Origin of the sequence: Vibrio frigidus (genome assembly GCF_042465995.1) — a bacterium.
Taxonomy (GTDB): Bacteria; Pseudomonadota; Gammaproteobacteria; order Enterobacterales; family Vibrionaceae; genus Vibrio.
On record NZ_JBCDMC010000003.1, the window covers coordinates 57672 to 115342 of the forward strand.

The 57671-nt window shown below is 41.4% G+C and carries 52 protein-coding genes and 2 tRNA genes (2 of these 54 cut by a window edge); 15 read left to right on the top strand and 39 right to left on the bottom strand.

Annotated features, from left to right (window positions below):
• The 5 genes from deoA to AACW90_RS05965 all read right to left on the bottom strand — a co-directional run.
• Nucleotides 1-1036 carry the 5' portion of a thymidine phosphorylase gene (gene deoA, locus AACW90_RS05945; protein ID WP_390232203.1) on the bottom strand. Its footprint begins 296 nt before the window's first position, so 1036 of the gene's 1332 nt are visible here — the first part of the coding sequence; it begins with the start codon at nt 1034-1036; the stop codon falls past the left edge of the window.
• Nucleotides 1037-1129: 93 nt separating this feature from the next.
• Nucleotides 1130-1906, bottom strand: a complete 777-nt coding sequence (gene deoC / locus AACW90_RS05950; protein WP_195704182.1) for a deoxyribose-phosphate aldolase — start codon at nt 1904-1906, stop codon at nt 1130-1132.
• 533 nt (nt 1907-2439) lie between these two features.
• Complete coding sequence (locus tag AACW90_RS05955) at nt 2440-3711, bottom strand: NupC/NupG family nucleoside CNT transporter (protein ID WP_195704183.1); 1272 nt, start codon at nt 3709-3711, stop codon at nt 2440-2442.
• A 190-nt stretch (nt 3712-3901) separates the two neighbouring features.
• Entirely contained in the window at nt 3902-4690 is a 789-nt protein-coding gene (locus AACW90_RS05960; RefSeq protein WP_390232874.1) for a TatD family hydrolase, read from the bottom strand.
• 7 nt (nt 4691-4697) lie between these two features.
• Nucleotides 4698-4838 carry a DUF5363 family protein gene (locus AACW90_RS05965; protein WP_390232206.1) on the bottom strand — a complete coding sequence of 47 codons (141 nt, stop codon included), beginning with the start codon at nt 4836-4838 and terminating at the stop codon, nt 4698-4700.
• Between the two features lie 365 nt (nt 4839-5203).
• Here AACW90_RS05965 and AACW90_RS05970 point away from each other — a divergent pair, with 365 nt between their 5' ends.
• From AACW90_RS05970 to AACW90_RS05985, 4 genes are all read left to right on the top strand, one after another.
• Nucleotides 5204-6202: a BMP family lipoprotein gene (locus AACW90_RS05970; RefSeq protein ID WP_275134680.1), complete on the top strand. Its 999-nt coding sequence runs from the start codon at nt 5204-5206 to the stop codon at nt 6200-6202.
• A 104-nt stretch (nt 6203-6306) separates the two neighbouring features.
• A complete protein-coding gene (locus AACW90_RS05975; RefSeq protein WP_390232209.1) occupies nt 6307-7878 on the top strand; it encodes an ABC transporter ATP-binding protein in 1572 nt (523 codons plus the stop codon).
• Nucleotides 7875-8987, top strand: a complete 1113-nt coding sequence (locus AACW90_RS05980) for an ABC transporter permease (protein ID WP_390232213.1) — start codon at nt 7875-7877, stop codon at nt 8985-8987. Before AACW90_RS05975 ends, AACW90_RS05980 begins: the two co-directional genes overlap by 4 nt.
• 2 nt (nt 8988-8989) lie before the next feature.
• Nucleotides 8990-9955 (top strand): ABC transporter permease, encoded by a 966-nt coding sequence (locus AACW90_RS05985; RefSeq protein WP_390232217.1) that lies wholly within the window; start codon nt 8990-8992, stop codon nt 9953-9955.
• A 68-nt stretch (nt 9956-10023) separates the two neighbouring features.
• Here the strand turns inward: AACW90_RS05985 and prfC are convergent, their stop codons facing one another.
• From prfC to ubiT, 5 genes are all read right to left on the bottom strand, one after another.
• A complete protein-coding gene (prfC, locus tag AACW90_RS05990) occupies nt 10024-11613 on the bottom strand; it encodes a peptide chain release factor 3 (protein WP_390232220.1) in 1590 nt (529 codons plus the stop codon).
• A 233-nt stretch (nt 11614-11846) separates the two neighbouring features.
• The gene (gene rimI / locus AACW90_RS05995) at nt 11847-12293 is read right to left on the bottom strand and encodes a ribosomal protein S18-alanine N-acetyltransferase (protein WP_390232223.1); all 447 of its coding nucleotides are present in this window, start codon (nt 12291-12293) and stop codon (nt 11847-11849) included.
• Nucleotides 12283-12669, bottom strand: coding sequence for a DNA polymerase III subunit psi (locus tag AACW90_RS06000; RefSeq protein WP_390232226.1), 387 nt, complete (start codon nt 12667-12669; stop codon nt 12283-12285). Before AACW90_RS06000 ends, rimI begins: the two co-directional genes overlap by 11 nt.
• Before the next feature lie 20 nt (nt 12670-12689).
• Nucleotides 12690-13193 (bottom strand): GNAT family N-acetyltransferase, encoded by a 504-nt coding sequence (locus AACW90_RS06005; protein ID WP_390232229.1) that lies wholly within the window; start codon nt 13191-13193, stop codon nt 12690-12692.
• Nucleotides 13183-13704 carry a ubiquinone anaerobic biosynthesis accessory factor UbiT gene (gene ubiT, locus AACW90_RS06010; protein ID WP_390232231.1) on the bottom strand — a complete coding sequence of 174 codons (522 nt, stop codon included), beginning with the start codon at nt 13702-13704 and terminating at the stop codon, nt 13183-13185. The genes AACW90_RS06005 and ubiT overlap by 11 nt, the downstream gene beginning before the upstream one ends.
• 200 nt (nt 13705-13904) lie before the next feature.
• On the opposite strand from ubiT, the gene AACW90_RS06015 reads away from it, so the two are divergent.
• The 3 genes from AACW90_RS06015 to AACW90_RS06025 all read left to right on the top strand — a co-directional run bounded on the left by AACW90_RS06015 (nt 13905) and on the right by AACW90_RS06025 (nt 17983).
• Nucleotides 13905-15941 (top strand): EAL domain-containing protein, encoded by a 2037-nt coding sequence (locus tag AACW90_RS06015; protein WP_390232234.1) that lies wholly within the window; start codon nt 13905-13907, stop codon nt 15939-15941.
• A gap of 131 nt (nt 15942-16072) precedes the next feature.
• The gene (ubiU, locus tag AACW90_RS06020; protein WP_390232237.1) at nt 16073-17086 is read left to right on the top strand and encodes a ubiquinone anaerobic biosynthesis protein UbiU; all 1014 of its coding nucleotides are present in this window, start codon (nt 16073-16075) and stop codon (nt 17084-17086) included.
• A 24-nt stretch (nt 17087-17110) separates the two neighbouring features.
• A complete protein-coding gene (locus tag AACW90_RS06025; protein WP_502226690.1) occupies nt 17111-17983 on the top strand; it encodes a U32 family peptidase in 873 nt (290 codons plus the stop codon).
• On the opposite strand, the gene AACW90_RS06030 is transcribed toward AACW90_RS06025, so the two are convergent.
• The 17 genes from AACW90_RS06030 to rlmE all read right to left on the bottom strand — a co-directional run bounded on the left by AACW90_RS06030 (nt 17980) and on the right by rlmE (nt 36031).
• A complete protein-coding gene (locus AACW90_RS06030) occupies nt 17980-19302 on the bottom strand; it encodes an MATE family efflux transporter (RefSeq protein ID WP_390232242.1) in 1323 nt (440 codons plus the stop codon). The genes AACW90_RS06025 and AACW90_RS06030 overlap by 4 nt on opposite strands.
• A gap of 52 nt (nt 19303-19354) precedes the next feature.
• Nucleotides 19355-19765, bottom strand: coding sequence for a MarR family winged helix-turn-helix transcriptional regulator (locus AACW90_RS06035; protein ID WP_390232245.1), 411 nt, complete (start codon nt 19763-19765; stop codon nt 19355-19357).
• Between the two features lie 131 nt (nt 19766-19896).
• Nucleotides 19897-20826, bottom strand: a complete 930-nt coding sequence (nlpI, locus tag AACW90_RS06040; RefSeq protein WP_390232248.1) for a lipoprotein NlpI — start codon at nt 20824-20826, stop codon at nt 19897-19899.
• Nucleotides 20827-21012: 186 nt separating this feature from the next.
• Nucleotides 21013-23136 (bottom strand): polyribonucleotide nucleotidyltransferase, encoded by a 2124-nt coding sequence (gene pnp, locus AACW90_RS06045; RefSeq protein ID WP_275134693.1) that lies wholly within the window; start codon nt 23134-23136, stop codon nt 21013-21015.
• Nucleotides 23137-23429: 293 nt separating this feature from the next.
• The gene (gene rpsO, locus AACW90_RS06050; RefSeq protein WP_275134694.1) at nt 23430-23699 is read right to left on the bottom strand and encodes a 30S ribosomal protein S15; all 270 of its coding nucleotides are present in this window, start codon (nt 23697-23699) and stop codon (nt 23430-23432) included.
• A 145-nt stretch (nt 23700-23844) separates the two neighbouring features.
• Nucleotides 23845-24798, bottom strand: a complete 954-nt coding sequence (truB, locus tag AACW90_RS06055; protein WP_390232252.1) for a tRNA pseudouridine(55) synthase TruB — start codon at nt 24796-24798, stop codon at nt 23845-23847.
• Entirely contained in the window at nt 24798-25229 is a 432-nt protein-coding gene (gene rbfA / locus AACW90_RS06060) for a 30S ribosome-binding factor RbfA (RefSeq protein WP_390232255.1), read from the bottom strand. The genes truB and rbfA overlap by 1 nt, the downstream gene beginning before the upstream one ends.
• An 86-nt stretch (nt 25230-25315) precedes the next feature.
• A complete protein-coding gene (infB, locus tag AACW90_RS06065) occupies nt 25316-28018 on the bottom strand; it encodes a translation initiation factor IF-2 (protein WP_390232258.1) in 2703 nt (900 codons plus the stop codon).
• Between the two features lie 21 nt (nt 28019-28039).
• A complete protein-coding gene (gene nusA, locus AACW90_RS06070; RefSeq protein ID WP_390232261.1) occupies nt 28040-29527 on the bottom strand; it encodes a transcription termination factor NusA in 1488 nt (495 codons plus the stop codon).
• Nucleotides 29528-29562: 35 nt separating this feature from the next.
• Entirely contained in the window at nt 29563-30018 is a 456-nt protein-coding gene (gene rimP, locus AACW90_RS06075) for a ribosome maturation factor RimP (RefSeq protein WP_275134698.1), read from the bottom strand.
• Between the two features lie 245 nt (nt 30019-30263).
• Nucleotides 30264-30340, bottom strand: a tRNA-Met gene (locus tag AACW90_RS06080).
• A gap of 86 nt (nt 30341-30426) precedes the next feature.
• A tRNA-Leu gene (locus tag AACW90_RS06085) sits at nt 30427-30511 on the bottom strand.
• 68 nt (nt 30512-30579) lie between these two features.
• Entirely contained in the window at nt 30580-30921 is a 342-nt protein-coding gene (gene secG / locus AACW90_RS06090) for a preprotein translocase subunit SecG (protein ID WP_195704206.1), read from the bottom strand.
• Nucleotides 30922-31072: 151 nt separating this feature from the next.
• Entirely contained in the window at nt 31073-32416 is a 1344-nt protein-coding gene (gene glmM / locus AACW90_RS06095; protein WP_390232265.1) for a phosphoglucosamine mutase, read from the bottom strand.
• A gap of 14 nt (nt 32417-32430) precedes the next feature.
• Nucleotides 32431-33267: a dihydropteroate synthase gene (gene folP, locus AACW90_RS06100; protein WP_390232876.1), complete on the bottom strand. Its 837-nt coding sequence runs from the start codon at nt 33265-33267 to the stop codon at nt 32431-32433.
• 68 nt (nt 33268-33335) lie between these two features.
• Nucleotides 33336-35315 carry an ATP-dependent zinc metalloprotease FtsH gene (ftsH, locus tag AACW90_RS06105; protein ID WP_390232268.1) on the bottom strand — a complete coding sequence of 660 codons (1980 nt, stop codon included), beginning with the start codon at nt 35313-35315 and terminating at the stop codon, nt 33336-33338.
• Nucleotides 35316-35401: 86 nt separating this feature from the next.
• Nucleotides 35402-36031 (bottom strand): 23S rRNA (uridine(2552)-2'-O)-methyltransferase RlmE, encoded by a 630-nt coding sequence (gene rlmE, locus AACW90_RS06110; protein ID WP_195704209.1) that lies wholly within the window; start codon nt 36029-36031, stop codon nt 35402-35404.
• A 185-nt stretch (nt 36032-36216) separates the two neighbouring features.
• Between rlmE and yhbY the strand changes: the two genes are divergently transcribed.
• Nucleotides 36217-36513 carry a ribosome assembly RNA-binding protein YhbY gene (yhbY, locus tag AACW90_RS06115; RefSeq protein WP_390232271.1) on the top strand — a complete coding sequence of 99 codons (297 nt, stop codon included), beginning with the start codon at nt 36217-36219 and terminating at the stop codon, nt 36511-36513.
• Nucleotides 36514-36594: 81 nt separating this feature from the next.
• Here the strand turns inward: yhbY and greA are convergent, their stop codons facing one another.
• The gene (gene greA / locus AACW90_RS06120; RefSeq protein WP_195704211.1) at nt 36595-37068 is read right to left on the bottom strand and encodes a transcription elongation factor GreA; all 474 of its coding nucleotides are present in this window, start codon (nt 37066-37068) and stop codon (nt 36595-36597) included.
• Between the two features lie 491 nt (nt 37069-37559).
• Between greA and AACW90_RS06125 the strand changes: the two genes are divergently transcribed.
• Nucleotides 37560-38624, top strand: coding sequence for a porin (locus tag AACW90_RS06125; RefSeq protein WP_347998528.1), 1065 nt, complete (start codon nt 37560-37562; stop codon nt 38622-38624).
• 111 nt (nt 38625-38735) lie between these two features.
• Nucleotides 38736-40139, top strand: a complete 1404-nt coding sequence (gene dacB, locus AACW90_RS06130; RefSeq protein ID WP_390232275.1) for a serine-type D-Ala-D-Ala carboxypeptidase — start codon at nt 38736-38738, stop codon at nt 40137-40139.
• Here the strand turns inward: dacB and AACW90_RS06135 are convergent.
• Both AACW90_RS06135 and tyrS read right to left on the bottom strand, forming a co-directional pair.
• On the bottom strand, nt 40105-40950 hold the full coding sequence (locus AACW90_RS06135; RefSeq protein ID WP_390232278.1) for a magnesium transporter: 846 nt from the start codon (nt 40948-40950) through the stop codon (nt 40105-40107). The genes dacB and AACW90_RS06135 overlap by 35 nt on opposite strands.
• A gap of 354 nt (nt 40951-41304) precedes the next feature.
• Nucleotides 41305-42492, bottom strand: a complete 1188-nt coding sequence (tyrS, locus tag AACW90_RS06140) for a tyrosine--tRNA ligase (protein WP_390232281.1) — start codon at nt 42490-42492, stop codon at nt 41305-41307.
• Nucleotides 42493-42616: 124 nt separating this feature from the next.
• Between tyrS and shyC the strand changes: the two genes are divergently transcribed.
• Nucleotides 42617-43909 (top strand): peptidoglycan DD-endopeptidase ShyC, encoded by a 1293-nt coding sequence (gene shyC / locus AACW90_RS06145; protein WP_390232284.1) that lies wholly within the window; start codon nt 42617-42619, stop codon nt 43907-43909.
• 137 nt (nt 43910-44046) lie between these two features.
• Here shyC and tyrA read toward each other — a convergent pair whose 3' ends face one another.
• Together tyrA and AACW90_RS06155 are read right to left on the bottom strand one after the other, a co-directional pair.
• Entirely contained in the window at nt 44047-45174 is a 1128-nt protein-coding gene (gene tyrA / locus AACW90_RS06150) for a bifunctional chorismate mutase/prephenate dehydrogenase (RefSeq protein WP_390232286.1), read from the bottom strand.
• Between the two features lie 107 nt (nt 45175-45281).
• Nucleotides 45282-46352 (bottom strand): 3-deoxy-7-phosphoheptulonate synthase, encoded by a 1071-nt coding sequence (locus AACW90_RS06155; protein ID WP_390232289.1) that lies wholly within the window; start codon nt 46350-46352, stop codon nt 45282-45284.
• A 242-nt stretch (nt 46353-46594) separates the two neighbouring features.
• Here AACW90_RS06155 and AACW90_RS06160 point away from each other — a divergent pair, with 242 nt between their 5' ends.
• Nucleotides 46595-48265, top strand: coding sequence for a LytS/YhcK type 5TM receptor domain-containing protein (locus tag AACW90_RS06160; protein ID WP_390232292.1), 1671 nt, complete (start codon nt 46595-46597; stop codon nt 48263-48265).
• A gap of 17 nt (nt 48266-48282) precedes the next feature.
• Nucleotides 48283-49008 carry a two-component system response regulator BtsR gene (btsR, locus tag AACW90_RS06165; RefSeq protein WP_390232295.1) on the top strand — a complete coding sequence of 242 codons (726 nt, stop codon included), beginning with the start codon at nt 48283-48285 and terminating at the stop codon, nt 49006-49008.
• A 28-nt stretch (nt 49009-49036) separates the two neighbouring features.
• Here btsR and nagZ read toward each other — a convergent pair whose 3' ends face one another.
• Entirely contained in the window at nt 49037-50020 is a 984-nt protein-coding gene (gene nagZ, locus AACW90_RS06170; RefSeq protein ID WP_390232298.1) for a beta-N-acetylhexosaminidase, read from the bottom strand.
• Nucleotides 50021-50144: 124 nt separating this feature from the next.
• On the opposite strand from nagZ, the gene AACW90_RS06175 reads away from it, so the two are divergent.
• Nucleotides 50145-51263, top strand: a complete 1119-nt coding sequence (locus AACW90_RS06175) for an anhydro-N-acetylmuramic acid kinase (RefSeq protein ID WP_390232300.1) — start codon at nt 50145-50147, stop codon at nt 51261-51263.
• Nucleotides 51264-51382: 119 nt separating this feature from the next.
• Here the strand turns inward: AACW90_RS06175 and AACW90_RS06180 are convergent, their stop codons facing one another.
• Nucleotides 51383-51727 carry a DUF2799 domain-containing protein gene (locus tag AACW90_RS06180; protein WP_390232303.1) on the bottom strand — a complete coding sequence of 115 codons (345 nt, stop codon included), beginning with the start codon at nt 51725-51727 and terminating at the stop codon, nt 51383-51385.
• Between the two features lie 273 nt (nt 51728-52000).
• Between AACW90_RS06180 and AACW90_RS06185 the strand changes: the two genes are divergently transcribed.
• Nucleotides 52001-53485, top strand: a complete 1485-nt coding sequence (locus AACW90_RS06185) for a carbon starvation CstA family protein (RefSeq protein WP_195704224.1) — start codon at nt 52001-52003, stop codon at nt 53483-53485.
• Nucleotides 53486-53600: 115 nt separating this feature from the next.
• On the opposite strand, the gene ispH is transcribed toward AACW90_RS06185, so the two are convergent.
• The 5 genes from ispH to ileS all read right to left on the bottom strand — a co-directional run.
• Nucleotides 53601-54545, bottom strand: a complete 945-nt coding sequence (gene ispH, locus AACW90_RS06190; protein ID WP_390232306.1) for a 4-hydroxy-3-methylbut-2-enyl diphosphate reductase — start codon at nt 54543-54545, stop codon at nt 53601-53603.
• Between the two features lie 28 nt (nt 54546-54573).
• Nucleotides 54574-55038, bottom strand: coding sequence for an FKBP-type peptidyl-prolyl cis-trans isomerase (fkpB, locus tag AACW90_RS06195; protein ID WP_390232308.1), 465 nt, complete (start codon nt 55036-55038; stop codon nt 54574-54576).
• A 118-nt stretch (nt 55039-55156) separates the two neighbouring features.
• On the bottom strand, nt 55157-55450 hold the full coding sequence (locus AACW90_RS06200) for a type II toxin-antitoxin system RelB/DinJ family antitoxin (RefSeq protein WP_195704227.1): 294 nt from the start codon (nt 55448-55450) through the stop codon (nt 55157-55159).
• A 297-nt stretch (nt 55451-55747) separates the two neighbouring features.
• Entirely contained in the window at nt 55748-56251 is a 504-nt protein-coding gene (lspA, locus tag AACW90_RS06205; RefSeq protein ID WP_390232311.1) for a signal peptidase II, read from the bottom strand.
• Nucleotides 56252-56263: 12 nt separating this feature from the next.
• Nucleotides 56264-57671, bottom strand: the final stretch of a protein-coding gene (gene ileS / locus AACW90_RS06210) for an isoleucine--tRNA ligase (RefSeq protein WP_390232314.1). Its footprint extends 1424 nt past the window's final position; only the last 1408 of its 2832 coding nucleotides appear in the window; the start codon falls outside the window, past its right edge — the gene reads right to left on this strand; its stop codon occupies nt 56264-56266.

The following is a 57671-nucleotide window of genomic DNA, read 5'->3' on the forward strand; positions in this document are numbered from 1 at the left end:
CTGAATAAACAGGTTTGATAATTTCAGCTTTATCAAGATAGTTATCGTAGTTTTCAACAAAATCGATTGGACCACCTAGGCCCGCCACCATTTTACCAAAGCAACGTGCTGCGCTACCGTTATCTAGTGCGGCTTGTAGCTTCTTGCGTGCGTCATCTTCATCCGTTGCCAATTTAGCTAACACCAGCATTTCAACACATGATGCCATTGTCACTTCAAATAGACGCGGATTTCGATATTCACCCGTTAAGAACTGAACGGCTTCACGAACTTCAACCGCATTTCCCGCAGAAGAAGCCAGCACTTGGTTCATATCGGTTAAGATTGCTGTTGTTTTTGTTCCAGCGCCATTAGCAACCGCAACAATAGATCGTGCTAACTCTTCAGATGTTTCATAGGTCGGCATAAATGCACCCGAACCGACTTTTACATCCATCACTAAAGATTCTAATCCTGCGGCTAACTTCTTAGAAAGAATAGAAGCCGTAATTAGAGAAATATTATCAACGGTCGCAGTGATATCGCGAGTTGCATACACACGTTTGTCCGCCGGTGCTAAGTCACCCGTTTGACCAATAATGGCAACGCCAGCTTCTTTCGTCACTTGGCCGAATACTTCATTGGTTGGCGTTATATTGTAACCCGGTATAGATTCAAGCTTATCTAGAGTACCACCAGTGTGACCAAGGCCTCGACCAGATATCATGGGGACAAAACCACCACATGCTGCCACCATAGGGCCAAGCATTAGAGAGGTTACGTCGCCGACACCACCAGTAGAATGTTTGTCTACTATCGGGCCACCAAAATTCATATGGTCCCAATCGATGACCATGCCAGAATCTCGCATTGCACAAGTTAAGGCAATACGTTCAGGCATCGTCATTTCATTAAAAAATATAGCCATTGCAAAAGCGGCTATTTGACCTTCTGATACTGTATTTTTTGCGACACCTTGAATGAAAAAATCAATTTCTTCATTGGTTAATACTTCGCCATCGCGCTTTTTGCGGATAATTTCTTGTGGTAAGTACATTAGAACTGCCCTGCTTTAAAATTAAAAAAAGGAATTACTCCCCTAGAGATATGATAATTTACGAGAACCTATCCCTAGGGGTGTTTCTTCTATTTAGTAAGCGCTTGGATCCGCAACTTCTTTCGTTACTTCTAATGTATTGAGTAAGCTAGTTAATAAGCTTGATGCACCAAAGCGATAATGCATATTGTCCGCCCATTCAGCACCAAGAATATCGTCTGCCATCGCAAGGAAGGCAGCAGCATCTTCAGCTGTTCGTACTCCACCCGCTGGTTTGAAGCCAACCTTTTCAGCTACACCCATATCGCGAATAACTTTCAACATTATTTCTGCTGCTTCTGGTGTCGCATTAACTGGCACTTTACCTGTCGACGTTTTAATGAAGTTTGCACCAGCGTCAATAGAAAGCTCTGACGCACGCTTAATGAGTGCTTCTGTTTTAAGTTCGCCCGTTTCTATGATCACTTTTAGTAAAGTATCACCACACGCTTCTTTACATTGTTTTACCAATTCAAAGCCTGTTTTCTCATCCCCAGCAATAAGCGTACGGTAAGGGAATACAACATCGACTTCATCAGCGCCATAAGCGATAGCCGCTTTTGTCTCTGCTACTGCAATGGCAATGTCGTCATTACCATGAGGAAAGTTTGTAACCGTTGCAATGCGAACGTCAGGCGTACCTTGTTCACGAAGTGTTTTCTTAGCAATTGGTATAAAACGAGGGTATATACATATTGCAGCCGTATTACCTACCGCTGTTTTCGCATCATGACAAAGCGCAATCACTTTTTCATCAGTGTCGTCATCATTTAGCGTCGTTAAATCCATAAGTTTTAGTGCACGTAGAGCTGCAGCTTTTAATTCGCTCATTTCTATCTCCGATCAAAATATTCAATTTGTTTACCGAAAAGCTTACTCAGTCCAATCTAGTATAGATGGTAGTAGATGAATCGCTTTTAGGTTACGAAATGAACGGACTTGGTTCCTTGAAGACTTAGTAACGATTCCGTCGAATCAACCTACTAATTGCTATCCCTGTCACCGCACAGTACCAATTTGTCTAATGGCACAACAATCTGTGATTGCGGTGTTTGTCTAAGATAATACGTCGTGTATTACCGACTGAAAAAATATGACTTACTCACTTGCCTGCGTTCTAGTTTTTCTATCTATATAGAGCACAAGCCTTACATTTTCCAGATGTATATATTATAGCCATTACAACAGAATGTGATAGGGGTATCACTTAACGCAAACGTTTTGTATCTCAAAAAAATTCAAATAAACGCTGTGGCGTAACTATTTTTCAACTTTGTTTGGCTTAAGAAACAAAAAACCGTAGCAATTTCTTGCTACGGTTTCGATTCAGCATTACCTGTACTGTTCTCTATATTGCGACAAACTTAGAATGCAGCAAGAGAGATACAGAAACCAGCAATAGTTGCAGCCATTAGGTTAGACAATGTACCAGCAACAACCGCTTTAATACCCATACGTGCGATATCATGGCGACGACCTGGTGCAATACCACCCAAACCACCTAATAGAATGGCGATAGATGATAAGTTTGCAAAACCACATAGTGCGAACGAGATGATTGCTGTCGTTTTCTCTGTCATCACTAGACCTGTTGCCGCGACTACTTGAGCATTTTCACCCACGTACGGTACAAAGTTCAAGTAAGCAACGAATTCGTTAACGATAGTTTTCTGACCGATGAAAGAACCCGCCAGTGTCGCTTCTTCCCAAGGCACACCGATAAGGAATGCAAGAGGAGCGAAGATCCAACCAAGAAGAAGTTCTAGGCTTAATGATTCCATACCGAACCAACCACCGATGCCACCAAGGATACCGTTGACTAGTGCAATAAGGCCGATGAATGCGATAAGCATTGCACCTACGTTAAGCGCAAGTTGCAAACCAGCAGACGCACCGCCAGCTGCCGCATCAATAACGTTAGCAGGTTTATCGTCGCCACCGTCAAGAGCATCTGCAACATCACTAGCAAATTCTTCAGTTTCAGGTTTGATTATCTTGGCAAACAGTAAACCACCAGGGGCGGCCATGAAAGATGCTGCTACAAGGTATTCTAGAGGAACGCCCATTGAAGCATATCCAGCAAGTACACCACCCGCTACTGACGCTAAACCACCACACATTACTGCAAACAGCTCAGATTGAGTCATTTTAGGAACAAACGGACGAACCACTAAAGGTGCTTCAGTTTGACCTACGAAAATGTTAGCTGCTGCGGACATAGATTCAGCTTGAGACGTACCCAAAGCTTTTTCTAATGCACCACCAAGAATTTTGATTACCCACTGCATTGCGCCGATGTAATAAAGCACAGATATTAGTGAAGAGAAGAAGATTAGTGTAGGCAGCACTTGGAATGCGAAAATAAAACCAAGACCATCTACTGAAAAGCTCACTAGGTTACCGAAAAGGAAACTAGTACCGCTTTTGCCGAAATCGATCACGCTAGCGACACCGCTAGAGAAACCACCGAGTAAATCTTTACCCCAAGGCACGTATAGTACGAATGCACCTAGAATAAATTGGATAGCGAATGCACCACCCACAGTTCTTACATTTATTGCTTTGCGGTTGTCGGATAGAAGTACTGCGATTGCAATGAGTACTACCATGCCGATTAGGCTCATAAACAGGCTCATGGTTTATGGCTTCCTTATTTAGTTAAATGGCGTGTGATAAAATTGGTGCTAAAAAGCGAGGCGATTATAAACAGACCCCAAGATATAAAGTAATGGCAAAGTCACACTTTTGTACTGCACTCACCATTGATTCATTCAGAAGTGTGAAGGCAATCGCATTTACATCAGAAAACGTTCAGTAATGAAACATTTAATTACATTCTCGTTCACAAATTGCATACATCGATTTGCTATTTTCAAAAACCTGTTCTGCAATCGTTTGCTCAGATTCACTTCGAAGCACGTTCAATTCATTTAGTATGATTTTTAAATTCTTGGGGTGATTTTTTTTACCTTGATGCCCCAAAATCGGCATGTCAGGTGAATCCGTTTCTAACACCAACGAATGAAGAGGCAACTGAGAAATAGCGTCACGTGTCTTTTTGGCTCTAGGGTATGTAATCGACCCACCAACACCAATATGAAACCCTAAGTTAATATAATCCATTGCCTGCTGATAACTCCCAGTAAAAGCATGAATCACTCCACCATAGAGAGGTTTATTTTGTTTCAGTAACTTAATTATCTCTTGATGTGCCTTTCTGGAATGGAGAATCAATGGAAGATGGTATTTATTGGCTAACTTAATTTGTTCTGTGAAAAGCCGTTTTTGAACCCCTTCAGACTTATGAGAGTGAAAAAAATCTAACCCACATTCTCCTACAGCAACACATCGACCACTTCTGTTTGATAACAATGTATCCAATAATTCAATATGTTCATCTAAATGCTGGTCAATGAAATAGGGATGCAACCCCAGAGCGAAAAACACGCCTCTATTAGTATTGCTGAGCATCTCTACTTTTTTCCAATTAAAAGCACCACAACCAGGAACAAGAAACTTAACGACCCCAAATCGCCTTGCTATCGCGATCTCTTCTTCTACATTTCCTGAGAATTCATCTCTATCCAAATGGCAGTGTGTGTCGAAAAGTTTTATATGGTCCTCATTCATTTTTTTTCTCTTTTGGTTCAAAAATATCTTCTTTTTTTATTGGTACACAACAACGTTTTTGTTCTGGTGTTAAACCAAGCGATTTACACCATTCATCATAACGCTTAATAGCCTTTTTAAAATTCTTGATCATATTCATAGCTCCTAAAAACCAACACACTCTTTCAGTAACCCTATATCCCTTTAACCTTTATTCTTACCTTTTCTTCTAGAAAACGCCTAATTTGTGAGAGCTAGAATCCAGAGCGGGAATGCAACCAAGACACCCTACCCCACAAAAACGTGATCCAGACCGAGAATTATCGTACTACGATGTTCTATTACCTAGTTTACCTGTGAGCAAAACGCTTTTTTTTTTGCCAAGCAAACGATAAACTTACGGGCGATAACTGTTTATGTGTACATAATTGCACAAGACCATCAACGCAGTTGCATATAAATATAAATGGCACTCATTTGTTCGTTTGAGTTTGGGATAAAAACATAGGGATTCTTACAGTGAAAAAAACTACTCTTAAGCTATCTGCATTAGCACTAGCAGTATCTTCTTTTAGCGTGTTCGCAGCACCAAAACCAGCCGTTATTTACGATACAGCAGGCAAATTTGACAAGTCTTTTAACGAAGCTGTTTATCAAAATGGTGTGAAAGTATTAGAAACTGAAAAAGGCATTAAAGTTCGCGAATTTGAGCCACAAAACGAAGCTCAGCGTGAACAAGGTCTTCGACGTTTAGCAAGCCGCGGTTTTAGCCCAATCGTAGCGGTTGGATTCAACATGGCATCAGCAGTAGAGAAAGTAGCTACTGAGTTCCCTGAAATCAAATTCACCATCATTGATATGGTCGTTGATAAGCCAAACGTTCAATCTATTGTATTTAAAGAGCATGAAGGTTCATTCCTTGTTGGTGCTTTAGCCGCAAAACAATCTAAAACGGCAACCGTTGGCTTTATTGGTGGTATGGACATTCCATTAATTCGTAAGTTTGCCTGTGGTTATGAGCAAGGTGCAAAATACGCTAACGCTGATGCAACAGTGCTTCAAAACATGACAGGATCAACTCCTGCTGCTTTTGCTGACCCAGCAAAAGGTTCTGAACTTGCTAAATCACAGTTCTCTAAAGGCGCTGACGTAATTTACGCGGCCGCTGGTGGTACTGGCCTTGGTGTTTATCAAGCAGCAAAAGATGCGGGTAAATTCGCTATCGGTGTTGATGCTAACCAAAACCATCTTCAACCAGGTACCATGCTAACGTCTATGGTTAAACGTGTTGGTATTGCAGCCAAAGATGCTTGGATTGCGGACATGGATGGAAAATGGAAACCAGGGATTAAAGTTCTTGGTCTTAAAGAAGGTGGTGTTGCTTGGGCTCTAGACTCAAACAACGAAGGCCTAATTACTCCAGAAATGAAAGCATATGTAGAAGGTATTGAAGCAGACATCATCTCAGGAAAGATCGCTGTACATGACTATATGTCAGACAATACTTGTAACTACTAATCATAAAGTTATCAGTTATTAGATGATCTTTACGCCGTTGCTTTTAGTTCAATAACTTTAAGCAACGGCGTACTCATTTTTATTTTGCAGTTCAGGAATTTCACGTGACTCAAGTTCAAAATTTTGCCATTGAACTAAATCAGATAAATAAGCGTTTTGGCGCAGTACATGCCAACCGCGATATTGATCTTAAAGTTCCCGCGGGCACCATTCACGGCATTATCGGTGAAAATGGTGCAGGTAAATCCACGTTAATGAGCATCATTTACGGCTTTTACCATGCCGATACCGGTTCTATGCTCGTTAATAATAAAAACTACAAACCATCCAATTCTCAAGAGGCGATTAGCTCCGGCATTGGTATGGTTCATCAGCATTTCATGTTGGTGGAAACTTTCACCGTGTTGGAAAACATTATTTTAGGTGCTGAGAATGGCTGGAAATTAGAAGAGAGCTTGAAATCTGCTCGTAAGAAGCTCATCCAAATTGAAAAAGATTATGGCCTAGATGTTCCTCTTGACGCGATTGTAGGAGATTTACCTGTAGGTTTACAGCAACGCGTGGAAATTCTAAAAGCATTATATCGTGATGCCAAAATACTTATACTTGATGAACCTACAGGTGTACTAACACCACAAGAAGCCGACCACCTTTTCACTATCCTCGACAAGCTTCGTGCGCAAGGCACCACCGTTATGATTATCACGCATAAACTGCGTGAGGTCCTCGCCATCACAGATAACATATCTGTAATGCGCCAAGGTACGATGGTTGACCATGTTGTGACTGCAGATACCAATCAAGACCAACTTGCTGAACTCATGGTTGGACGTAAAGTTCGACTTAAAGTAGAAAAACAACCAGCACAACCAAAACAAGCTCGAATTAAGGTCAATAAACTGAGTTACTTTGATCACAGCAAGGTGCAAAGAATAAAAGAGATCAGCTTTTCTGTCCGTGAGGGTGAGATTGTCGGTATTGCAGGTGTCTCTGGCAACGGTCAGTCTGAAATCCTCGGGCTGCTTTCTGGCATCCTAAAACCAGCGTCAGGGAGCATTGAACTTAATGGCAATATCCTTACAGCTGAAAAGCCTAGCGACCCACAACAGGTTCGCGCTATGGGTGTTGGTCATATTCCGGAAGATAGGCATAAACAAGGCTTAATTAACAAGTTTGAAGCGCAAGAAGCTTACATTCTTGGTTATCATAATTTACCAAAATACAACAAAGGTTTACTCCAAAATAAAGAATCGATTAAAACGCTTTGTCAATCGAGCATGGACAAGTGGGATGTTCGTCCAAATGATGTCACGCTCAAGACTGCAAATTTCTCTGGAGGTAATCAACAGAAACTTGTTATTGCGAGAGAAATGGAAGAGAACCCTAACGTCCTACTCGTTGGTCAACCCACTCGTGGTGTTGATATCGGCGCCATCGAATATATCCACCAACAGATAATAATGAGCCGCGACGCAGGCAAAGCTGTATTACTCGTTTCAGTCGAACTTGATGAAATATTAAGCCTTGCAGACCGTATTATCGTAGTATTTGACGGCAACATTGTTGGTGAAGTACAAGCAGATCAAGCCGATGAAAAAACACTAGGATTAATGATGGCGAACATCATGCCTGAACATCTTAAAAACAACAGTGAGTCCCAAGGAGAAGCATCATGAGTCAGGCTAAAATTCCTGCTTGGGTAACCGTTGCGTTACTGCCTGCCATAAATGTAATGGTGGCATTTTTAGTTTCAGCATTATTGTTTATTTATATAGACATTAGCCCTATCGACGCGGCCAAAGTTATGTGGACCGGTGCATTTGGCTACGCAGAAGGTTTTGGTTATACCCTATATTACGCCACTGGTTTTATATTTACTGGACTTGCAGTATCGGTGGCATTTAATGCCAGCCTTTTCAATATCGGTGGAGAAGGACAAGCCTATATTGGTGGCCTAGGTGTTGGCTTAGTCTGCCTTACCTTAGGTGAATATGCGCCTTGGTATATCACTTTCCCCGTCGCAATTATCGCCGGTGGGCTCTTTGGTGCCGCATGGGCCTTCATCCCTGCTTACCTACAGGCGAAAAGAGGTTCACATATCGTGATTACCACGATTATGTTTAACTTCATTGCCGCCTCATTGATGGCTTACCTTTTAGTCGATGTTTTAAAACCTGAAAACACGATGGCCACTGAAAGTAGAGTCTTTGCCGTCAGTAGTTGGTTGCCAAAAATGCACGAAATGGTTGCGGTGTTTGGATTCGACATTGCGCCTAGCCCACTAAACTTGAGTTTTGTATTTGCTCTACTTTGCTGTGTTTTTGTTTGGTTGTTTATCTGGCATACACGTTGGGGTTATGAATTAAGAGCGGTCGGTGCAAACCCATCTGCATCTGGATACGCTGGCATAAATTACGTACGAGTCGTGGTTATCACCATGCTGATATCTGGCATGCTAGCTGGCTTTTTTGGTCTCAATGTTCTCCAGGGAGAGCTACATCAGATCAAACTGAATTTTGTAGAAGGATTCGGTTTTACAGGTATTGCGGTTGCCTTAATGGGACGTAATCATCCTGTAGGGGTATTACTAGCCAGTTTGCTATTTGGCTTTCTCTATCAAGGTGGAGCAGAACTGAGTTTTGAATACGGTGTAGACCGAAATATCGTTGTGGTATTACAAGGACTGGTTATTCTTTTCTCTGGTGCATTAGAACATATGTTCCAACCATCCCTCGAGCGTACTTATCTTAGAGTGTTCGGTAAAACTAAAACAGGAGCAGCTTAATCATGTTTGAAACGATTATATTGATGCTTGATGCAACCATACGTGTTGCGACTCCTCTCATATTGGCATCACTTGCGGGTATGATAAGTGAACGTTCCGGTATTGTTAACATTGCCTTAGAAGGTAAATTGCTAGCTTCAGCGTTTGCTGGTGCGGCGGCAGCACATGTGACTGGATCTGCATGGCTTGGGTTGTTTGCTGGTATTTCTGTCTCTATATTACTTGCCCTTTTACACGGCTTTGCTTCGATAACCCATAGGGGCGATCAAGTTGTGAGTGGTATGGCGATAAATATTCTTGCGGCTGGCCTTACTGTTACTTTGGGGCGTCACTGGTTCCATCAGGGCGGTCAAACTCCAGCGTTATCTGGAGATGCGCGCTTTGCTCCAATCCACTTACCTGGCGCTGATTCATTAGCGGACACCCCTATAATTGGCCTTCTTTATTCAGAGCTATTAAGTGGTCACTCCGCACTAGAGTACCTTGTCATTCTTATTGTGCCCCTAACGTGGTTTATCATGTATAAAACTCGTTTTGGTCTAAGACTACGTGCAGTAGGCGAATCACCTAGTGCTGTTGATACAGCTGGTATTTCTGTGGTTAAAATGCGCTATCTTGCGATGGTCCTTTGCGGAACTTTAGTCGGGATTGGTGGTGTGTACCTTTCTGTTGGGCAGACAGCACAGTTTATTCCAAACATGAGTGCAGGCAAGGGCTATATGGCGCTAGCCGCATTGATCTTTGGTAAGTGGAAACCTATTACTGCCATGGCGGCTTGTTTGTTGTTTGGCTTCCTTGATGCGTTGGCTATTCGTTTGCAAGGGGTAACCATTGGTGACTTCCCTATTCCGGTTCAAGCAATAGAAGCCATTCCTTATATTCTCACCGTATTCCTGCTTGCTGGTTTCATTGGTAAAGCCATCGGACCAAAAGCGGTTGGTGTTCCGTACACCAAAGAGCGTGAATAACAACTTTAGAGCGATAAAAAACGGAGCCAATTGGCTCCGTTTTTTTATACATTATTTAAACAATGCTATTAATGTTCGCGTGTCGCTCTGAATTGGATATCAGGGAAACGCTCTTGAGCTAGATTTAGATTTACCATAGTTGGTGCAATATAAGAGAGATTATTACCGCCATCAAGAGCTAAGTTCGCTTGTGCTTTACGTCTAAACTCATCCAGTGTCTTCTCGTCATCACATTCAATCCAACGAGCCGTTGCCACATTAACACTCTCGTATATCGCTTCTACGTTGTACTCTGATTTCAAACGTGCGACGACGACATCGAACTGAAGTACACCTACCGCACCGACGATAAGATCATTATTTTGTAAAGGACGAAACACCTGTACTGCACCCTCTTCAGAAAGCTGAACCAACCCTTTGAGTAGTTGCTTCTGCTTTAACGGATCCCTTAAGCGAATACGGCGAAATAATTCTGGTGCAAAGTTAGGAATACCGGAGAACTTAAGCGCTTCTCCTTGAGTAAAGGTATCGCCAATTTGAATAGTTCCATGATTATGTAGGCCGATAATATCACCCGCATAAGCCTGCTCGGCACGAGAACGGTCACCCGCCATAAACGTAACAGCATCAGAGATATTTATCTGTTTGCCTAGACGTACGTGATTCATCTTCATACCCTGAGAGTATGTTCCTGAAACTATACGCATAAACGCAATACGGTCTCGGTGCTTTGGATCCATATTAGCTTGAATTTTAAATATGAAGCCGGAAAACTTCTCTTCTGTTGCTTTTACTTCACGTTCATTGGCTTGGCGAGATAACGGCTGAGGAGCCCAACTTGTTAACCCTTCTAGCATATGATCTACGCCAAAATTACCAAGAGCCGTACCAAAGAACACCGGCGTCAATTCTCCTGCAAGAAACAACTCTTGATCAAATTCATGCGATGCACCAATAACCAATTCCAGTTCATCTCTAAGCTGTTCTGCAAGTTCATCGCCAATAGCCGCTTCAAGCTCAGGATTACCTAACCCTTTAATAATCTTCTCTTCTTGAATAGTATGACCTTGACCCGTTGAATAGAGATACGTCTCGTCCCTATGGATGTGGTAAACACCTTTAAACTCTTTACCACAGCCTATCGGCCAAGAAATTGGAGCACACGCGATCTTTAATTCGCTTTCGACTTCATCTAGAAGCTCCATAGGGTCACGAATTTCTCGGTCTAGCTTATTCATAAAGGTAACAATAGGAGTGTCACGCAAACGCGTAACTTCCATCAGCTTACGTGTACGGGCTTCAACACCCTTTGCTGAATCTATAACCATTAAACAAGAATCGACAGCCGTGAGCGTCCGATAAGTATCTTCAGAGAAATCTTCGTGCCCTGGGGTATCAAGTAGGTTAACTAAGCTACCGTTAAATGGAAATTGCATTACAGACGTTGTCACTGAAATACCACGTTCTTTTTCCATCTCCATCCAGTCTGACTTAGCGTGCTGGTTTGAGCCTCGACCTTTCACAGTACCAGCCGATTGAATAGCGCGCCCGAAAAGTAACACTTTTTCGGTGATGGTTGTTTTACCTGCATCTGGGTGAGAGATGATCGCGAAGGTTCTACGTTTAGACACTTCACCTATAAAAGGGCTATTTGACATGGATACGGGTCTTCTAAATTGCAATACAAAACCGCTTAAAACAAAATGTAAAAAGCTAACTTTGAGTAGTTAATCGAAATTGGCGCCTATTTTGTCCGATCTTGCCTCTTTAGACAATAAAAGTGTGCATATAGCAGACGAAATATTGTCATATGCTTGAGGGATGGACAAAATCAATGACATATATTCAGGCTTTCAGTGGAGGTCTAATTGAAACAGTGAATTACTTGGCTTTAAAAAAACAGATAACTCATGATAACAGCATCCTCTTTCCCTTTTTTACTAGGATAATAATTATAACGTCTATCCACTTCATTAAACCCTAGAGCCTCATACAAAGAACGAGCCTTCTGATTGCTTTCTCGAACCTCTAGCCAAATACTTTCAGCCTTCGCATCTTCACACATCGTTAAAAAGTATTCGAGAAGCACTTTACCAAGCCCTTTCCCTTGCCTTTGCGGATCGATAGCAATATTGAGCAATGTTACCTCGCCGACGATATTTTGGGCATAAAAGTAACCCACGACTTCTTCGTCACACAGAAGTACGTGATGACAAGCCCCTCGGCTAGCCACATCGTTTATCATAGACTGTGTCCAAGGGTGGCTATGCGCATCTTGTTCAATCCGCCACACATCTTGCAGAAAATTTTCTGCTAAAGGCTCTATTTTATTTGTCATAAGAACAGATATTCTGCCACAAGTTTCGTCGCTCTTGATTATTGCCATCTATCTTCGTTAACACGGGAGAGACAAGCGTATTTAAATTGAGTACCCCTGTTTTATCACAGCCAGCAAACCAGACCCATTTTAATTGATGGGAGCCTAGATAATTAAACTGTTCAGGGGAAATGTGCATCGCTTGCGATAGCTCTAACTGCATGCTTCTCAACACTTTTTCAAGCATGAAAACAATATCACCTTCAGGTTTCTCGGGTGAAACCAACAATAATTGGCAAGACTCAGGTATATCAACGTTTTCAATTGAACAAGCAGAAAGCCTTGAGGGGTGAAGTAATGCCCAATTCTGAATATCCATTTCTTCAAGATATTGCATGCGAGTATTGTTATTCATCATTAGAGTAATGAAAATTCAGGGCTGTATTCTATCAAACCCTGTTTACCGAAGAACTCATTCTCTGCTAACTCTTTAACACGAAAGACCCCTTCAGGCACTTCCCATATCGAGCGCATATCAAATAGGGTCGCATCAACAAAACCAAACCCACTATAAAATTCTGGATTCCCCAGCACGACACAACCTAAATAGCCAAATTCATAAAGAGAATCTAGTCCTTCTTTAATCATGTTACCCGCAATACCCTGATGACGAAACTCACGTTTCACGGCTACAGGCGCTAAACCTTGCCACCCCAGTTGCTCGCCATTCAATGATACTGGAGTAAAAAGAGCATATCCAATTAATTCTCCATCATCAGTACAGGCCACCAATGAGAGCGTAAATCGGCTATTTTCCCTTAAACTCATAACAAGTTCAGCTTCTGCATTTGTTTCAAACGCAGATTTAAGCAAGGTGTTAATAGGTAATATGTCTGCTGGAGCTTCGGTTCTAATAAGCATTGGCCATTCCATCTTGATTCTTTTCGCTATGCAACCCTTTATAAACAAAGTCTGCTAACTCATTAATGAATAATTGAAGGGGCTTTGGCAACGCATCAAGATCAACGCTATCCATTAAATTCTTGACCTCTAAGCCAAGCTCTGTGTCGCCTTCAATTCTTAAACGCCTTTGAAAAAACAAGGTGTCAGGATCTTCTTTACGTCCAACAATTAACACCAAATCATTAAGTTGACCAGCAAAGCTTACATCTTCCGTTACCGCGTCTTTTGCTATAACTAATTCGTCATCTCTATAGCTAATAAACCATTGCAGGTTCAAATCCAAAATGGTCACTTTCAACCATTTATCTTCGAGGAATTCAAAATCACCATCTTCCAAAGCTTCATGGAAAACTTGTTTTAACCCTTCGATTAAGATTTTGTTTTGTAAATGTTTAGGGAAAACTTGGACTGGAGATCTCAAAATTTGCGCTGCATTTTGCACTAATTGAGTTCGAAGCTTGTTTAACACTACAGAATTCCGATACTTTAAATAATCATTCTTGCCATAATAGTGGATATCGAATGAGAATTCCTGTTATGTATCATAAAAATCACACCTGATGTCCAGTTCCCTTTTATATCAGGTGTTTCACGGTTATAGTAAATAATAATCTTAAACATAATGAATCATATTCATTCAATTGCTTAATATAGAGCGGTAGAAAATTAATGCCAACAAAGCAGTTACAGCACTGGTTTTCAAAACTCACTGATGCCAGTCCATTTCTCTTTGCTATTTTGGATAAGGAGCATCACTACGTTAGCGTCAATGAACGCTATTGTGAGATTGCAGGCCTATCAAAAACGGAACTTGAGGGGTTGGATGACACTAAGGTGTTAGGTGATCGATTTTACCAAACACTCAAACCTTTTTATGAGCGTGCGTTTGACGGCGAAAGCATAGAAACCGAAATTACATTAAATGACGAAGACCACGATACTAGCTTGCACTTTAGTGTCTCACCGGTCGTTATCGAAGGTAACGTTGATTTTATTTCGTTCCACGCCAGTGATACCTCAGAAAAGCAAATCCTTGCACGCTCTTTAGCTGAGTCAGAGCTTAAGTTTTCTACATTATCTGACTTATTACCAGACGGCTTAATTCTGGTTGAAGGCAACACAATTATATCGACTAACTCTATCGCCCTACGTTTGTTAGGTTTTTCGGAAGTCGATGATTTATTGGGCGAACAAATAAGCCGCTTATTCTTAGATGAAAACGCTAAAACTGTATTTAGTGACACGTTCACTACTCAATTACTAAACGAACCCATTGTGTGTTTAACTAGTGCACGATGTGGTGTTGAACGAAAAGTTCGCTTGAGTGCAGCAGAAACCACAATCTTAGGTAGTGAATCTATAATCATTGTTGTTGAAGATGGGGAAGCCAATCATTCAGGTTCAACAGACGACCGACACGACTCTCATTATGATTCGCTGACTAAACTCTACAATCGCTACGGTTTTACAAGACGTCTCGAACACTTTATTGATAACGACATTCCACTGGTTATGCTCTACCTCGATATCGATAATTTCAAAAATATCAATGACTCTTTGGGCCATCACATTGGCGATAAAGTCATCAAAGAGGTCTCTTCGAGACTACAGAGATTGCTCCCTTCCCAAGCTATATTAGGGCACTTAGGTGGCGATGAGTTCGGCATTGTTTTGCCTGAACCGGAACATAACCGAGTGACGGAATCTCTCGCTGAAAAAATTATTTCTCTTATAAATCAACCTTTTGATCTTCATCATTTTAGTAAGCGATTAGCTTGTTCGATTGGTAGCGTAATGTTCCCAGGTGATGCGAATGATGCTCGTGTATTATTGCAAAACGCAGATACGGCAATGTATGAGGCCAAGAATAGGGGCCGTAACCGTTTGGTCAAGTACCATGATCAGATGAATAAAGAGGCGCGCATGCGCTTATGGCTAGAAATCGAACTTCAAAAAGCATTGCAGCAAAATGGTTTAGAAGTCTGGTATCAACCTCAAGTTAATGCGAGAGACTTTAGCATTAACGGTGCTGAAGCACTTATTCGCTGGAAACATCCAATTGAAGGTTATATAAGCCCCGCCGCTTTTATTCCTGTCGCTGAAAAAGCGGGATTAATTGAACATTTAGGTCGGGTTGTTATGCGCGAAGTATTTGCTACAGTTAAACGTTGGAAAATACAAGGGATACTACCTGGCCGTGTCGCAATAAACCTTTCTCCTGAGCAATTTGGTAATCCCAAGTTAATTGATTATATGGAGAAACAACTGCGTACAACGGAATTGGACCCAAGCTGTATCACATTTGAACTAACAGAAAGTGCAGTAATGAGCGACAGTGAACACACACTTCAAATGCTTAAAGCCATTAAAAATTTGGGCTTTGCGCTCTCCATTGATGACTTCGGAACGGGTTATTCTTCATTGTCCTATTTGGCTCGATTTCCTATTGACGAACTCAAGATAGACCGCGCGTTTATAAATGACATCGATAAGTTACCGAAACAGGTAACCGTTATTGAAAACATCATCAATTTGGGTCGGTCCTTAAACCTAACTGTCGTAGCTGAAGGTGTCGAAACAAGGCAACAAGCCACACTACTTTCAAACTTGAACTGTCATACTATTCAAGGTTTCCATTTTTATAGACCGCAACCAAAACATGATATTGAAGAACTATTGGCGCAAAACCGTAGACACAAAAACTAACAATATCAGACTAATTTTTATACATTCGTGCACATTTCTAAAGGCAGAGTTATACAAACCTGCCTTATATCAAAATTGTCTTAAGATATAGTCCATAAAATACAACCATAAAGAACAACTGGTTGGCTCTGATGGAACTACTATGCCCCGCAGGTAATTTACCTGCACTTAAGACCGCAGTCGACTGTGGTGCGGACGCTGTATATATTGGGTTTAAGGATGATACAAACGCAAGACACTTCGCTGGCCTAAATTTTACCGGTAAAAAACTGGAAAGAGCCGTGCAGTATATTCGCGACCACGACAGAAAGCTTCATGTAGCCCTAAACACATTTGCTCATCCAGATGGATTTGAACGTTGGACTAAAGCGGTAGACAACGCCGCAGCAATGGGTGTTGATGCCCTTATCGTTGCAGACGTCGCAGTCTTAGAATATGCCGCTACCACTTACCCAGAATTAGAGTTACACCTCTCTGTCCAAGCCTCTGCTACCAATGTAGCTGCCGTCAAATTCTATAAGCAAAACTTCAATATTAAACGCGTTGTATTACCTCGCGTATTATCTATCCATCAAGTAAAACAACTTTCACTCAATATCCCTCAGGGTGTAGAGCTCGAAGTTTTTGCTTTTGGTAGCCTATGCATAATGGCTGAGGGTCGTTGTTATCTATCTTCTTATATGACAGGGGAATCACCTAATACTGTTGGTGCCTGCTCTCCAGCGAAGTATGTTCGCTGGCAAGAAACAGGTGATGGTCTAGAATCCCGTCTTAATGAGATATTGATTGATCGCTATGCTGAAGGTGAAAATGCTGGTTATCCAACGCTATGTAAAGGTCGATTTGATGTCAACTTAAATGGAAAAGATAAGCGTTACCATGCGTTAGAAGAACCGACCAGTTTAAACACCTTATCTCTGTTGCCTGAACTATTCGCTGCAAACGTTTCTTCGGTCAAGATAGAAGGTCGCCAACGGAGCCCCGCCTATGTCGAACAGGTCACTCGAACATGGCGAAGTGCGATCGATCGATACAAAGTAGACCCAGATTCATATCATGTAGAAGATACGTGGAATGCCGCGCTGGACAATGTTTCTGAAGGTACTCAAACAACGCTCGGTGCTTACCACCGTAAATGGCAATAACCGGAGATAAGTATGTCCAACGAATTGAAATACGCTCTTGGCCCCCTACTCTACTTCTGGCCAAAACAAGATGTCGAAAGTTTTTACGAAAAAGCAAAGAATTCTAGCGCTGATATCATCTATCTTGGTGAAGCCGTATGTTCAAAACGGCGATTAATGAAAACCAAAGATTGGTTAAGTATTGCTAAGGATCTATCTTCTAGTGGTAAACAAGTCGTTTTATCCACGATGGCGTTGCTAGAAGCGCCTAGTGAAGTTAACGTGATGAAAAAGTATATCGATAATGGTGAGTTTGCCATAGAAGCGAATGACGTTTCCGCTATCCAATTAGCGCACGAGCACAATGTCCCATTTATTGTTGGTCCTGCTGTAAATGCCTATAATGCACAAACGCTCAATCTTTTTCTTAAAAAAGGGATGACACGCTGGTGCATGCCAGTCGAATTGTCTAAAGAATGGTTGCAGAAAGTACTCTTGCAATGCGATGCTCTTGGTATCAAACATCAGTTTGAGACAGAAATTTTTAGTCACGGTTATCTGCCATTGGCTTATTCTGCTCGCTGCTTTACCGCTCGAGCGGAGAACAAACCCAAAGATGAATGCGAAACTTGTTGTATCAAGTACCCCACAGGCTTGCAAGTAAATAGCCAAGAGGGCCAATCTTTATTTAATCTTAATGGTGTACAGACACAGTCTGGTTACTGTTACAACTTGATCAACGATTTAAAAGGCATGAAAGGCTTAGTTGACGTTATCCGACTAAGCCCATTGAATGTAGAAACTTTCGATAAAGTGGACCAATTTCGTCAAAATGAAGACGGCACTAATCCAGAACAACTAGGGGATTTTCACTGTAATGGCTACTGGCATCAATTAGCTGGTTTAGAAAAAATCTAGTATTGAGGGGCGGTCTTTCGCCCCTTATTCTTCTTCAGCATCAAAACCAACACAACACTTAAGACTATATTCGATATCGGATAGGCCAACCATACCCCTGTGAGACCTAAAAAAGTCGGCAACACATATAAAAATGGTAATTGAACCAACATATTTCCAACCGTTGTAAACATCGCTTTCTTACTATCCCCTATCGCTTGGTAATAAGCGGCCACCACGACAATAAAACCATCTAAGAAAATAGCAAACATATGTAGCCGTATCCCCATAATGGCCTGTTTCATCAGTTCAGGACTATCATTGTTAAATATGCCTATAACGTGTTCAGGATAGAGGTTCATAGCAACGATAAAACCAATACCAATCAAGACTGATACCCAACAAGCGATAGAAAACAGCTTGCGTACTGCCTCCAAATTTTTTGCGCCATAATTGAAACTCACTAATGGCTGCATACCATTGGCAATACCTTCAACAGTCAAGTAGTACATAGTAAAGATAGAACCTAGCACCGCGTAAGCACCAATAGTCAAAACGGACCCATACTGGATGAACATCCAATTATGTACGGCAACCATCACAGAACCATACATATACATGAACATACTCGATGCACCTATCGAGAGTATTTGAGGTATCTCTCCGTAATGGATTGTAAAATTGGATAACGATATCCTCACTTTAGCGTATCGACTAAAGAAATACCCAACACCCAATATCGTCACTACACTTTGTGCCAACAAGGTCGCAATCGCTGCCCCTTTTAACCCCCAACCTAGTATGGCAATGAAAAGATAATCAAATCCTATATTGATTAGCGCTCCTAGCACCATTAACAAAGTAGCGAAATTAGGGCTTCCATCGTTACGCAATAGAAATGGTATTGCTATTGAACCTAACGAAAACAAACTACCTAATATCAGGACTTTTAGGTATTGTTGTCCTAATTCGAATACGATCCCTTCGATACCTTGAGCTAATAATAAGGCATCAGAATATTGCCATAAAACCAATGCGATGAATGGGAAAACCATCAATATAAGAGAAAGTCCTGTACTAACTGTGCCTTTTGCTTTCTTGTCACTTCCCGCACCACTATTGATAGACAAGATAGCACCAGTACCGACGCCAATCATCATACCGATACCTAGTACCGAACCGATCACTGGCCATACGACGTTGATCCCTGCAAGCCCATCCGCGCCTATATAGCGACCGATAAATACCCCATCGACGACCTGATAAAGTCCGTTAACCAACATTGCGGCGACCGTGGGTATAGTATATTTCCAAAACTGTTTGTAGATGGATTTTTCCATTTCTTGTCACTCTGTTAGCTAAGCTAACTAAATAATTAAAATTCGTTCAATATTATTTGAGCATCTTAGATAAAATATTTACGAGTTGCTCAGACTCTTGCTTGGACACTTTGTTTTCAAGTTTTTCTGTAATAATTTGAAGAACACTATCTTCATTCGATAGACCTTCAATCGCTTTATCGGTTAAGACGACTCTTTTTGCTCTCGCATCTTCAGGGCAAGAAATTCTACGCACTAGTGCCTTTCTTTCCAATCTAACCACCATATTTGAAGCAGAAGGCTTGGTTACCATCATCTCAGAGGCTAAATCCGTGATACGAATAGGTTCACTGGAGTATTGAATAACCTTTAAGTAATCAAATTCGTTGAAACTTAGGGACGATAGAGGATCATCTTTCGCATGCACACGCCACTCTTTTGACATGAAGCGTTCCAGATCGATTAAACAGGTTTGAAAAGACATGCAGAAAACCCAATATAGTTAGCAAGGCTAACTATATTAGTACAAATAGGTTAATTTACAAGAAAAAAACGCCAGATCTTCATCTAGCGTTTTTATTAGGACAAGTTGAGCAAGGAAATATTCTCAATAGATTATTTTTCTACCGTTAATCCATTTTCAATCGCATTCTCTTTTTGTGCTTCTTCTTGTAAGGCTCTTACGTCATCATAGATGCGTCCTAGCTCTAAGAAAGAATAGCGATGTTCTACGTATTCATAAACATTAAACGACAGTGCAAGCTTATAGAGGGCGATAGCATCAGCATATTGCCCTGAGAACTGATAGCGTTTACCTAAATAGAAATAGGTTTCGGTTAAACGCTGCGCCAGCATAACGTTATCTCTCGTCCCATTTAAAACGGCTTTAAAAGCCTGTTCTTCGCCTACTTCATTCAGCATGATACCAACCAATACCCAGCCCCATTCTTGGCTCTTATCTGAGTAACGTGCTCTTAAATTTTCTTCCGCTTTGGCTACGTCTATTTCACGCTCAATTATATAGAGCCATAGCGCCCTAAAAGGGTCTTCTGGATTATCCAAATAATGTGCTTGCATCTCTTGGTAAGAGAGATCGATACGATCACCATAATAAAGGGCAATCGCCATATTGCGTTCCGCATATTCATTCGAAGGGTCGAGTTCTAATGTCGAATCAAATGCTTCATACGCGGCGTCGTATTCACCTACTTGAGTAAAATAAACACCGAGTAAATTGAAAATATTTGGTTGAGCAGGATTGATGCTCAGTGATTTATTGAAATCTAGACGGGCTAAATCGCGTAAGCCGACGCTGTCATAATAACTTCCTCGTTCATAAAACATCTTCGCCCTAACGGCGTTTTCTAAGTCTGGACGTTTTAACAATTGATTTAGCCTTGCTATCTGCACTTCTTGCTGAATACTCGCTTGTAACGGTACAGCCATTGGCGGATAAACCCACTTGTTTGAATTATTACTCGGGGTAGCGGCACAACCCGAAAGTATTATCAAAAATCCCAGACTTGCTATTTGAAACCATTTCACAGACGCCTATCTCCTTTTATGATCCACAATTTCCGCATAACCATTTTTTAATAGCAAAAGAAAAGGGGGAACAATCATGTTCCCCCTTTTATAACACGCTTTACGCTATATACGCTAGGAAAGCCATCATCTCTCAGGATTTACTCTATCCACAATAGAGAAGCTTAGCTAACGCAGCTACAGAGCTTATTCAGCTTCTGGCGCTTGTGCTTCTTCAGCCGGTTTATCTTGTGCTTCTTTCATACTTAGACGTACACGACCTTGGCGGTCAATTTCTAGTACTTTAACTTTAACTTCTTGTCCTTCACTTAGGTAATCAGTCACTTTCTCTACACGCTTGTCAGCGATTTGAGAAATGTGTACTAAGCCGTCTTTACCCGGAAGAATAGTAACAAACGCACCGAAGTCAGCTAGACGTGCAACTTTACCAATGTAAATAGTGCCAACTTCAACTTCAGCGGTTAGTTCTTTAATACGATTAATCGCGTCTTCAGCTTGCTCACCAGACGTTGCAGCAATTTTAACAGTACCGTCATCTTCTATTTCGATCGTTGTACCCGTTTCTTCACAAAGTGCACGAATAACAGCGCCACCTTTACCGATAACGTCACGAATCTTGTCAGTGCTGATCTTCAACTGGTGTATACGAGGTGCAAACTCAGAGATATCATCACGAGCACCAGAGATAGCTTCATCCATTACAGAAAGGATGTGCTTACGAGCGCCTTGAGCTTGGTTAAGCGCAATTTGCATTATCTCTTTAGTGATACCCTCAATTTTGATATCCATCTGAAGTGCGGTGATACCTTCATTAGTACCCGCTACTTTAAAGTCCATATCTCCTAAGTGATCTTCATCACCAAGGATGTCAGAAAGAACAACGAAGTCGTCGCCTTCTTTAACTAGGCCCATTGCAATACCCGCAACAGACGCTTTAATAGGAACACCAGCATCCATTAGTGCTAAAGATGTACCACATACAGAAGCCATTGAAGAAGAACCGTTAGATTCTGTGATTTCAGATACTACACGAACCGTGTACGGGAATTCTTCAGCTGAAGGCATAACCGCTTGGATACCACGTTTTGCAAGCTTACCGTGACCAATTTCGCGACGCTTAGGTGAACCAACAAAACCAGTTTCGCCTACACAGAATGGAGGGAAGTTATAGTGTAGAAGGAAGTGCGACTTCTTCTCACCAGTTAGTTCATCAATGATTTGAGCGTCACGTTGTGTACCAAGAGTCGCTGTTACCAATGCCTGAGTTTCGCCACGAGTAAATAGTGAAGAACCGTGAGTACGAGGAAGAACGCCAGTACGTACATCAAGTGCACGAACCATGTCTTTTTCACGTCCATCAATACGAGGGCTACCCGCAATGATACGACCACGAACTACGTTTTTCTCTAAAGAACCAAGCATTTTTTTCACTTCGTTCACGTCTAGCTCTGCATTTTCAGCAGAAAGTGCGGTAACAACGTCTGACTTAATTTCGCCGACTTGCTCGTAACGAGCCATTTTTTCTGTAATTTGGTAAGCTTCAGTCAAACGAACTTCAGCTAACTCAGCAATTTTCGCTTTAAGATCTGCGTCTACTGTTGGTGCAACCCAATCCCATGAAGGCGTTGCTACTTCTGCAGCAAACTCTTTTATTGCAGAGATAACAACCTGTTGTTGATCATGACCAAATACTACCGCAGATAGCATTTCTTCTTCTGATAGATTGTCCGCTTCTGATTCAACCATAAGCACGGCACCATCAGTACCAGCAACAACAAGATCTAACTTAGATGTTTCTAGCTCAGTATTGCTTGGGTTAAGCACAAGTTGACCATCGATATGACCAACACGAGCAGAACCGATAGGGCCATTAAATGGAATCCCAGAGATAGAAAGAGCCGCTGAAGTACCAATCATCGTTACGATATCAGGTTGGACATCTGGATTGACAGAAACAACGGTTGCGATAACTTGAACTTCGTTTTTGAATTCATCTGGAAATAGAGGACGAATTGGACGGTCGATTAGACGCGCTGTCAATGTCTCGCCTTCTGATGGGCGACCTTCACGTTTGAAGAAACCACCTGGAATTTTACCAGCGGCGTATGTACGCTCTTGGTAGTTAACAGTAAGAGGGAAGAAGCTTTGACCTTCAACCGCTACTTTTTTACCAACAACGGATACTAATACAGCAGTATCGTCCATTGTTACCATAACAGCAGACGTTGCTTGACGTGCTATTACGCCTGTTTCTAAAGTAACAGTATGGTTACCATACTGGAATGTTTTTACGATAGGATTCGCGAACATTATATTTCCTTTCATATAACTGGATTCTAAGTAATTAGAATCACATAGTGAATACACCTTTCTGTATTACCAATCGCGACTAATGAAAAGTATCTTGATAGAAAATTTTCATTAGTCGCGACCTTAAGGCCGGCTACGCTGACTGTAATACTAGATAAAGTGCAGATTGACTAAGCTAAGCTTAGTTGGGCAGTATTATAGATGAAAAACGGTGATATGTGCAGATGGAAGCGAGGAATATTTCTGATAAAAAAAAAGAGGCTATAAATAGCCTCTTTTTTTACAAACTGTTCTTAGCGACGTAAGCCTAGACGTTTGATAAGACTTTGGTAACGATCTAGATTCTTACCTTTCAAGTAGTCTAGAAGTTTACGACGGCTTGAAACCATACGTAAAAGACCGCGACGACTATGGTGGTCATGTTTGTGATTTGCAAAGTGACCTTGAAGGTGGTTGATAGAAGCAGTAAGTAGAGCTACTTGTACTTCTGGTGAACCTGTATCGCCTTCGCCTTGTGCATAATCGGCTACGATAGCTGCTTTTGTTTCTGCGTTCAGAGACATAATCTCTCCTAAATAAGAGTTGAATTAATAAAGTGTGCCGCCAATCTCTGATTCAGCTGACACGATGAGCGCGCATATTACTTTGCTACGCATCTAACCGCAAGCGATATTTACGTAACAACTCTACATACGCCAAATCTAGTACCTAAAGTTCTTCATCTCGAAAAACAACCAATCTCTTTGGTGCGACTCTACCATCATCGTCTATCTCGCCGATGCCAATAAATAGTCTTTCCTCACCACTGGTCATTCTTACTATACCGTCAGTTGGCGCACCAAATACTTGCACTGGTTGGCCATGCTGAATCATATGAGTTAGATCTGGAATCAAATTAACTTCTGGTAAATCTTGTACCGCCGAGTCCATAGGCATCAAGAGTGGATCAAGCAATTCGCGAGGGGCAATATCTTCTTCGCGCGCTTTCTCTAATAATGCTTCCAACTGCTCTAATGTCACCATATTTTCGTATGGGTAGTTCGATACACCTGTACGACGAAGATAGGTAACATGAGCGCCACAGCTCAACATTTCACCTAAGTCATCGACAATCGTTCTGATGTATGTCCCTTTAGAACAGTGCACCTCCATTTCGACTTCCGTACCTTCAAAGCTCAGAAGCTCAATAGAATAAACAGTGATTTTCCGCGATTCTCTCGGAACTTCGATGCCTTCTCTCGCGTATTCGTATAGCGGCTTGCCCTGATGCTTCAGAGCTGAAAACATTGATGGAATCTGATCGGTTTCACCACGAAATTTTGCAATACAACGTTCGAGCTGTCCACGATCAACTTTCACATCACGGGTCTGAACTACCTCTCCATCTGAATCAGATGTATTGGTTCTTTCACCAAGTTTAGCGATAACGCGATAGCGTTTATCCGATTCAAGTAGAAATTGGGAGAACTTAGTTGCTTCCCCAAAACAGATTGGTAACATGCCTGTCGCTAACGGATCGAGAGCGCCAGTATGCCCAGCTTTTTCTGCAAAGTAGATTCTTTTTACTTTCTGAAGTGTGTCATTAGAAGTAATTCCAGCTGGCTTATCCAGCAGTATAACACCATCTACAGGGCGACCTTTACGACGACCTCTGCGACCCATTACTCTTTTTCCTCGTTCAGACCACTCTCATCGTGATCAACACTTTCATCACGGCCAGATTCATGAGCACGTCGTTTGTCATCACTGATTATTTCACTCACTAGATTAGACATTCGCATGCCTTCCACAAGCGTATTATCGTAGGTAAAACGTACTTCTGGCGTCAACCTTAGGCGAATACGTTTGCCTAAAATCATGCGCACATTAACTTCATGTTCTTTCAACGCAGCAAGGCTTTTCTCTGGTGTCTGCTCACCAACACATAAGAAGGTAACGAACACTTTTGCATAAGCAAGATCACGAGAAACTTCCACGTCAGAGATAGTAACCATACCAATGCGGGAGTCTCGAACTTCACGCTGCAATATTAGCGCGAGTTCTTTTTGTAATTGTTGCGACACGCGTTGCGTGCGACTAAATTCTTTTGACATTATTTTTTTCTCTTAGAAAAAATGAGGGGCTAAAGCCCCTCATGGTGTATTTAACAACCGTTTTTCAAAACGTTAGTCAATAATGACTAATCGAGGGTACGCTTTATTTCAATCGTTTCGAATACTTCGATTTGGTCACCAGCGCGAACATCGTTATAGTTCTTAACACCAATACCACATTCGTAGCCATTCTTCGCCTCTTGCACATCATCTTTGAAACGACGTAGCGATTCTAGTTCACCTTCGTATATCACTACGTTTTCACGTAGAACACGGATAGGTGCATTACGTTTGATAACACCCTCGGTAACCATACAACCAGCGATAGCACCTAGTTTAGGCGACTTAAACACTTCACGAACTTCAGCAAGACCAATGATTTCTTGTCTGAATTCTGGAGCCAACATACCACCCATCGCTTGTTTAACTTCGTCAATCAATTGGTAAATGATTGAGTAGTAGCGAAGATCTAAGTTTTCATTTTCAATCATACGGCGTGCAGATGCATCAGCACGAACGTTGAAACCTAGGATGATAGCGTTAGATGCAGCGGCTAGAACAGAGTCAGTTTCTGTAATACCACCGACACCTGAACCAACTACGTTCACTTTTACTTCATCAGTAGAAAGTTTAAGTAGTGAATCTGATATCGCTTCGACAGAACCTTGAACATCCGCTTTAAGAACAACATTAAGTTCTGCTACTTCGCCAGCTTCCATATTTGAGAACATGTTCTCTAGTTTCGATTTCTGTTGACGTGCAAGTTTCACGTCGCGGAATTTACCTTGACGATAGTTGGCAACTTCACGTGCTTTACGCTCATCACGTACAACCGTGGCTTCATCACCTGAAGCAGGAACACCCGACAGACCGATAACTTCAACAGGAATTGACGGACCTGCTGTAGTGATTTCTTTACCATTTTCGTCGCGCATTGCACGAACACGGCCATACTCTTGACCACAAAGTAAGATATCACCTTTATTCAAAGTACCTGATTGAACAAGTACCGTTGCAACTGGACCGCGCCCTTTATCGAGACGAGATTCAACAACAACACCAGACGCCATACCATCAGCAACAGCAGTCAGCTCTAGAACTTCAGATTGAAGAAGAATCGTTTCCAATAAACCTTCAATGTTCGTTCCTTGTTTAGCAGAGATGTGAGCAAACATGTTTTCGCCGCCCCACTCCTCAGGAATAACATTATATTGAGCAAGCTCATTCTTAACGTTATCTGGGTTTGCGCCTTCTTTGTCGATCTTATTCACAGCAACAATAAGAGGTACGCCAGCCGCTTTCGCATGCTGAATCGCTTCTACTGTTTGAGGCATAACGCCATCATCTGCAGCAACAACAAGTACAACGATATCCGTCGCTTGAGCACCACGAGCACGCATTGCGGTAAACGCGGCGTGTCCAGGGGTATCCAAGAAGGTAATCATTCCGTTGTCGGTTTCAACGTGATAAGCACCAATATGTTGTGTAATACCACCCGCTTCGCCAGATGCAACGTGGGCTTTACGGATATAATCCAATGTTGATGTTTTACCGTGGTCAACGTGACCCATGATAGTAACAACCGGTGCACGTGGCACCGCGTGTTCTGTTCCATCACGATCAGAGAGAATCGCTTCTTCAAGTTCATTCTCTTTACGTAGAATCACTTTATGACCCATTTCTTCAGCCACTAGAGCCGCTGTTTCTTGGTCAATAACTTGATTTATCGTTGCCATTGCACCCATTTTCATCATCACTTTGATGACTTCAGAGCTTTTCACTGACATTTTATTCGCCAGTTCAGACACAACGACGGTTTCACCTATCACAACGTCTTGCTTAGCAACCGTTGCTGATTTATCAAAACCATGTTGTTGCATTGACGTTGGTTTAGCCAACTTACCTTTACGGCCTCTGCCACGTTGGTTACGACCACCGCGATTTTGCGCTTCGTTGCTCTCAGGTGCTTTTTTCTTACGCTTACGACGGCTAGTAGGACCAGGCGCAGCCGCTTGACGATCCGCTTCATCTTCGGCTTCACGAGCATGAGTTGAAGTAGTGACATGGTAGTCAGTCGTCTCTTCCTGAGCTTTCTTCTTCTTCTCTTCTTCCGTCCAGCGTTCTTGATTGTCTTCAGCCAACTTACGAGCGTCTTCAAGTAATTGAAGAGCTATAGCTTCTGCTTTCTTTTTCGCTTCTTCGTCTTGACGAATTCTCAAATTATCGGCTTCTTTTTGAGCTGCGTCTTGTTTTGCTTTTTCTTCTGGATTCATTTTTTGCTCTGCTTCGCGCTTAGCTTTTGTTTCGGCTTCTCGTTTCGCTTTTACTTCCGCTTCAGCTTCACGCTTAGCTTTAGCTTCTACTTCACGTTTTGCCGCTTCTTCTGCGTCGCGTTGAGCCGTTTCTTTAGCTTCACGTTTTGCCATTTCTTCTGCTTCACGTGTTGCTGCTTCATCTGCTTCGCGTTGAGCTTCTTCATCAACTGCGCTGCGTTTAACGTAAGTACGTTTTTTACGTACTTCAACTTTCACGTCTTTGCTCTTACCGCCAGTCGCTGCAATACTTAGTGTGCTGTGCGTTTTACGTTGTAAAGTTAAACGTGTTGGTTCTGCTTCACCAGAAGTGTCACCGTGTTCTTTCTTAAGGTGAGTAAGAAGATGTGACTTCTCCTCATCAGAAACATTGTCGTTGCTGGTCTTTTTCATACCGGCATCAGCAAGTTGTTCTAACAAGCGATCAACCGGTGTACCGATTTCATCACTCAGTGCTTTAACTGTTAGTTGCGTCATTGCGCTACCTCCTTGCTGAAATTAATCTTCGTCGCTAAACCAACAGATGTTACGTGCAGCCATAATTAATTCGCCTGCTCGTTCTTCTGTTAGACCTTCGATACCTTCTAGGTCATCGATGCCTTGTTCAGCTAAATCTTCTAGTGTTGCAACGCCTTTGGCTGCAAACTTAAATGCCAATTCACGTTCTAGACCTTCGAGACCTAATAGGTCCTCTGCTGGTTCTAGACCATCGAATGACTCTTCTTGTGCAAGAGCTAACGTTGTTAACGCATCTTTAGCGCGGCCACGTAACTCTTCAACGATCTCTTCATTCAGACCGTCCACTTCTAATAATTCATTAACGGGTACGTAAGCCACTTCTTCTAAAGTTGAGAAGCCTTCTTCAACTAGCATCTCTGCGAACTCTTGTTCTATATCAAGATACTTCATGAAGCTTTCGATAGAAGCTACTGATTCTTCTTGGTGCTTCTTCTGTAACTCTTCGACCGTCATTACGTTCAATTCCCAACCAGATAATTGGGAAGCTAAACGCACATTCTGACCATTACGACCAATCGCTTGTGCGAGGTTATCGGCTTCAACAGCGATATCCATTGCGTGAGCATCTTCATCAACAATAATCGATGCAACATCAGCTGGCGCCATTGCGTTAATAACAAATTGTGCCGGATTATCATCCCAAAGCACGATATCGATACGCTCACCGCCAAGTTCACTAGATACAGCTTGAACACGAGCGCCACGCATACCTACACACGCACCCACAGGGTCGATGCGGCGATCGTTTGTCTTCACTGCGATCTTGGCTCGAGAGCCAGGATCACGTGCAGCCGCTTTAAGTTCAATCAACTCTTCAGCAATTTCTGGCACTTCAATACGAAAAAGCTCAGTCAACATCTCAGGTTTTGAGCGACTAATGAACAACTGGAATCCGCGTGCTTCTGGTCGCACTGAATATAGAAGGCCACGAATACGATCGCCTGGACGGAAGTTTTCACGTGGAAGTTGGTCATCACGCATGATTACCGCTTCTGCGTTGCTACCTAAATCAATAATAATTGATTCACGATTTACCTTTTTGACTACACCTGTAACCAGTTCACCTTCGTTATCGATAAACTGTTCAACAACTTGGGCACGCTCAGCTTCACGTACTTTCTGTACGATAACTTGCTTAGCCGTTTGTGTAGTAATACGGTCAAATGTAACGGATTCGATATCATCTTCGATGTAATCGCCCAGCTCAATTGTTTCGTCCTCGTATTGCGCTGCTTCAATAGAGATTTCTTTAGTTGGACTCTCTACTTCTGCAACCGCCATCCAACGACGGAAAGTACCAAAATTACCAGTTTTACGGTCGATTTCGACACGAACTTCAATCTCCAGTTCGTGTTTTTTCTTCGTGGCTGTCGCTAATGCAATTTCTAACGCTTCAAAAATACGCTCACGAGGAACCGCTTTTTCGTTAGAAACAGCTTCAACAACTGCTAAAATTTCTCTGTTCATTAATCTAGCCTCTCAAACAGTTCTCTCTAGGAGAACTAAAATTTAGGGATCAGGTTAGCTTTAGAAATATTGCTTAATGCAAATTCTTCAGTTTGTTCTTCAGCGATGATAGTTATCAATTCACCGTCAACTGCTTGAATAACACCTTTCCATTTACGGCGGTTACCCATAGCCATTTTGAGAACAATATTGACCTCGTGACCAATAAATTGTTGGTAATGCTCTGTTTTAAAAAGTGGTCTCTCCAAGCCAGGAGAAGATACTTCCAAGCTATACGCTACCGAGATTGGATCTTCGACATCTAGCACCGCACTTACCTGACGGCTTACTTCAGCACAATCATCAACATTAATGCCGTTTTCACTATCAATATAAATACGTAAAGTTGAGTGTTCGCCTGCGCGAATAAACTCGAGACCGACTAATTCGTAACCTGACGCTCCTACAGGAGACTCAAGCATTTCAGTTAGTTGCCTTTCTAAACCAGTCATTTAACCACTCCAGAAACAAAAAAAGGGCTCAGAGCCCAATCTAAACCCCAAGCAATAACACTGTATTTCGACCTAATTGGCGAAGTACAGATAATAAAAAACCCCGAAAAAGTCGGGGTTTATTATTGCTGGACCCTGATAATACTAAATAATAACCAAAAATAATTATTATTCAGTTCATAGTTAATGTGACTCTGTAAATCGCCATTAACTATGAAAACTTATAAATCAGACTCAGTGAGTATTGGTTGCGGGGGCCGGATTTGAACCGACGACCTTCGGGTTATGAGCCCGACGAGCTACCAAACTGCTCCACCCCGCGTCCGACTGTCGAGCATTATACGCTCAACAGATTGATTTACAAGTTACATCAACCTAATCCTGACATTACTATCAATCTTAAATTAATGGTGCCGAGAGAGGGACTTGAACCCTCACACCCTAAGGCACTAGCACCTCATGCTAGCGTGTCTACCAATTTCACCATCTCGGCATTTAAAGCTTATGCGTCTTAAAAAACAATCAATACATTAATAACGATTGTCATTTTAAAACAATTACTTATTGAGGAATTTCGTCGCCACTTTTCTCAGCGGGAATTTCACTCGGTACGTCTGCAGCTTCTTCTTGGATTATTTGACCTTGTGTAGGATCAATCCATTGAGACTCAGTTTGATGTGTTGCCATGTTACCAAACATCAGAGCTACAGCGAAAAATACAGTTGCACATATTGCAGTCATTCGGGTTAGGAAACTTCCTGAGCCACCAGCACCAAACACTGTGTTTGAAGCACCGGCACCGAAAGATGCTCCCATATCTGCGCCTTTACCTTGTTGAATCAAAACAAGACCAATTACACCAGCCGCTGCCAACAGGTAAACCACAAGTAATATAGTAGTCATTTTTCCACCTATGTTACTATTTGCCTAACTAGCAACGCCCATAATAATTAAAGGCAAAGCTAACGACCTCCGGTATCGAAGGCCGAGCAATACTATAGGATTGGTATTAGGCTGACAAGTAAAAATTTACACTTAAATTCTAAGTGGTTAATTAAGCGTCAAAGCTCGACCTAACCGCATCGGCAATCTTTAGCGCAGACGACTTCACGAGTTTTTCGTCTTCACCCTCAACCATCACACGAATTAACGGTTCGGTACCAGATTTTCTTAAAAGAACTCGCCCTTTTGAACCCAGTTCTTGTTCCACTTCTTTCGTTGCATTGATAACCGCTGACGCTTCTAATGGATTAGAATTACCGCTGAATCGTACATTTTCCAATACTTGAGGATAAAGCGTCATACCTTCAGTCAATTCCTTAAGTGACATTTCGCTGCCTATTAGCGATGCTAAAACCTGTAACCCAGCGACAATAGCATCACCAGTGGTGACTTTATCAAGCAATATGACATGTCCGGAGTTTTCGGCACCGATAGACCAACCTTTTTCCTGTAGTTGCTCCATAACGTACCTATCACCAACAGCCGCACGAACAAAGGGTATGCCTAGTTGCTTGAGGCCGTTCTCCATACCAAGGTTTGTCATTAATGTACCAACCACGCCACCTTTCAACTCACCACGTCGCAAGGCATCACGGGCGATGATATAGGCTATTTGATCACCATCCACCTTATTACCTTCGTGATCGACCATAATTATACGATCACCATCACCATCAAAAGCTAAACCTAAATCTGCTTTTTCTTCCACTACTCGTTTCTGAAGCGCTCTGACATCGGTCGCACCGACCTCAGCATTAATATTGGTACCGTTAGGTTCAACCCCTATTGTTATGATTTCTGCGCCTAACTCTTTAAACACTGAAGGTGCAATATGATACGTTGCACCATTTGCACAATCCAAAACGATTTTAAGGGCGGTTAAATTAAGATTTTTCGGAAAAGTACTTTTGCAGAACTCAATATATCGTCCTGCAGCATCAACAAGTCGAGCGGCTTTACCGAGTTCAGCAGACTCCACGCAAACAAGTTCTTTATCTAATTCAGCTTCAATTGCCAACTCAACGTCATCAGGCAACTTCATCCCCTCAGAAGAGAAGAACTTTATGCCATTATCATAATATGGATTATGAGATGCAGAAATAACGATACCCGCTTCAGCACGAAAAGTCTGAGTTAGATACGCGATCGCTGGTGTAGGCATTGGCCCAGTTAGCGTTGCATTTAACCCAGCAGCAGCAAGTCCTGCTTCTAATGCAGATTCAAGCATGTATCCAGATATTCGAGGGTCTTTACCAATAATAACCTGTTTAGTGCCCTGCTTAGCGAGAACTCGTCCAGCAGCCCAACCTAGTTTTAGTATAAAATCCGGCGTAATCGGGAACTGACCAACTTTGCCACGTACACCATCGGTACCAAAATAACGTCTTTCTGACATAGGGAATTTCCTACTTAAATAGTTTTATATTCATTGAGACATTGAACAACCTTTAATGCATCCAACGTCTCTTCAAAATCATGCACTCGTATAATTTGTGCACCTTTTAATGCTGCGAGTGTTGCACAAGCAACACTCGCAGCTACCGTCTCCGACGGTGGTTTATTTAGCACATTAAACAACATGGATTTCCTAGACATACCAACGAGTAATGGAAAGCCAAATTGGTGAAAATTATCTAATTTATCAAGCAATTGGTAATTATGCTGTAACGATTTGCCAAATCCGAAACCAGGATCTAAAATAATTCTGCTTTTATCAATGCCAGCATTTTCACAAGCTGCTATTCGGCCTACCAAAAAATCTTCTATATCTAAAAAAAGGTCGCTATATAGAGGGTTTGACTGCATCGTTCGAGGCTGTCCTTGCATATGCATAAGACAAATAGGCACATCAAACTGAGCGGCTACTTCAAGTGCTCCAGGCTCGCCCAACGCACGGACATCGTTGATAATGTCGGCTCCAGCGTCTATCGCTTGGTGCATCACCTCGGCTTTGCTCGTATCAATTGAGATCCAGATGTTTGAACGTTTCCGTATTGCCTTAATGACAGGAATCGTTCTTGAGAGCTCTTCTTGTAGAGTAACGTCAGGTGCCCCTGGACGAGTTGACTCACCACCGATATCAATGATAGCAACACCCGCCTTGATCATTTTTTCAGCACGAGCTAAAGCATCGTTAATATTGTTGTAGTTTCCACCGTCAGAAAATGAATCAGGGGTCACATTTAATATTCCCATCACCTTGGAAATATCTAGGTTAAGCTCTTTATCGTTGGATTTTAATTTCATCATTAGGCATATTGAATATACAAAAAGACCCCGATTATATCGAGGTCTTGATTTTATTTATTCAGAAATCACTCAGATTTGTCGTCTTTCTCAACATCACTTTGATCTTCTGTTTTCGCTTCAGGCGAATCGTCTGCCGGTTTTTCTGGTGACGTTTCTTTCTTCGCACTTCCACTCAGTACTGCTTTTGCTTCATCACGCGATTTTTTTACTAGATCTGCAGAGTCAGTCGTCCAACCTTGAGGTTCTCGTATTTCGTCTTTGCGCGCCATTAAGTCATCAAGCTGTCCAGCATCAATGGTTTCATATTTCATCAACGCATCTTTCATAGAATGCATGATATCCATATTTTCTTCCAAAATCTTCTGAGCGTGTTTGTAGTTCTTATCGATAATGATACGAATCTCATCATCAATTAACTTAGCGGTATCATCAGACATGTGTTTCGTCTGTGTGACACTACGACCAAGGAATACTTCACCTTCTTCTTCTGCGTACAAAAGAGGACCCAGTTTTTCAGAGAAACCCCATTGAGTCACCATCTTGCGTGCGATATCAGTTGCACGTTCAATGTCATTTGAAGCACCTGTTGATACTTTATCCGCACCGTAAATGATCTCTTCAGCGAGACGTCCACCATACAGAGTCGCAATCGATGACTCTAATTGCAAACGAGACATGCTGATACGATCTTGTTCTGGTAAGAACATCGTCACACCTAGTGCACGACCACGTGGGATAATAGATACCTTATAAACAGGATCATGATCTGGCACTAAAAGACCGACAATTGCGTGACCTGCTTCATGGTAAGCCGTCGATTCTTTTGACTCTTCAGACATAACCATTGAGTGACGCGCCGCGCCCATCATGATCTTATCTTTCGCGAGTTCAAACTCAACCATAGACACATTACGCTTATTACCACGAGCAGCGAAAAGTGCCGCTTCGTTCACAAGGTTGGCTAAATCTGCGCCAGAAAAACCAGGCGTACCACGAGCGATAAGCGAAGGTTCTACATCATCAGATAAAGGGACTTTACGCATATGTACTTTTAAAATCTGCTCACGACCACGTACGTCAGGAAGACCAACCATAACTTGGCGGTCAAAACGTCCAGGGCGTAATAAAGCCGGATCAAGTACATCTGGGCGGTTTGTTGCTGCAATGACGATGATACCTTCATTACCTTCAAAGCCATCCATCTCAACAAGCATTTGGTTTAGTGTTTGTTCTCGTTCATCATGTCCACCACCAACACCTGCGCCACGTTGACGACCTACGGCATCGATTTCATCGATGAAAATGATACAAGGTGCTGCTTTCTTTGCCTGTTCAAACATGTCACGCACACGAGATGCACCAACACCAACAAACATTTCAACAAAATCTGAACCTGAGATAGTAAAGAACGGTACTTTGGCTTCGCCTGCAATAGCTTTTGCCAAGAGCGTCTTACCTGTACCAGGAGGACCAACCAACAACACACCCGTTGGTATTTTACCGCCTAGTTTTTGGAATCGACTTGGATCACGTAAGTAATCCACTAATTCTTTCACATCTTCCTTGGCTTCGTCACAACCTGCAACGTCGCCAAATGTGGTTTTGATTTGCTCTTCGCTCATCATACGAGCTTTACTCTTGCCAAAGGACATCGCGCCTTTGCCACCGCCGCCTTGCATTTGACGCATGAAAAATATCCACACACCAATAAGCAGGATCATCGGGAACCAAGAGATAAAGATAGAACCAAGCAAACTTTGCTCTTCAGGTGGAGAACCCTGAACCTTTACGTTTTGATTTATGAGGTCATCAAGCAACTTATTATCATAGAAAGGCATATAAGTAACGTTGCGAGAGTTATCGCTACGATAGAATACGATTTCTTGATTATTAAAGGTTGCTTCACGAACTTGGCCTTGTCCCACTTCTTGTACGAACGTGGTGTAATCCACCGTTCTGCCGTTACTTTCACTAGGTCCAAAACTCTGGAATACCGACATCAAGACAACAGCGATTACCAGCCATAGAATTAAATTTTTTGCCATGTCACTCAAGGTGGCAGCCTCTCGATAACTAATTGTAATTAAAAGTAGAGTACTACAGATCGTTGTCCGTAGCTACAGCGCGTTAGTTAGCCTTTATAACCAGTGGCTACTATATAGACCTCTCGAGAACGAGCTCTCGATGAGTCTGGTTTTCTTATTCTCACGACTTTAAATATGTCGCGTACATCTTTCACGTATTGGTCAAAGCCTTCACCTTGGAATACTTTAACAACAAAGCTACCATTAGGAGCAAGAACCTGTCGGCACATATCAAGTGCAAGCTCTACTAAATACATAGCTCTTGGTTGATCAACTGACAAATTTCCCGCCATATTAGGCGCCATGTCTGACATAACCACATCAACCATATTCGGTTGAATTTTTGCTAAAAGTGCCTCTAATACTGCATCTTCTCTAAAGTCACCTTGTAAAAAATTCACTCCGGCAATGGAATCCATTGGCAAAATATCACACGCAATTACTTGTCCTGCATCACCAACAACTTTGGTCGCATACTGTGACCATCCTCCTGGAGCCGCACCCAAGTCTACAACAGACATGCCTTGTTTAAGCAATTTGTCTTTTTCTTGAATCGCTTCAATCTTAAATATAGCACGTGAACGATAACCTTTTTTCTTTGCCTCGTTGACATATTTATCATCAAGGTGTTCTTTAAGCCAACGTCCAGAACTTGCTGAAAGTTTCGATTTACTCATTCTATTCCTAGTAAATTTCGACAAATAACCAAATAAGTATGGTAGAAAAATTAGTCTTCGTGATTAGATGGCGTTAAAATACGGTTTTTCAACCCCGAATCCGCTTAACTTTCAAAAATTATCATGCAATTTTTTAATCTTTTGAAACTTGAGCACTTTTAACTACTAACATAATTGGCCGCGTAATGAATCTAAGCACCAAGCAAAAACAGCACCTTAAAGGCCTAGCACACAACTTAAAACCAGTTGTGCTAATGGGCGCGAACGGATTGACCGAGGCTGTTCTGGCGGAAATAGAACTGGCCCTTGATCACCACGAATTAATCAAAATTAAAGTTGCATCAGAAGATAGAGACACCAAGGAACTCATTATTGAAGCAATTATTCGTGAAACTAAGGCCGAAAAAGTACAAGGCATAGGTAAAGTTTTAGTTATTTATCGCCAATCTGAACAACGAAAAATTGAGATACCTAGAAAGTAAGTAATGAATTATTCTGTTACAGAATAATAAAAAAGGTCGCATTTAAAGCGACCTTTTTTACATCTCGAACTCATTACTCGTCTAGACGTATAGTACTTTATCGATTTCGTAGTCCTTATCTCCACCAGGGGTAGAAATAATCACTTCATCACCTTCCAACTTACCAATGAGACCACGTGCGATTGGTGAGGTTACAGAAATGCGACCAGCCTTAATATTCGCTTCATCTTCGCCGACAATTTGATACGTGGATTCTTCTTCTGTATCTAAATCAATTAAGGTCACTGTAGTGCCGAAGATGATTTTACCCGTATTATCCATTTTAGTGACGTCGATAACTTGAGCTACCGATAGCTTGTATTCAATATCTCTAATCTGAGCCTCACAGATACCTTGCTCTTCTCGGGCTGCGTGATATTCAGCGTTTTCTTTTAAATCACCTAATTCACGAGCCTCTGCGATTGCAGCCGATATAAGTGGACGACGTTTTAATAATATTTCTAGTTCTTCACGTAGTTTTTTTTCACCACGTAGAGTCATTGGGACTTTTTCCATTTTAAACCTCTAAGACCAAAGTCAGCTTTGGACAATACAAACCCGCTCAACAAGTGCTGAGTGGGTTTAAAAACGAATTGATTTTGATTAGTGTAAACAAAGATTAATGATTAATCATCTATATTCACGTTTTGTATCACAAAAACAAACCTGAACCGCAACTTTATGCTTTTTTACTCATTTCATTTCAAATCAATAACTAAAAAAATCTAAAAAACATCAATATACCCATAATTTCAAACCATCAGAAAGACAATATAAAACCCTAAAAATTAAATACTTAGACTTAAGAAAACAGCGTTCAATTGTGTTTTTTATATAATTTTACTAACGAGTCACGGAACTTTCGCTGTACAAATTGTTCACGAGGAAACACAACACCTTGAAGTCTATATAAAGAGTTTAGGCAATTTCGGGTGCTGTATTAGTCCGTGTTTAAACCAAAAAATTATTTACCCCTTAGATAATTTGGCAGATTAGGAATGATCCACATGAACAAGAAAATTTTAGTTTTGGCAGTATCCGCAGCAACTTTGTCAACAGGCGCTTTTGCTTCAGCTGACGGCAAGCAAGCTGGTTCTATAGACGGAACAACCGTATATAGTTCAAATGGTAACAGCTTAGAAATAGGTGGTCGTGCAGAAGCGCGTATGTCTATTAAAGATGGTACTGCTGATGACAAATCTCGTGTACGTTTAAACTTCTTAGGTAAAACTCAAATCACCGACGATTTTTATGGTGTCGGTTTCTATGAAGGTGAATTCGTTACTTCTGATGCTGGTGCTTCTACTGATTCAAACAGTGATAGCATAACTAACCGTTATGCATACGCTGGATTTGGTGGCACATTTGGTGAAATCACCTACGGTAAAAATGATGGAGCTCTTGGAGTCATCACAGATTTCACTGATATCATGGCATATCACGGTAACAGCGCTGCTGACAAAATAAATGCAGCAGACCGTGCAGATAACATGGTTTCGTATAAAGGCGCATTTTCTGATTTAGCAGTAAAAGCAAGCTATCGCTTTGCTGATTCTCAAGATGACAACGTAAATGGCGGTTATACAGACAATGGTCAAGACGGCTATTCTCTATCTGCTATTTATAGTGTTGCTGATACTGGCCTTGCTTTGGGTGCTGGTTACGCAGATCAAGATAAAAACAATGAATACATGCTTGCTGCATCATACAAAATTGGCGCTTTCTATGCCGCGACTACGTTTACCGACGGAGAGAAAGATTTTGATGGCGCTCAATATAGTGGCTCAAGCAACTTCTCTGGCGTTCAAGACTACACAGGTTACGAACTCGCTGCTGCATACAAAATGAATCAAGTTGTATTCACAACTACATACAACAACGCAGAAACTGGTAGCCACACATCAGCTGACAACGTAGCAGTAGACGCAACCTATTACTTCAAGCCTAACTTCCGTACGTACATCTCTTACAACTTCAACCTATTGGACAAAAATGACCAACTAGGTACTGGTACAGTTGGTGAGCGTGGTGCAGAAGATGAAATCGCACTAGGTCTTCGCTACGATTTCTAATTCATTATTGGATTAAAAAAGTTGATTACTTAGAAAACGCCTGCTTTTGATAGCGGGCGTTTTTTTTATTCTATATACTCAATTTTCTTCGATTTACCCCACTAGGTAACTATGCGCACTATTATCACACTTATATGTGTAGGATTCTCAAGTTACCTATTCGGATACGCTCCTATAGACACCTTACCCCAAGGCAGTCGCGTTAGCTTATTGGTAAACAATTCCGTTGGTTCACCTTTATCTATCAACTCAGACCAACTTTTCCCACCAGCCAGTACTTTGAAAATAATTACTGCGTTAGCAGCAAAATTGGAACTCGGTGATGATTTCAGATTCAAAACCCAATTAGAGTCAAAAGACAACGACATTATTGTTCGCTTCTCTGGTGACCCAACGCTAACAACAAAAAATTTAGAGGCTTTATTTAAACGATTGTCCCAACAAGGGATAAGTACTATAAAAGGAAATATCTGGCTTAATAATGGTATTTTTACTGGATACGAAAGAGCCGTTGGTTGGCCATGGGATATCTTAGGCGTCTGTTATAGCGCTCCTTCTAGCGCAATAACCCTCGACGGAAACTGCGTACAAGCATCTATCTATACGAATGTAGATGGAACGACTCGAGTTTACGTACCAGAGCACCAGCCTATTACTGTGCAAACGACGGCCATTACCGTTTCCAAAGAAGAACAAAAAGAGAAGCAGTGCCAATTAGAATTGCTGACCTCAGATAACAATACCTATCACCTTTCTGGTTGTTTAATGACAATGAAAAAGCCTTTACCACTAAAATTTGCAGTACAAGATTCACAGGCTTACACAGAGTCCGTTATACGGAGATTACTGGCTAAGCATCATATTTCATTCCATGGTCAGATCTCTAAACACAATGGCATACAAGGGAAAATCGTTGCATCCCATGCATCAATTCCCTTAAATGAAATGTTGGATACCATGCTAAAAAAATCATCCAATCTAATTGCAGACAATATTACTAAAACGCTCGGTGCTCGATTCTATTCTCAAGCGGGTAGTTTTAATAATGGCACTGAAGCAATTAAACAGATCATATTCTCTAACAGTGGCATAGATTTAAGCGACGCTCAATTAGCGGATGGATCTGGTTTATCTAGAAACAATCGAATCACAGCTCACGACATGAGTAGAGTACTGAATTATATTTGGAAGAATGACTCAACCCTTAATTTAATGACAATGCTGCCAATATCGGGTAAGACTGGCACTTTAAAATACAGAAAAAGCATGCAAAAACCGCCTATAAAAGGATACATGCAAGCGAAAAGTGGTTCCGTATATGGCACCTATAATATGGCTGGATATGTGTTAGATGAGAATGGCCGACCAAAATCAATCTTTGTTCAGTTTATTAGTGACTACTTTCCAAATAAAAAGGAGAAGGAATCTAAATCACTCCCCTCTGTATATCAGTTTGAACAGGCCTTCTATCGAGATCTGATTAAGCAATCCCCAAAAAGTAGTTCACTACCGTAAAATAGATCCACATCCCAGATATATCAACGATAGAAGCAAGCACCGGGCTCACCAATACTGCAGGGTCCAACTTACACGCTCTCGCCAATATCGGAAGTAATCCTCCCAATGTCGTCGATATAGTCACCTGAATAAACAGCGCAATCGCAATCGCTAGCGCGATAATATTGATATCGAACTCTCCCGTTGCTCCAGGATCACTGTAAAGTAAAACACGAGCAACAATGACCAACGCGATGACCATCGCTAAGCAAACGGCTATACGACTTTCTTTCAAAAAAACCTTAAACCACTGTCGTTTTTTTAGTTCACCCGTCGCTAACGCTCTAATCACTAGTGTTGCCGCTTGCGAACCTGTATTCCCTCCTGCTGCGGCAATGACAGGCATATATATCGCTAGCAATACCAATTGACCTAACGTGTCCTCATATCGCGAGATAATAAGGCCCGATACGATACCCAATAAGGCAAGCATCACTATCCATCCCACACGTTGTTTTACATGGTCCAAAACACCAGTAGATAGGTAACCTTTCGTGGGTTCAGCCTCCGAGCGTATAAAGCCTAATTGGTGAGCATAGTGCCGTGCTTGCTTATCAAAGCCCTGAAATTCGAGCTGCTGAATTAAATGTTGCACATAGCCAACGCTGCAGTGTTTAAGGATCCCCACCGCTTCCTCTATTGGCATAATAGTCAGAAAATGAATTTGTTGGTCTTGTTCATATTGCAAAAAAGCATTTCTCGCAGCCCCTATTTCTATGAATGAAAAAGGGCTATTTTTTTCTATATATTCATGGTTTGTTACCGTCATGGCGAATCTCCCGATTAGCTGACGACCATCATTGTCACCGTTCAACAAAAACCAAACACAAGAGTGCCTTATCGATTTTAGAGCGGTAATTTAAGTAATATCTGAAGAAAAATAGAGAGGAAGGATGAAACAAAAGATCGCCTACTGTTGAGTAGGAATGAAGAATGCCAATACCGTCGCGGTTATTTTTCTCCCTTGATACTAGGAGGATGGTCGATATTGTTCATATAAATCTCCAAAGTTACTGCAATTTGCAGCGAGCGCATTCTATCACTATCGGACTTATTTTCACGTCAGTTTAATGTAAAAAAGGCGCTATAAAAGCGCCTCTGTATAATGATTATCGAATAATCATTAGTTCAATGTAATACGGGCAAATTTACGCTTACCTACTTGATATACTGCTGTTCCTATTTCGGGAATCAGTTTCGTATCTTCTATTTTATCCCCATCAATCTTTGCAGCACCTTGCCGAATCATTCGCATAGCATCTGATGTTGAGTTCACTAAACCCGCTTCTTTCAGCAAATTACCAATGGCAATACCTGACTCAAATTCAAACTCTGGCATTTCATTTGGCATCGCTCCTTTTTGGAAGCGATTAATAAATTCCTGTTCCGCTGCATCAGCGTCAGCCTCAGTATGGAAACGAGCAATAATCTCTTTCGCAAGTAGAATTTTAATATCGCGAGGATTCTTACCAGTTTCAACATCGGTTTTAAACTGCTCAATTTCTGCCAATGGACGAAAGGATAGTAACTCGTAGTAACTCCACATAAGAACATCAGAAATAGACATGATTTTACCAAACATATCATTAGGCGCATCACTCACACCGATGTAGTTATGAGCTGATTTGGACATCTTCTTCTCACCATCAAGACCAACAAGAAGAGGCATAGTAAGCACACACTGAGGTTTCTGACCATTTGCCTTTTGCAGTTCACGCCCCATTAACAAGTTAAACTTTTGGTCCGTACCACCTAATTCGACATCCGTTTCCATCGCGACAGAGTCGTATCCTTGAAGAAGTGGATACATAAATTCATGGATTGCGATTGGTTGATTGTTCGAATAACGTTTTTTAAAGTCGTCTCGCTCTAACATACGTGCGACGGTTTGATTTGCGGCCAAGCGAATCATCCCTTCAGCACCAAGCTCTGATAACCATTCTGAGTTAAACTGAATTTTGGTCTTCTCAGGATCTAGTATCTTAAATACTTGTTGTTTATACGTTTCTGCGTTTGCTAACACATCTTCACGAGTCAGCGGTGGTCGCGTTGTATTTTTACCTGATGGGTCACCAACCATACCAGTAAAATCGCCAATCAAAAATGTGACTTCATGCCCCAACTCTTGAAACTGACGTAATTTATTTAATATAACGGTGTGTCCTAAATGAATATCAGGTGCCGTTGGATCTGCGCCTAACTTAATACGTAAAGGACGATTCTCTTTCAGTTTTGCAATCAGTTCTTCTTCCGGTAAAAGTTCATCAATACCGCGCTTTATCTCAGCCAATGCTGCTTCTATACTCGCCATTCTTGTTAACTCCCACAGATTTGGCAAAAATTAATAGTTGCACAGTTTACTTGAATAGCTATGTATTTTGAAACCAGTTAAACTCAGTATTGACGAATTTCACCAAATTTAATAATTATCTACCATGCTTTCTACTTTTTTTCGACTTCCGATTATCCATCGCGCCCTGATTTTACTTTTTTCAGCGCTAATTACCGTTGTTATTTTTCTTCCTGATAGCGAAGATCTAACTAAAAACCAAAATACTTTAGAAATTGGTCGACACTATCCCCTCGCCATATCTCTCGAAACATTAGAAACAAATAACAGTATTCTGCCTGAATCAGTCGTTCGCTGGGAGAAATATAAAATAGCCTCAGGTGAAAGCGCCGCTAAGTTATTCAATAGAATTGGATTATCGGCACAGCTACTACACAAACTTATCTCTAGTGATACAGAAATCAACAAACAGCTTTCTCGCCTTCGTGTGGGTGAAGAACTCACATTTGGTTTTGATGAAAACCACGAGTTATTGCAGATAAAACGAGTTATTACTCCATTTGAAATCTTTCGCATAAGTAAAGCTGATGTCGGATATAAAGCAGCATTCGAAACAAAAACCGTTAATATTCAGTTTAATTACACTGAAGCTGAAATCAGCTCAAATTTCTGGAACGCAGCACTTTCTGCCGACCTCACGCCCAATCAAATAATGGAACTTGCAGGTATTTTTGGTTGGGATATAGATTTTTCCCTTGATATTCGTTCGGGAGACAGTTTTAGAGTCCTCTATGAAGAAAAAATGGTCGAAGGAGAAAAAATGGGACGCGGGCGAATTATTGCTGCCATATTTTCTAATCAAGGCGAAACGTTTAAGGCAATACTTGACGACAACACAGGCAACTATTACGACGAAAACGGCAGGGCGATGAAAAAGGCATTTTTACGTTCTCCAATAGATTTTAGACGGGTAACATCCAACTTTAACCCAAGAAGACGCCACCCTGTCACAGGTAAAGTGGTTGCTCACCGAGGGACAGATTATTCAGCTCCAGTAGGAACACCTATATGGGCGGCCGGTGACGGCGTAGTGGAAAAATCTGGCTATAATCAGTACAACGGCAACTATGTATTTATACGCCACAGCAACACTTATATTACCAAATACTTACATATGACACGTCGTTATGTTAAAACCGGCCAGCGAGTTAAACAGGGACAATCCGTCGGAACATTAGGTAGTACAGGGCGTGTAACTGGTCCTCATCTTCATTACGAGTTCCTTGTTAACGGCGTTCACAAAAATCCAAGAACCGTCAAGTTGCCTCAATCAAAATCGCTTAAAGGGCAAGCAAAGACAGAGTTTATGACCAACGCGAAAGACAGGCTCTCAAAGTTAGAACGATACGGACAGCTCCTGTTTGCCAATCAGAGCTAACACAACACATTGACAATTATCGCCTTTAATATCACTAAAAAACGAATGAAAAAGGCAGCTAAAATTCTCAATAAAAAGCCCTCTATTCAAAATACATAGAGGGCTTTTTAATCATCTAGATCTTAACTCAAAAAAGCTTAACCGCGATGAATCGCATCGTTAGCTTGCTTAAGAAGGTTCTGACTTTCAGTCATAAATTGTTGTGAATAATCACCAAACCAATCACTCACCTTCTCAAAGCTTTCAACAAATGTGGCTTTATCATGACCTTCAAGTACTTTGATCGCTTCACCGAAGCTAGTATGAAAACGCTTAATCATCTCTATATTTTCTTCTGATGATAAAATAATATCACCGTATAGATTTGGATCTTGAGCAAACAGTCTACCCACCATAGCGAGTTCCAAACGATAGATAGGTGAACTCAACTGTAACAACATATCTATGTTAGGGTTTTCACGACTTAAATGGAGACCATATGCAAACGAAGTAAAGTGACGCAAAGCTTGAATTAACGTCATTCCATGGTCATGCTCTTTTGCATCGATATTGCATAAGCTGGCACCCCAAATACCAAATTGCTTTAACAACCATTGGTATTTCTCACTACCGCGACCATCACAATAAACAATAACCTGTTTTGCCAAGCTTGGTACATCAGGTCCAAACATTGGGTGCAAACCAACCACTGGGCCAGCGTGAACACTCAGCATTTTTTCTAATGGTTTAGATTTTATCGAGGTTAAATCACAAAGAATGCAGTCACTAGGTAGCGTGTTTAATTTCTCTATAACGCCCGTTGTTAAATGAATAGGCACGGTAACAACGACTAAACCAGCATTATGTAACAGATCGTCAGCATTATCCCAATCTTTACTACCTAACACTTTCACTTGATACCCAGAAAGTGTAAACATACGGCCGAACAAACTACCTAATTGGCCATTACCACCAATAATAACCACAGGGCCCAACGAAGGAGCTAAGCATTTGAAACCAGAATCTTTTTCACTAGCATATGATTCTCGCATTGTTCTGCGTAGGATGTCTTCAATTAGCTGCGGTGGAATACCACGCTTCTCTGCTTCTTGTCGACGAGAAGCAAGCATTGCCGCTTCTCTGTCTGGGGCATAGATAGGCAAACCGTGTTCACTTTTGACTTCTCCCACCTTTTCGACAAGAGAAAGACGACGAACCAGAAGATCAATCATCTGCTTATCTACTTCATCAATTTGATCACGTAACTCATTTAACTCAACTGCCATCAAATTTGCCTTTATCTGTATTTACTAAATAAAAATGAAGCAACTAAAAGCCGCTCCACTGTTTGGTAACAATTATTCGTCACTTCAACTCTTAAATCAGTGACTCATCACTTAACACTATCTTGTAAGAATGGCACCAACTCTTTATGTGCATTACGTAATAGTGCCTCAGTTGATTGCCAATTAATACACGCATCTGTAATAGAAACCCCGTACTCCATCTGCTTTAATGGTATATCAGACGGCTGATTCCCTTCGTTCAAATGACTTTCTATCATTAATCCTATGATGGATTTATTACCTTCGCGTATTTGAGAAATTGCATCTTCAGCGACCAAAAGCTGGCGACGATAGTCTTTACGTGAGTTAGCGTGACTACAATCTATCATTAAAGCTGCATCAAGGTCATATTTGGCTAACTCACCTTCACACTCAGCAACAGAAACCGAATCATAATTCGTTTGCTTACCTCCACGCAAAATCACATGGCCATTGCTATTTCCTTGCGTAGTCAGAAGCGCGACCTGCCCTTCTGTATTAATTCCCATAAAACGGTGACTAGAAGAAGCTGCCTGCATCGCATTGATCGCTGTCGATAGACTACCGTCGGTGCCATTCTTAAATCCAATAGGCATAGAAAGCCCACTTGCCATTTCACGGTGAGTTTGGGATTCAGTAGTTCGAGCACCTATCGCTGCCCAACTGAATGTGTCAGAAAGATATTGAGGACTAATTGGGTCCAATGCTTCCGTCGCTAAAGGGATGTCCATTTCAGCCAAATCAACCAATAACTTACGGCCCACATGCAACCCATGCTCAATATCAAAGGTCCCATCTAATTGAGGATCATTTATTAACCCCTTCCAACCAACCGTCGTACGTGGCTTTTCGAAGTAAACACGCATAACGATGTATATCTGATCCTTAAGTTCTGCAGAAAGTGCTTTTAGGCGTTTAGCGTATTCCATCGCAGCATCTACATCATGAATAGAACATGGACCGCAAACAACCAATAAACGATGGTCCTTCTTGTGTATAATGTTTGAAATCGTCTGACGAGATTCCTGGATAAACTGTCTTGCGTTATCGCTAAGAGGCAGTTTCTGTTTTAACTCATTAGGTGTGATTAAAACCTGTTCATCACTGATGTTGATATTGCTTAATGTGCTTTTTTTCATCTTCTTTTCCGTAAATAATTTTTTACACTTAGTTTCGTCAGTGATTCGTAACAGCCAACTTAATGCTTAATTTACCAGTATTAATAAAACTTTCAAGTGTAAATAAATAAAAACATTTTGTGTAAATAAAAATTTACACACCATCAGCCAACACCAAGTGTTATAAATACGATCTAGGTTCTACGCAATTTACCTAATCTCGCATAATATGGCATTGCAATAACTTCTACTGGGCAAAACATATGGAATTGATTCTCTCGTTGTTACAACAAATGTGCGTATATCTTGTTTTGGCTTATATGCTCAGTAAAACACCCGTATTTTTACCTCTACTTAATATATCAAACCGTCTTGAAAACAAGCTTAACTGTTACGTGATTTTCTCACTATTTTGTATAATGGGAACCTACTTCGGGCTGCAAATTAATGATGCCATCGCTAACACTCGTGCAATCGGTGCTGTCATGGGTGGCATTTTTGGCGGACCTATTGTTGGTTTTGCAGTGGGCTTCACTGGAGGTATACATCGCTATACCTTAGGTGGTTTTACTGACATCGCGTGCGCGATATCAACAACGGCCGAGGGGGTAATTGGTGGTGTACTTCATAGTTACCTAATAAAAAGAAATAAGCAGGAACAACTGTTTAATCCTAGCGTCGTTTTTTCTATCACTCTCTTCGCTGAAATCATTCAGATGTTCATTCTTCTTATTGTGGCAAAACCTTTTGATCAAGCTTATACCCTCGTCTCCGCCATCGCGGCACCTATGATTATTGCCAACTCAATTGGTGCAGCACTTTTTATGAGTATTCTACAAGACAGAAAAACCATTTTCGAAAAATATTCAGCTACCTTTTCCCGAAGAGCTCTTAATATTGCGGAACGATCTGTCGGTATTTTGAATTCAGGGTTTAATTCTAAAAATGCGGCACGAATTGTACGAATTGTTTATGAAGAAACGAATGTGGGGGCAGTCGCAATAACGGATACAAATAAAATACTGGCGTTTGTCGGTATTGGGGATGACCATCATAAACCAAACACCCCTATTTCGTCTCAATGTACATTGGATGCCATTGAAAAAAATGACATCATTTACTTGAATGGTAAAGACAACCCTTATCAATGTTCTATTTCCGAAAACTGCAAATTGGGGTCTGCACTCATTATTCCTTTACGGGCTGGAGATAAGGTTGTTGGAACAATAAAGCTCTACGAGCCCAAGCGAAAACTATTCTCTACTATCAATATGTCCATGGCTGAAGGAATCGCTCAACTGCTTTCAAGCCAAATTCTTTATGGTGACTATCAACAACAACAGATGTTGTTATCTCAGTCTGAAATAAAGCTTCTCCACGCTCAAGTTAACCCTCATTTTTTATTCAACGCACTCAACACAATTAGTGCTGTTATTCGTAAAAACCCTGACAAGGCAAGAGAGCTTATTCAACATCTTTCTCATTTTTTCCGCAGTAATCTTAAACAAAATATAGAAACGGTTAGCTTAAAAGAGGAGTTAGCTCACGTAAATGCCTATCTAACTATCGAGAAGGCACGCTTCAGTGATCGATTAGAAGTAGAGATGAATATTAGCTCTGAATTACAGGATAGAAAAGTACCGAGTTTTACGCTACAACCTCTTGTTGAAAACGCGATTAAGCATGGTGTGTCCCACATGTTAGAAGGTGGAAAAGTTAAGATTTACAGTCAATGTAACGACATGGGCTGTGAAATAATTGTTGAAGATAACGCTGGAAGCTACCTAGAACCAAGGAAAGATCATAAAGGTTTAGGTATGCAAATTGTGAGCAAGCGCTTATCTAATTACTTTGGCCGTGACGGGGAGCTAAAAACTCACGTCGAAAAAGACCAAATAACACGAATGAGCTTTATCATTCCTAATGAGAAATAACACAATAAGGGATCATAATGCTTACTGCATTAGTTATCGATGACGAACAGCTTGCTCGCGAAGAACTCACAAACTTATTGCATGACACGAATAACATTGAAGTCATAGATCAAGCCAGCAATGCAATTGAAGGGCTGAAAAAGATCAATGTATTGAAACCTGACGTTATTTTCTTAGACATTCAGATGCCTCAAATATCAGGCATTGAACTGCTTGCAATGCTTGATCCCGATACCATGCCAATGGTTGTATTTGTTACTGCTTTTGATCAATACGCCATTCAAGCATTTGAAGACAATGCATTTGATTACCTGTTAAAGCCTATCGAAATAAAACGACTAGAAAAGACAGTTTGTCGTTTAATAAAACAACATAACAAACAAATTGAAACACAAGATTTGTCTATACTTGCCCCCGCATCATTGGAACAAGTCCCATGTATCGGCTTAAATAGAATCATGATTATTCCAACTCGAGACGTCGAGTATGCGTTCAGTGATATCAGCGGTGTACATATCCGAAGCGCAGACCAAATCGCATCCAGTCAGTTGACATTAAAGGTATTAGAGGAGAAGACCGATCTCCTTCGATGCCATCGACAGTACTTAATCAACACTAAGGCCATCAAAGAAATAAAATTATTAGAAAATGGCTTAGCCGAAATTATAACGCGAAATGATTATCCCGTTCCGGTTAGCCGTCGATACCTAAAATCACTAAAAGAGAAATTAGGTATCGTCTAAATCATCTAGATCTTAGATTAACAATGAGTTAACCAACGACTCTTTTCATTGCTTCACTAGCCTCAACCCACTCCCTCGATCGCTTTAGATCTGACAATGTAAAGCTTTGCTTCTTAAACAACGTTTCTGCTATTGGGATCTGTACTATTGGTAATCTGTCTAAAATTTCCACACTACGGTTACGATTATTACAAAGTAACAACATGTCACAACCAGCGGTTAGCGCTTGCTCTGCTCGTTCTGCTGCACTACCCATTACCGACGCCCCTTCCATATTCAAATCGTCCGAAAAGATCACACCTGAAAAGCCTAATTTTTTACGCAAAACCTCTTGCAGCCAATACTTAGAACCACTTGCAGGTTCTGAATCATAATGAGGGTAGATAACATGAGCGGGCATCATTGCATCTAAAATACCAGCCTCGATCTGAGCTTTAAAAATAGCCATATCGGTTTCAAAAATAGTATCTCTATGGTCATAAGGCGTCTCCAAGTGAGAATCAGCAATAACACCACCGTGCCCGGGGAAATGCTTTCCAGTGGTTGCCATGCCCACCAGTTTCATCCCCTTCATGTAGGCTGTGCTATTCTTCAATATAGTGTGGATGTCATTACCGAATGCTCGACTTCTTATCGCTTTGCATTCATGTCCTTTATCCAAAACAGGAGCAAAGCTAAGATCTATGTTATGCGCTATCAATTCTGCCGCCATCAACCAACCTGCTTGATAAGCTAATTTCTCACTATTCCCATACTGTGAGAGTGCTTGCGCCGAAGGAATAAGGGTAAAACCTTGGCGAAATCGCTGAACCAAGCCTCCTTCTTGATCTACACCAATAAGGGCGCGACCTTTACTTACTTTTCGGATGTCATCACACAGAGCCAATAACTGTTCATTATCGTGGAAATTTCTAGAGAATAATATTAACCCACCTACCGTTGGGTGTTGCAGGATCTCCCTATCTTCTGCGTCTAGCTCATATCCTGAGATATCTATCCAAAGTGGCCCCATCTATAATCTCCCGAAAATGTTGATGTACAATCAAAAAATGATTATAACCTTAAGTACCTTAGATATAATCAATTTCCAATACGTTATCTAAACAATTCACTTTCTACTGAGGGTAGTCATTTTTATGAATAAAAAAGAACTCTATATTGGCGTCATGTCAGGAACCAGCCTAGATGGTATTGATACTGCCTTAGTAGAAATTGACGATAATGAAACGACACTCATTGATTTTGATTGCTATGCCATACCCGAACATATAAAAAAAAGCATTCTCAGCTTCGCAACAGGACAGTCTACCGACATTGTTACCATAGGACAGCTCGAGACATCGCTCGGTATTTTATATGCCGATGCCGTGATACAACTTTTAAACAAGACCGGAACCAACGCTTCAGATGTCGTCGCAATTGGTAACCATGGCCAAACGGTATACCATCAACCCATTGGCGACAATCCATTTACCATGCAACTTGGCGATGCCAACATCATATCGGCTAAAACAGGTATTACGACTATTGCCGACTTCAGACGTAAAGATATGGCGCTTGGTGGGCAAGGCGCACCTTTAGTTCCTGCTTTTCATCGAACAATATTTCAACCAACTCATTCTACCGTGGTGGTTTTAAATATTGGTGGAATCGCCAACATCTCAGTACTTAGGCCAAACATGCCCACCATCGGTTATGATACTGGTCCAGGAAATATGTTATTAGACGCTTGGATATATGAGCAGACAGGTAAGAAGTTTGACGAAGATGGATTATATGCAGCGTCTGGAAAAATCATACCTAAATTACTAAAGCGTCTATGCACCGAAGATTATTTCTCACGAAGCGCCCCTAAAAGCACTGGACGAGAGCTTTTTAATCTAGCTTGGCTAACCGAGATACTCGAGCAGTTTGATAGCCCATTTCGACCACAAGATGTTCAAGCCACGCTTACAGAATTTACCGCCGTCACTATATGTCAGGAAATAGAAAATCATACGATAGGAACCAATCCAGAGTTACTGGTATGTGGTGGTGGGGCAAGCAACCCTTTGTTAATGCAGAAACTCAATACTTATCTACCTGCTTGGGCGGTTAGCACTACGGATGATAAAGGAGTAAGCAGTGATTATATGGAAGCCATCGCATTTGCTTGGTTGGCTTATCGACGAGTAAAAGGATTGCCAAGCAATTTACCGGACGTAACCGGGGCCTCTAGATACGCATCTTTAGGTGTTATCTACCCATCTGAGTAATAGGAGTACTCTAATGACCAATGAAGCACAGATCTCTGCCTTATCGCAATTGATATCGGAAGGGCGATCACCCCTTCCCGGTATCTACTAATAGCAAACCATTAACATGCGAATATGTTTTAGTTTGACTCGTTCCAACCTCTTTGCCACTCCATGCGAAACCGCTGAGACTCTTCAGTACCTTCACATACACCTTCATAGTATTGTCCAGAAAGGCCTATTTGGTAAGCAAAATCAGGATTACAGTATTCTTCAACACCTTTAAGGTAACCTTGATCATACTCAGCTTGATTTGCTTGACCTAATTGTTGTAGCTCGCTAAAAGAGCGAGAATGATGTCCTTTAATGCCGTCGGAAAAACCAATTTCGTTCCAATCTCCTTTTTGGGCAAGATCGACATTACTAGATGAACAAGCCACGACCAAAAGTGAAAGTGTAAACACGACCAATTTGTTAAACAGCATCAGAATTCCCTTAATATAAATACACGCAATACAAAAATGGTCTATTTTATCTTGAAAGTCAAACACCTATAATTATAACTAACACTATTTCCTGTTAATTAGGAACCAAACATCAAACTCGATCAATCGAAGCAATAAAACCATTAAATTTACACAGAAACCACTTAATGTTGAATAGCACCACTCACTCAAGAATCGGATGCAGCTAGCATTCACTCGTTTTAGTATTGACACTGAATTATACAAATTACTAATAACAGTGGGACGAATATTATGATGTGGTTTCTCTTTTGTGTCGCAGCCTTAATTGGCGGATACGTTATCTACGGTGCGTTTGTTGAAAAGGTTTTCGGTATTAATGAAAATCGTAAAACTCCAGCGCACACAATGCAAGATGGTGTCGATTTTGTGCCTATGTCAACACCTAAGGTTTATCTTGTACAGTTACTCAATATTGCTGGTGTTGGTCCAATTTTTGGTCCAATTATGGGTGCATTATATGGGCCAGCAGCTCTATTATGGATTGTACTAGGTTGTATATTCGCTGGTGCAGTTCATGACTACTTCTCTGGCATGCTATCAATTCGTAATAAAGGGGCTTCTGTACCTGCGATAACTGGTCGTTATTTAGGTAACGGTGCTCGTCATTTTATGAATGTTTTTGCTATCGTTCTTTTACTTTTAGTCGGCGTTGTGTTTGTTTCTGCACCCGCTGGCATGATCACAAACCTTGTGAATGAGCAAACATCTTTCGAAATGTCTAAAGTGAGTATGGTCGTACTCATCTTTGCATACTATATAATCGCAACGATTGTCCCTGTTGATAAAATCATTGGTCGTTTCTATCCGTTCTTTGGTGCATTACTTGTATTCATGTCTGTTGGCTTGATGGCTGCGGTTGCTTTCTCTAGTGAGCACACGGTAATGGGTGGCTTTGTTATCAGTGACCTATTCAATAACATGAACCCGAACAATATGCCGCTATGGCCAGCGCTGTTTATCACTATCGCGTGTGGTGCTATCTCAGGTTTTCACGCAACGCAGTCTCCACTGATGGCTCGATGCATGGAAAATGAAAAGAATGGTCGTTTCGTATTTTTCGGTGCAATGATTGGTGAAGGCATTATCGCTATTATCTGGTGTACACTTGCGCTCTCTTTCTTCGGTTCAGTTGAAGGTCTTCAAGAAGCGGTTAAAGCTGGTGGTCCAGGTAACGTAGTATATAGTGCTTCATTTGGTCTTCTTGGTGTATTTGGTGGTATCTTAGCTTTCCTAGGCGTGGTTATTCTACCTATCACATCAGGTGACACCGCATTTCGTTCAAGCCGCCTCATTCTTGCTGAATACTTTAATGTTGAGCAAAAAACATTGCCAAAACGTCTTCTTATGGCGCTTCCACTATTCGTAGTTGGCGGTATATTAACTCAAGTTGACTTCGGTATTATCTGGCGCTACTTCGGGTTCGCAAACCAATCTACAGCAACTATCATGCTTTGGACCGCGGCGGCTTACCTACTTCGCCACAATAAATTACACTGGATTGCTACTATCCCCGCGATGTTCATGACAACAGTATGTATCTCATTCATCATGAGCAGCGCTAAGTTAGGCTTTGGCTTGCCAATTACCATCTCTACTGTAATCGGCGTTGTATCCGCTCTAGGCGCTGCTGCTTACGTTATTACCGTATCGAAAGGTAAGGGTGAAACAGACTTAGCTGATGAAGAGGAACCCGACTCTCCGGTTAAAACTGCATAATCACTTTAGCTCAACACATAACCTGAGCATTGAATAAAAGGGTTAAGCATTAATTAAAAAGGGTTCCCAATGGGAACCCTTTTTGATGAAACCGCTTTAGCTCATAAATTATTTCTCAAGTCACATTTTTAATTTGCAACTCCTTGGGCACTTCAAAGAACATATTCTCTTTCCTGCCTTGAATTTCTTCTACTTCCGTTGCTCCCAATTCTCTTATTTTATTAAGAATCTGGTCTACAAGCTCTTCAGGTGCAGATGCACCAGCGGTCACACCAATTTTGGTCACATTTTCAAACCACTCGGCTCGAATGTCCTCCGGACAATCGGTTAAGTATCCTTTTGTGCCCAATTTTTCTGCAAGCTCTTTTAACCGCGTAGAGTTTGAGGAGTTTTTTGAACCAACGACAACCAATACATCCACCTCCAAAGATAAACCGCGAACGGCATCTTGTCTGTTTTGTGTTGCATAACAAATATCGTCTTTTCTAGGACCTTGAATATTGGGATAGACTTCTCTCAACCTGTCTATCACACTGGCTGTTTCATCAACCGACAACGTAGTTTGGCTTACATAATGCAGCTCACTCGGATTCTTAACCACAAGCGTATCTACATCTTCAGGCCTTTCCACGAGGTACATACCACCATTGTCACTCGCATATTGCCCCATGGTCCCTTCAACCTCAGGATGTCCCGCATGACCAATTAGAACCACTTCCATATTTTTTTTGCTGGCTCTCGCGACTTCCATATGCACCTTGGTAACCAATGGGCATGTCGCGTCAAAGACCGTTAAATCGCGAGATTTTGCCTCTTCCCGAACAGCCTGCGATACGCCATGAGCAGAAAAAATAACGATGTTATCATCTGGCACTTCACTGAGTTCTTCAACAAAGACGGCACCTCGCTGTTTAAGCCCTTCAACGACGAAGCGGTTATGTACCACCTCATGCCTTACATAGATTGGTGTTTGATATAAATCTAATGCGCGCTCTACGATGCTGATTGCACGATCAACTCCGGCACAAAATCCTCTAGGATTAGCGAGTAATACTTTCATTAATTTGCTCTTGATATATCTTTAGCGTTTATTCTACCGATAATATTTCAACTTCAAAGGTAACATCTTGTCCAGCTAAAGGGTGATTAAAGTCAACGGTAACGGAATTACCTGCTATATCGGTTATTATACCGGGAATTTCCATTCCATCTGGTCCAGAAAAGGCCATTATCGTACCAACTTCAACGGCAGCATCACCAACAAATTTTGCTTTGTCCATATGATGTATATTATCTGGGTTTGCCGAACCGAATGCATCCGCAGCCTTCAAGTCGACTACTTTAGTATCACCAGGAGATAAACCGATAAGATGACTCTCGAAATTTTGGCTAAGGCTACCATCACCAATAGCTAGCTGAGCGGGTTTACCCATATTATGAGTAGAGTCTGCAACGGAGCCATTACTTAGCTTTATTGTAAAATGCAGAGTGACCGTACTGTTGGATGCAATAGTTGAGTTGTCTAAAGTGACATTAGTTTGAATTTGAGACATGGGTTAAGGCATTCCTTAGTGAAAATAAAGACTTTCCATTTCTCTATTTAACCACCAAGTGAAGATATAAAAAACCACAAGTTTATTCAGGACGTAAGAGTTGTGAGAAAGAGCAGCGTTAGATGCCCATCAATTCATTGAAGAAACGGCTTTCAGTATCAGCAAACAACATATCTTCTTTCTGAAGATCTTGCGTTGGAACTCGGATTTGAGAAGAAGCATTATTTCCATACATACATGACTCTAGTTGCTTCGCCTTTAGATGAAAGGGGATATCTCCCTGCTCAACAACAGACTCAGTAAACAATGTTAAAGCCTCGCGTGGAGTAAGGCCTGCATCCTGACATACTTTTGCAAAAGCCGCTTTTGTCTTGCTATCAACAGGACTCAATTTTAGATTATCGTTACGCATGTCACGGCCCCTCTCATTAATCATTCTGTCATTTATTCCATTCTAGCTTGAATCAACACAGAATCCCATACCATTAAAAAAGATAAATTACACCAGAACAACCGTCTCAATTTTAAGAATAAATAAAATAAGACAAGAAGTAAGGTGTTAGAAGGCTTCTAGGTTGGATCTTTACACCTAATTAAGAATATTTTATGTAATAAAAAGAGAACCAAATCACATTTTAAAATCCATAAAAAAACACCAGAGGATTAATCTCTGGTGTTTTTTAAAATTAGTTAAGCAATTTCTTACTGACTAATCGCTTTTTCTGCTCCTAAACCCGTCTAATATAATCATTGCCGCACCGATGCAAATTGTGCTATCCGCTAGATTAAATGCAGGCCAGTGATAGGTACCCCAAAAAAGATCAAGATAGTCAATTACAAAGCCGTGAACGATTCGGTCAAAAACATTACCAATCGCGCCACCAATTATCATTGCATAAGCAATGTTATTCCATTTCTCTTTTGCAGAAAGTTTGCTCATCCAAAAAATAAGCAATCCACTGACAAAGAAAGCAATACTGGCAAAAAACCATCTTTGCCAACCTGCTTCTTCACTCAGAAAACTAAATGCAGCACCATAGTTATGTACATAAAGTAGGTTAAAGAAAGGCGTTATCTCTATTCGATTCGCCCAACCGTAATCCATTTTATCCATCACTAATAACTTGATACCGATATCAACAACAAACACCAGAGCCGCCAGCCAAAGCCAACGCACTCCAGATTGTCTAATTGTCAGTGATTTAACGTTCATATCTACCTTTAATTAAACGAAATGACGCTCTTCTCCGTCACCTTCAACGTTTGTAACACAGCGACCACAGATATTCTCGTGACCATTAACCGTGCCTACATCGGCAACATGATGCCAACAGCGATCACATTTCTCAGCTTCAGAAGCTTTAACTTCTACATAGAGGCCTTCGACTTCCGTCGCCTGGGCTTCATCTGATTTTTCATCAATTGATTTAACGGCTGCTTTTGAAGTCAATAAAACGAAACGTAATTCATCTTCAAGTTTGTTCAATTTCTGTGCTAACGCACTATCAACATACAAGGTTACTTCGGCTTGCAGAGCACCACCAATCACTTTTTCTTTACGAGCAACTTCCAGAAGTTTGTTCACCGCCCCGCGGACAGCTTGAACGTCATTCCAGAACTCATCATTGAGCTCTTCGCCATCTGATATTCCAAATAGCCCGTCAAACCACTCTTCTGTGAACACGTATTGATTACGCTTACCAGGCATTTCATTCCATATCTCATCAGCAGTGAATGACATGATTGGAGCCATCCAACGAACCAATGCTTCTACAATGTAATACAATGCCGTCTGACAGCTACGTTGAGCGTTACCACCATGTTTAGCGGTATACTGGCGATCCTTGATCACATCGAGATAGAACGAACCCATTTCGATAGAGCAGAACTGCATCAAACGTTGCGTTACTCCATGTGTATTATATTCATCGTACGCTTTCTCAATTTCATCTTGTGCTGCTTTTGCACGACCGACAGCCCAACGATCGATTGCAACCATATCTTCTACTGGCACAAGATCTGTTTCGGGATTGAACCCATTTAGGTTCGCTAGGAAAAAGCGAGCGGTATTGCGAATGCGGCGATAGGCATCTGCACTACGTTTTAAGATCTCATCAGACACGGCCACTTCACCAGTGTAATCCGTTGAAGCAACCCACAAACGGAGAATATCCGCACCTAATCGGTTAGTGACATCCTTCGGAGCCACGACATTACCAATAGATTTAGACATCTTGCGGCCATTACCATCTACCACAAAGCCGTGAGTTAGCACTTGCTTATAAGGCGCCACACCTTTCATCGCAACAGCAGATATCATTGATGACTGGAACCAACCACGATGCTGATCTGAGCCCTCTAGGTACATATCTGCACTATGGCCGTTAAACTCTTCTCTATTGTCTACAACCGAATAGTGAGTGACACCAGAATCAAACCAAACATCCAAAGTATCGAGTACTTTTTCGTATTTAGTTGCGTCGTCGTCACCAAGCAGTTCGGCAGGATCAACATCCCACCATGCTTGAATGCCTTTCTCTTCTACCAGCTTAGCTACTTTTTCAATAAGTTCTGGGGAATTAGGATGAAGTTCTGCCGTCTCTTTATGAACAAACAAAGCAATCGGAACACCC

What these genes read in the sequence shown, in the direction of transcription:
- deoC (WP_195704182.1), bottom strand. Translation starts at nt 1,906, where the DNA reads ATGAGCGAATTAAAAGCTGCAGCTCTACGTGCACTAAAACTTATGGAT.
- AACW90_RS05955 (WP_195704183.1), bottom strand. Translation starts at nt 3,711, where the DNA reads ATGAGCCTGTTTATGAGCCTAATCGGCATGGTAGTACTCATTGCAATC.
- AACW90_RS05965 (WP_390232206.1), bottom strand. Translation starts at nt 4,838, where the DNA reads ATGATCAAGAATTTTAAAAAGGCTATTAAGCGTTATGATGAATGGTGT.
- AACW90_RS05980 (WP_390232213.1), top strand. Translation starts at nt 7,875, where the DNA reads ATGAGTCAGGCTAAAATTCCTGCTTGGGTAACCGTTGCGTTACTGCCT.
- AACW90_RS05985 (WP_390232217.1), top strand. Translation starts at nt 8,990, where the DNA reads ATGTTTGAAACGATTATATTGATGCTTGATGCAACCATACGTGTTGCG.
- prfC (WP_390232220.1), bottom strand. Translation starts at nt 11,613, where the DNA reads ATGTCAAATAGCCCTTTTATAGGTGAAGTGTCTAAACGTAGAACCTTC.
- rimI (WP_390232223.1), bottom strand. Translation starts at nt 12,293, where the DNA reads ATGACAAATAAAATAGAGCCTTTAGCAGAAAATTTTCTGCAAGATGTG.
- AACW90_RS06000 (WP_390232226.1), bottom strand. Translation starts at nt 12,669, where the DNA reads ATGCAATATCTTGAAGAAATGGATATTCAGAATTGGGCATTACTTCAC.
- AACW90_RS06005 (WP_390232229.1), bottom strand. Translation starts at nt 13,193, where the DNA reads ATGCTTATTAGAACCGAAGCTCCAGCAGACATATTACCTATTAACACC.
- AACW90_RS06015 (WP_390232234.1), top strand. Translation starts at nt 13,905, where the DNA reads ATGCCAACAAAGCAGTTACAGCACTGGTTTTCAAAACTCACTGATGCC.
- ubiU (WP_390232237.1), top strand. Translation starts at nt 16,073, where the DNA reads ATGGAACTACTATGCCCCGCAGGTAATTTACCTGCACTTAAGACCGCA.
- AACW90_RS06030 (WP_390232242.1), bottom strand. Translation starts at nt 19,302, where the DNA reads ATGGAAAAATCCATCTACAAACAGTTTTGGAAATATACTATACCCACG.
- AACW90_RS06035 (WP_390232245.1), bottom strand. Translation starts at nt 19,765, where the DNA reads ATGTCTTTTCAAACCTGTTTAATCGATCTGGAACGCTTCATGTCAAAA.
- pnp (WP_275134693.1), bottom strand. Translation starts at nt 23,136, where the DNA reads ATGTTCGCGAATCCTATCGTAAAAACATTCCAGTATGGTAACCATACT.
- rpsO (WP_275134694.1), bottom strand. Translation starts at nt 23,699, where the DNA reads ATGTCTCTGAACGCAGAAACAAAAGCAGCTATCGTAGCCGATTATGCA.
- truB (WP_390232252.1), bottom strand. Translation starts at nt 24,798, where the DNA reads ATGGGTCGCAGAGGTCGTCGTAAAGGTCGCCCTGTAGATGGTGTTATA.
- rbfA (WP_390232255.1), bottom strand. Translation starts at nt 25,229, where the DNA reads ATGTCAAAAGAATTTAGTCGCACGCAACGCGTGTCGCAACAATTACAA.
- infB (WP_390232258.1), bottom strand. Translation starts at nt 28,018, where the DNA reads ATGACGCAACTAACAGTTAAAGCACTGAGTGATGAAATCGGTACACCG.
- nusA (WP_390232261.1), bottom strand. Translation starts at nt 29,527, where the DNA reads ATGAACAGAGAAATTTTAGCAGTTGTTGAAGCTGTTTCTAACGAAAAA.
- rimP (WP_275134698.1), bottom strand. Translation starts at nt 30,018, where the DNA reads ATGACTGGTTTAGAAAGGCAACTAACTGAAATGCTTGAGTCTCCTGTA.
- secG (WP_195704206.1), bottom strand. Translation starts at nt 30,921, where the DNA reads ATGACTACTATATTACTTGTGGTTTACCTGTTGGCAGCGGCTGGTGTA.
- glmM (WP_390232265.1), bottom strand. Translation starts at nt 32,416, where the DNA reads ATGTCAGAAAGACGTTATTTTGGTACCGATGGTGTACGTGGCAAAGTT.
- folP (WP_390232876.1), bottom strand. Translation starts at nt 33,267, where the DNA reads ATGAAATTAAAATCCAACGATAAAGAGCTTAACCTAGATATTTCCAAG.
- ftsH (WP_390232268.1), bottom strand. Translation starts at nt 35,315, where the DNA reads ATGGCAAAAAATTTAATTCTATGGCTGGTAATCGCTGTTGTCTTGATG.
- rlmE (WP_195704209.1), bottom strand. Translation starts at nt 36,031, where the DNA reads ATGAGTAAATCGAAACTTTCAGCAAGTTCTGGACGTTGGCTTAAAGAA.
- yhbY (WP_390232271.1), top strand. Translation starts at nt 36,217, where the DNA reads ATGAATCTAAGCACCAAGCAAAAACAGCACCTTAAAGGCCTAGCACAC.
- greA (WP_195704211.1), bottom strand. Translation starts at nt 37,068, where the DNA reads ATGGAAAAAGTCCCAATGACTCTACGTGGTGAAAAAAAACTACGTGAA.
- AACW90_RS06125 (WP_347998528.1), top strand. Translation starts at nt 37,560, where the DNA reads ATGAACAAGAAAATTTTAGTTTTGGCAGTATCCGCAGCAACTTTGTCA.
- dacB (WP_390232275.1), top strand. Translation starts at nt 38,736, where the DNA reads ATGCGCACTATTATCACACTTATATGTGTAGGATTCTCAAGTTACCTA.
- AACW90_RS06135 (WP_390232278.1), bottom strand. Translation starts at nt 40,950, where the DNA reads ATGACGGTAACAAACCATGAATATATAGAAAAAAATAGCCCTTTTTCA.
- tyrS (WP_390232281.1), bottom strand. Translation starts at nt 42,492, where the DNA reads ATGGCGAGTATAGAAGCAGCATTGGCTGAGATAAAGCGCGGTATTGAT.
- shyC (WP_390232284.1), top strand. Translation starts at nt 42,617, where the DNA reads ATGCTTTCTACTTTTTTTCGACTTCCGATTATCCATCGCGCCCTGATT.
- tyrA (WP_390232286.1), bottom strand. Translation starts at nt 45,174, where the DNA reads ATGGCAGTTGAGTTAAATGAGTTACGTGATCAAATTGATGAAGTAGAT.
- AACW90_RS06155 (WP_390232289.1), bottom strand. Translation starts at nt 46,352, where the DNA reads ATGAAAAAAAGCACATTAAGCAATATCAACATCAGTGATGAACAGGTT.
- AACW90_RS06160 (WP_390232292.1), top strand. Translation starts at nt 46,595, where the DNA reads ATGGAATTGATTCTCTCGTTGTTACAACAAATGTGCGTATATCTTGTT.
- btsR (WP_390232295.1), top strand. Translation starts at nt 48,283, where the DNA reads ATGCTTACTGCATTAGTTATCGATGACGAACAGCTTGCTCGCGAAGAA.
- nagZ (WP_390232298.1), bottom strand. Translation starts at nt 50,020, where the DNA reads ATGGGGCCACTTTGGATAGATATCTCAGGATATGAGCTAGACGCAGAA.
- AACW90_RS06175 (WP_390232300.1), top strand. Translation starts at nt 50,145, where the DNA reads ATGAATAAAAAAGAACTCTATATTGGCGTCATGTCAGGAACCAGCCTA.
- AACW90_RS06180 (WP_390232303.1), bottom strand. Translation starts at nt 51,727, where the DNA reads ATGCTGTTTAACAAATTGGTCGTGTTTACACTTTCACTTTTGGTCGTG.
- AACW90_RS06185 (WP_195704224.1), top strand. Translation starts at nt 52,001, where the DNA reads ATGATGTGGTTTCTCTTTTGTGTCGCAGCCTTAATTGGCGGATACGTT.
- ispH (WP_390232306.1), bottom strand. Translation starts at nt 54,545, where the DNA reads ATGAAAGTATTACTCGCTAATCCTAGAGGATTTTGTGCCGGAGTTGAT.
- fkpB (WP_390232308.1), bottom strand. Translation starts at nt 55,038, where the DNA reads ATGTCTCAAATTCAAACTAATGTCACTTTAGACAACTCAACTATTGCA.
- AACW90_RS06200 (WP_195704227.1), bottom strand. Translation starts at nt 55,450, where the DNA reads ATGCGTAACGATAATCTAAAATTGAGTCCTGTTGATAGCAAGACAAAA.
- lspA (WP_390232311.1), bottom strand. Translation starts at nt 56,251, where the DNA reads ATGAACGTTAAATCACTGACAATTAGACAATCTGGAGTGCGTTGGCTT.